The following is a 56,562-nucleotide window of genomic DNA, read 5'->3' as shown; positions in this document are numbered from 1 at the left end:
TCGGTCTGACCCGCGAATTACTCGATCTACTAGTACTAAGAGGCATCGATTTACGCGGTATTGAGATTGACCCAATCGGGCGGATTTACCTTAATTTTGCCGAGCTGGATTTTGACAGTTTCAGCAGCCTGATGGCGGAAATTCGCCGTATAGCAGGTGTTACCGATGTACGCACGGTGTCGTGGATGCCTTCCGAGCGTGAACATCTGGCGCTGAGCGCATTGCTTGAGGCATTGCCTGAACCCGTGCTTTCTGTCGATATGAAAAGTAAAGTGGACATGGCGAATCCGGCGAGTTGTCAGCTATTTGGTCAGAAACTTGAGCGTTTACGCAATCATACCGCTGCGCAATTGATTAACGGATTTAATTTTTTACGTTGGCTGGAGAGTGACCCGCAGGATTCGCATAACGAACATGTGGTGATCAACGGGCAGAATTTCTTGATGGAGATAACGCCGGTCTATCTTCAGGATGAAAATGACCAGCACGTTTTGACTGGTGCGGTGGTGATGCTGCGTTCGACGATTCGTATGGGGCGTCAGTTGCAAAATGTGGCTGCGCAGGACGTCAGCGCCTTTAGCCAGATTGTCGCCGTTAGCTCGAAAATGAAACACGTTGTCGAGCAGGCGCAAAAACTGGCGATGTTAAGCGCGCCGCTACTGATCACGGGTGACACGGGTACAGGTAAAGATCTCTTTGCTTATGCCTGTCATCAAGCCAGCCCTCGTGCCGGTAAACCTTATCTGGCGCTGAACTGTGCATCTATTCCGGAAGATGCCGTTGAGAGCGAACTGTTTGGGCATGCCCCGGAAGGGAAGAAAGGGTTCTTTGAGCAAGCGAACGGCGGTTCGGTGCTGCTGGATGAGATTGGTGAGATGTCGCCACGGATGCAGGCTAAACTGCTGCGTTTCCTCAATGATGGCACCTTCCGTCGGGTTGGCGAAGATCATGAAGTGCATGTTGATGTGCGGGTGATTTGCGCGACGCAGAAGAATTTGGTTGAGCTGGTGCAAAAAGGCGTATTTCGGGAAGATCTCTATTATCGCCTGAACGTGTTGACGCTGAATCTGCCGCCGTTGCGTGACTGCCCGCAGGATATCATGCCGTTAACCGAATTGTTCGTCGCGCGCTTTGCCGACGAGCAGGGAGTGCCGCGTCCGAAATTGGCTGCCGATCTGAATACCGTGCTGACACGTTATGGTTGGCCGGGTAACGTGAGGCAATTGAAAAATGCGATTTACCGTGCACTAACGCAACTGGATGGCTACGAACTGCGCCCACAAGATATTTTGCTGCCAGATTATGACGCTGCTACCGTCCCTGTGGGGGAAGATGCGATGGAAGGTTCGCTGGATGAGATCACCAGCCGATTTGAACGATCGGTATTAACCCAGCTTTATCGCAATTACCCCAGCACGCGCAAACTGGCAAAACGTCTGGGTGTTTCCCATACCGCGATTGCCAACAAATTGCGTGAATACGGCCTGAGTCAGAAGAAGAGCGAAGAATAAACACGTAAAATGCCTGATGGCGCAATACCATCAGGCATAATAACTTACGCTTTCAGTACAGCCAGAGCTGCGTCGTAATCCGGCTCGGTGGTGATTTCATTCACCAGTTGGCTGAAAATCACATTGTCATTTTCATCAATTACGACAACTGCGCGCGCTGCCAGACCTTTCAAGGGGCCTTCAGCGATCTCAACACCGTAAGCTTTCAGGAATTCGCTATTACGGAAAGTGGAAAGGGTGATTACATTGTTCAGACCTTCCGCACCGCAGAAACGAGACTGGGCGAATGGCAGATCGGCAGAAATACACAGTACAACGGTGTTATCGATTTCTGTCGCCAGTTGGTTAAACTTACGTACTGATGCGGCGCAAACACCGGTATCAATACTCGGGAAAATGTTCAGCACTTTGCGTTTACCCGCAAACTGACCGAGGGTGACGTCAGACAGATCTTTTGCCACGAGAGTAAAAGTCTGCGCTTTGCTACCCACTTGCGGGATGGAATTGGCGACTGTAACCGGGTTGCCCTGGAAATGAACGATTTGTGACATGATTATCTTTCCTGTTTACATATAGTTAACGTCACATCTAGTTTATGCTAACTGTCAATAACACAGCAAACGCTATTTGCGCTTAATCCGCAAACCACCGCGGCAACAAGGAGTAAAGATGAGAACCGTAAAGGTATTTGAGGAAGCCTGGCCGTTACATTCCCCGTTTGTGATTGCGCGAGGTAGCCGTAGTGAAGCGCGTGTGGTGGTGGTTGAACTGGAAGAGGATGGTGTTAAAGGCGTAGGGGAATGTACTCCCTATCCGCGCTACGGTGAAAGTGATGCTTCGGTAATGGCGCAAATTATGAGTGTTGTGCCGCAACTGGAAAAAGGACTGACACGAGAAGAGTTGCAAAAAATTTTGCCCGCTGGTGCGGCACGCAATGCGCTGGATTGTGCGTTGTGGGATCTCTGTGCGCGTAAACAGCAGCAGACGTTAGCTGAATTTATCGGCATAACGCTTCCCGACACTATTACCACGGCGCAGACAGTGGTTATTGGTACGCCGGATCAGATGGCCAGCAGTGCATCAGCACTCTGGCAGGCGGGGGCGAAATTGCTGAAAGTGAAGCTGGATAACCATCTTATTAGCGAGCGGATGGTGGCGATCCGCGCAGCGGTTCCGGATGCGACGTTGATTGTTGATGCTAATGAATCCTGGCGCGCGGAAGGGTTGGCGGCGCGATGTCAGTTGTTGGCTGATTTAGGCGTCGCTATGCTGGAACAGCCGCTCCCGGCACAGGACGATGCGGCGCTGGAGAATTTTATTCATCCGTTACCCATTTGTGCTGATGAAAGCTGCCATACCCGCAGTAACCTGAAGGCGCTGCAAGGGCGCTATGAGATGGTTAACATCAAACTCGATAAAACCGGCGGGCTAACAGAAGCGCTGGCGTTGGCGACCGAAGCGCGTGCACAAGGTTTTAGCCTGATGTTGGGCTGCATGCTATGTACTTCACGCGCCATTAGCGCCGTTTTACCGCTGGTGCCGCAGGTCAGTTTTGCTGATCTTGATGGCCCGACCTGGTTGGCGGTGGATGTGGAGCCGCCGCTACAGTTTACGACCGGCGAATTGCATCTTTAGGATGCCAACGCAGTAAATTCGCCATTGCAAAGAGATACTTTTCGCTGGCTTCATCTGAGGAGACAGGCGGAAACTCGGCGGTAATACAGTGCAAGTTCAGATCAGCACACCAACTGCCGAAGGAGCCGGGCGTTTCATAGCCGACGCTGGTCACCAGCGGTAATTCAAACGCCTGAGCCAGCCATTCACCTAATTCACTGTGCCTGGGATCTTCAATACAAGCCAGCGGATCGTGAAAAGAGACTATCCAGGCGGGTTGGATACGATGAATGAGCTGGCACAACGCCTGGGTTTCAGGTTCTGAGCCTGGTTTATCTCCGGTCAGCAAGACCACGTCGCGCTTTTCGGCGGCGCTGTTCCAGCGGTACACCGTTTCACCTTCTTTCCAGTTTGCTGCAGGAAAGTTTCTGTTCAAATCCACACCATTAGCATTGGCTCGTAAACCAAGCTGGCAACCGTCAGGATTCACACAGAGCACGACATGATGGCGGCGCAGAGAAGGGGTTAATGTGCGTAATGCGCAGGAGAGGGTGACGACGGAAGAATTTTCGTCGCCGTGGGTGCCAGCCAGAATCAAACCACTTTCGCTGCTGGCTGCAGACGCCGGAAACCAGATCAATGGCGCACCTAATAATGAACGTCCGTAATGTTCGGTTCCTGGCGGAAAAGCGCCCCGTTCGGCGCGCGGGCGGGTCACGGTCATAATCGTCTCGAATATAAGAAGTATTACAGGCAGTGTTGTGCAAATTTTGCGGATTATCAAATCCTTTTCGACAACGATATGTTATCGATCCTTTATCACTTTTTTACCGGAAGTTATTTGCATTTCTTCAAGGAGAAACAAATAATTACGCATCAATCTTAACATCGTTTTGAGGGTATCTTATGAAGCACTCTGTTTCAGTCACTTGTTGTGCGCTGTTAGTCAGCAGCATTTCCCTGTCGTATGCTGCAGATGTTCCGGGCGGCACAGTACTGGCAGAGAAACAGGAGTTGGTGCGCCACATTAAAGATGAGCCTGCATCATTAGACCCCGCGAAAGCCGTGGGTTTGCCAGAGATTCAGGTCATTCGCGATTTGTTTGAAGGGTTGGTGAATCAGAACGAGAAAGGCGAGATTGTGCCTGGCGTTGCTACCCAGTGGAAAAGTAATGACAACCGCATCTGGACTTTTACCCTGCGCGATAACGCCAAATGGGCCGATGGTACACCGGTAACGGCACAGGATTTTGTCTATAGCTGGCAGCGTCTGGTGGATCCGAAAACGTTGTCTCCGTTTGCCTGGTTTGCCGCACTGGCTGGAATCAACAACGCCCAGGCAATTATTGATGGTAAGGCTACGCCAGCTCAACTTGGCGTCACCGCTGTTGATGCCCATACTCTGAAAATTCAGCTTGATAAACCGTTGCCCTGGTTTGTGAATTTAACCGCTAACTTTGCTTTTTTCCCGGTGCAAAAAGCCAACGTTGAAAGCGGTAAAGAGTGGACGAAGCCCGGGAATCTGATCGGCAATGGTGCTTATGTACTTAAAGAGCGCGTAGTAAATGAAAAGCTGGTCGTGGTGCCGAATACCCATTATTGGGATAACGCTAAAACGGTGCTGCAGAAAGTGACTTTCCTGCCAATTAACCAGGAGTCCGCCGCGACCAAGCGCTATCTTGCAGGTGATATTGATATCACTGAATCCTTCCCAAAAAATATGTATCAGAAACTACTGAAGGATATTCCAGGGCAGGTTTATACGCCGCCGCAGTTGGGGACGTATTATTATGCATTTAACACGCAAAAAGGGCCAACGGCAGATCAACGTGTCCGTCTGGCATTAAGCATGACGATTGATCGTCGTCTGATGGCAGAAAAAGTATTAGGTACAGGTGAAAAGCCGGCATGGCATTTTACGCCAGATGTTACCGCCGGATTTACACCAGAACCTTCGCCGTTTGAGCAAATGAGTCAGGAAGAACTGAATGCCCAGGCGAAAACATTGTTGAGCGCTGCCGGATATGGTCCACAGAAACCGTTGAAACTTACACTGCTGTATAACACTTCGGAAAATCACCAGAAAATTGCTATTGCCGTCGCGTCGATGTGGAAAAAGAATCTTGGTGTAGATGTCAAATTACAAAATCAGGAATGGAAAACCTATATCGATAGTCGTAACACCGGTAACTTTGATGTTATTCGCGCCTCGTGGGTCGGGGATTATAATGAACCATCGACTTTCTTGACGCTGTTAACATCAAGGCACTCAGGGAATATTTCACGTTTTAACAATCCGGCATACGACAAGGTACTGGCTCAGGCATCGACTGAAAATACCGTTAAAGCGCGCAACGCCGATTACAACGCGGCAGAGAAAATCCTGATAGAACAAGCACCGATTGCGCCGATTTATCAATATACTAATGGTCGGTTAATCAAACCGTGGTTGAAAGGTTATCCAATTAATAACCCGGAAGATGTGGCGTATAGTCGGACTATGTATATAGTGAAGCATTAATATGATGTCATCTGGCGCGGTTAAGCGCGCCAGATTTAACAATCCCGATAAAATCCCTTCTTTTTTTAAATCCTCCCTATAAAAAATCATTCCAACGATGGAATTTTGAAATTTTCTGGCGATATCGAACATAAATAATAATCAAATGTTTTATTTGTCAGGTGTATTACATACGCTGAATATAAGCTGTGCTTTACTTTTCTTTACAACGTAAAGTGAATTGCATTCCTGGTGAAATATCTTCATTAGAAAACAGACATACAGCTAAAAAATGGGGTGGTAAAATGAAAAAACTTTCAGCTATTCCGTTAGTTATCTCGTTATTATTCATTAATTATTCCTCTTTAACGCTGGCCGCAGAATCACTGCCCGATGCCTCATCGCTGGGACTGGAAAACTTAACGAATGATCTCTCCCGGCAAGAATTGTTTGTGAAAATTCTGGAATCGGATCCTTCGCGTGATAAAGAGTTTGATTCCTTTGCTGTAAAAAAATATTTTAAATTTCCGGCTGATGTTGCTTACGATTCAGTATTGAATCAACCACGACCCAGTTCTTTATTTGGTGTGGATATCAGCCATCATAACGGCAGGAACTTCCCGATCGAACTGTTGGCAAAAAATAAGTCTGTGTTCTTGTATATGAAGTCCAGTCAAGGAACACGTTATGTTGATCCTGAATTCGCCGGCTTTTGGCAGCGGGCCGGCGATACTGAACGAGGGATAAAACTTCACCGTGGAGCCTACCACTTTCTTTCCAGCGGTACACCGGCAGACGACGCAGAATTGTGGGGACGCAAGCAGGCAATGACGTTTGTCAAAGTTATCAAAGCTAACGGTGGGCTAAGGGCGACAGACATGCCACCGGCAGTGGATGTTGAGTGGGATGTGGATTCATTAACGGGTAAGGACCGCTGGCAGAAGCGCAAACCTGCGGAAATTATAACAATGATCAAGGCGTTTACCGCGCAGGTAGAAGCCGATTTAGGGCGTAAACCGGTTATCTACACTGCACGTGCGTGGTGGAAAGATGCCGTTGGTGGGGAAAATAGTTTCGCCCAGGTCGCAGAACATAAACTGTGGCTGGCTGATTACTCTAATCAGGCACAGGCCAGTGAAACCCCGCGTTCAATTAACCAGACAAAATGGGCAATCTGGCAGTTTACCGATGCTGCACAGCTTAATTTGGGATCGAGTAAGAAATTCGATGCCAGTATTTATAAAGGACCGACTGCTGAGTTTTATTCCACTCTTGGTGTTCAGGAGTTTTAAATTATGAACAAACGATGGCTAATTTTATGTAAATCGGCCCTTGGGCTGTTCATTGCAGGAATATCACTGGGAATGACTGACGTCCTGGCAGATGATATTTGCAAAAATGGCGCAATGGTCCCTGATGAATATTGTCATTTTTTTATCCATTATGGCCCTGAGAACCCTGGGAGACTGGATATCCGAATCAGTGACGCATTAAAAATACCTGATCAGGATGCAGCAAAAACTCGCTCCATCGGGTTGATTATTGCAATTTCAAAATATCCACTTTTGCATGAGGATATTCCTGCCGCAGCGGTAGATGGCCAAAGAATGGCTGATTTTCTTATCAACGGACAGAAGTTTGATGAGGTTATTTTATTAAAAGATCAGGATGCATCGCTGGATAATATTAATTATTTTTTGAAAGAATATCTACCTGCCAGAGGGACGATGTTTGATAAGAAAGCCCGTTTGTTAATTGCTTATTCAGGACATGGGCGTTTTGGTACTCAAAATGGTAATTCTGATAAAGCACCGGCATTTGTTTTGAGTAATGCTACAGATATCGATGGTTCAAAAGGGATGTATGAAATGCCAGCGCTGAATGCACAGCTTAATATTCTGGCAAAGCGTTATTTCCATGTTCTGACTTTAGTCAATGCTTGCTTTGGTTCTGGCTTGTATGGCATGACCATCGGAGCGGGTAACTCTAACTCGTACAGTAATCCAGGTGCGTATGCAATAGCTGCCGGTGACGATAAAACAGAGGTTTACTCGCTGGATGCAAAGCGCGGAAGTGTCTTTTTTGATACAATTATCAAAGGGGTAACGAATGGTGTTGCCGACGAACGTTTTGGTAAGTCATATATGGTAAAGGTAGATGGTAAGAAAGAATACTATGCCGGAATAACCAGAACGTTGAGTTTATTTATCTATGTTAACGATCAATATTCAGATATTAATGAAAAGCTGGATGAACAAGGGAAGGGATTACATTTAAGTGATGCCTGGATTGGTGCAACAGAAATTCCCGCAGGCCCTGGGGGATTCTTCTTCATCAATGAGCCTGCGGCAAGTCGTCTGGATAATAAGACTCAACTGGCTGCGGGAAAAGCAGGAGAGTTTACTAATATCGATGTGGCATCATTCTCTATTGATAAGCCAGATTCTTCCCCCGCAGATAATCAAGAAAAAGATAATAAATCAATTGAGATTCCTTATGGTCCCGTAAGTGCAATTCCCAATCGTCCTGATATTCGTATTTTTAAAACGCCGGAGATTTATCCGATCCATGGACATGATATTTCATCTAATGATGGTGAGATCGACTGGAAATTGTTTCAGGAAAAATCGTCTGCGCGTTTTGTATATACGAGAGTAGTTGGCTGGAGAGGTCCAGATTCATCATTTAAGTCTCACTGGAAACAATTAGCTGATTCCAAATTTGACCATGGAGGTTATTTCAAATTTGATTTTTGTCGCACTCCTGAAGCACAACTGGAAACGGCAAAAAGCTTCCTGCCTGCTGATCCAAATATGTTACCGCCCGGTATTTTATTGGTAAATCCTGAAGGTGAAGATACAACTCAACTAGCCTGTTTTAAAAAATCGGGAATGGCGAAAGCACGTAATGATATTTTGCACTTTGCTGGTCTGGTCTATCAAAATTATCATAAGACCCCCATATTTTATGGCAATCATAATAATCTGTCCCACTTCATGGATAGTCGATTCGAGCAGTATATGGTGTGGATGGGGTATTGGGGACAAGCTGGCGTGAAGCTTGAGGGGCGCAATCCCTGGACGCTTTGGCAATATTCAGGGAATGAAACTGTACCGGGGATCGGCCACAGCACTGAGTCGGAAGTTTTCTTTGGTACTGAAGAACAGTATGTTCAGTTTAAAGCGGGTGAGAATAATGTAGCACTGGCTGCTGTTAATTGAAAAAATAAATAAGACTGGATGGCAAATATGTATATCGCCATCCAGTTTCTGCGGGTTGTTACTTCATCTGATCCGGCGGTGTAATATTATCCATATACAACGTCTGGCTTGGGAAGGCAAAATCTGCGCCATGCGACTGTACAATATCGATAATCTTCAAATAAACATCCTGTTGGACTGCCAGCCATTCGGCCCATACCGTGGTTTTGGTAAAGCAATAAACCATGATATTTAATGACGAGTCAGCAAACTGGTTGAAATAGACCAGTAAGGTTTGTCGCTGATCGATGTCGGGGTGATTTTTCAGCATTTCGCGTACTGCTTCGACAACGGCACCCACTTTTGCCGCGTCTTCATAACGTAAACCGATGGTCGTAGTAATACGACGGTTGGTCATGCGTCCCGGGTTTTCTACGCTGATAGACGAAAACAGCGAGTTTGGCACGTACAGAGGACGGTGATCAAAGGTGTTTATTTTAGTGATACGCCAGCCAATTTCTGCCACCGTACCTTCGATATTTCTGTCCGGTGAACGGATCCAATCGCCAATGCTAAAGGGACGATCGAAATAGAGCATAATCCCGGAAAAGAAGTTACTCAAAATATCTTTACCGGCCATACCGACAGCAAGACCACCAATACCACCGAAGGTCAGCAACCCGGAAAGGCTCATACCAAAATGTTCACCGTAAAGCAGAACAATCACCACAATTATGCAGATTTTGATGATACGTGACATAATCCGCGCACTGGTGATATCACGGCCTTTTTTTATCTGTTGTTTTTCAAACTGGTTAATCAGAAGGAATAACTTAACCGTCAGAATAAGCGCAATCAGTGACGTACAAATAAAATCGACGGCGTCTGGTGTGATAAATTTGAGTTTGTAATTTTCAATGACATAATTAATGATGCTGCCAACAGCACTAATAATTATGGTGTAGATCAAAAATTGAACCGCATGGAATAAGAATCCTTTCTTGTTACGATTCCCACGACGAAACAAAAAGCTCATCAGAATCAATGCTGCGCAGCTACCGAAAATAATGACCAGATTAAGCGCATTATTTGTAAACAGTTCAGCGATCATTGTTTTATCAGGCTCCTCCAGATTGGTTGAAGTCATGCCGGAAACCCCTGGCGGGGCTATTTTACCGCGACAAATGATTCATATCATCAATAGTAAGGGAAGGAAGTAGCAACATCAGCGAATTGATCAATAGATTGATGATATAAACGTCAACAATCTGACGCCTTCAGAGCAGACAACGACAAAATGTCATGGTATTGTTACGCGTAAGTAACAGAGAGTTTGTTTGCACAAGGATTACATTATGATCATGATGAAATTAAAGTCAGCGAGGGGAAGAAAGTTTCTCTTAGGCTTGTTGGCGGTTTTTATTATTGCGGCGTCGGTGGTGACTCGCGCAACCATTGGTGGTGTTATTGAACAATATAATATTCCGCTGTCTGACTGGACGACATCAATGTATGTGATTCAATCTTCGATGATTTTCGTGTACAGCCTGGTTTTTACCGTGTTGCTGGGAATTTATTTCCTCGGCGGCGATGAGAAATAAGCAAGAAGAAAAGGCCCGAAGTATCGGGCCTCGTGAGTAATTAAAGAACGATTAATCGTCGTCGTCTTCTTCTTCGTCATCCAGTTCAACTGGCGTCTGGTATTGATCGGGTTTGATTACCAGCAGGTCGCAACGGAGATGATCAATCACCTGTTCCGCCGTATTGCCAAGGAATGCCGCGGAAATTCCGGTTCGTCCTACGGTGCCAAGAACGACAATTCCTGCCTGCAAATGTTCCGCCAGATCAGGAATCACTTCTTCCGGCAGACCTTTTTCGACGTGCGTCATGTTTTCATTAATACCGAATTTCTGCCGCAGGGCTTTCATCGCCAGCAAATGTTGTCCGCGGATAGCGTCGTTATAAACGCTTGGATCAAATTCCGGCAGCTCAATAGCAATATTAATAGGAGTAACGGGATACGCGCCAACCAGATGGACTTCGGTGTGATTCACCTGTGCAGCCAGTTCAATCGTCTCTTTCACCAGTTTTTCATTGAGCGCATTATGATACGGCTCTTCGCTGGCGAGATTTACTGCCACCAACGCCTTACCGCCTTCCGGCCACGGTTGATCTTTCACCATCCACACCGGACTTGGGCATTTACGCAACAGATGCCAGTCGGTAGGGGTAAAGATAACCGCTTCCAGACGATCATGTTGGTGTGCCATTTTCAGGACTAAATCGTGCCCACCGCTGACCACTTCCTGAATGATGGCTTCGAAAGGACGGTTATGCCAGACCACTTTGATTTCAATGGGGACGCCAGCGTTAAGATAATATTTCGCCTGCTCGTGTATCCACGCAGTTCGCTGACTGATAACACCCTGACGCATGGCGGTGCGCTCGTCCGGGGAGAGCAGGGTAGTCATTTCGTATGAGAAATCATAAATCGGCAAAAAAGCTTTAATTTTGCCACCAATCCGTTGATGTAAATAAACAGCTCGCCGTAATGCTGGTTGATCGTCCTGGTTAGGATCGATAACAACGAGCATGTTCTGATACATAGCCATACAGGGTCTCCTTACAACAACTGTCAATGCAGTTTGTAATTAAAAGATTAACCCATATCTGGTGAATGAAACAGTGATGAACCTTCTGCCAGATCAATAAATCAGAAAAATTTAATGATATGACAGAAGGATAGTCGATTATGCGGAAAAATCAGGCGACGTTGCGCGTATGACCAGCAAGCAGGGCCAGCGCATCGTTATTTTCGATGGTGATGTATTTACCTTTGACTGCCAGCATGCCGCTTTTTTGGAAGCGTCCCAGCAGACGGCTGATGGTTTCTACCGTCAGGCCCAGGTAGTTGCCGATATCGCCACGAGTCATCGTCAGGCGGAATTCACGAGGGGAGAAGCCGCGTTGGGCAAAACGACGGGACAGGTTGTAGATAAAAGCAGCCAGACGTTCTTCTGCATTTTTCTTCGACAGCAGCAGAATCATGTCCTGATCGCCTTTAATTTCACCGCTCATCAGACGCATCATCTGCTGACGCAGATTCGGCATTTTACCAGACAGATCGTCCAGTGTTTCGAACGGGATTTCACATACCATTGACGTTTCCAGCGCCTGGGCGAAGCTAGGGTGATGACCGCTGCCAATAGCGTCAAAACCTACCAGGTCGCCTGCTAAATGGAAGCCAGTGATTTGCTCGTCGCCTTGCTCTGTGATGGTATAACTTTTAATCGTACCGGAGCGGATGGCATAAAGCGATTTAAGTTCATCACCAGCCTTAAACAGCGTCTGGCCTTTCTGAATAGGCTTCTTTCGCTCAATGATATTATCAAGCTGATCAAGCTCATGTTCGTTTAGTGTGAACGGGATGCAAAGCTGACTGATGCTGCAATCCTGGCAATGGATAGCACAACCGCCAGACTGAATGCGCCGTATAATTCGCTTTTCCGGGATCATAGGTCTGCTCAAGCCGTAATTGATATTTGTCAATTTTAACATCTTTTTAGGGAGCAAGTAAGTCTAAGCAAACCTTAACAGCGGAGAATTCCGATAATAGATGTAAATATATATCTATCTACTTGAAAATTCTTAAATTATTAAGGATGGCTTTACATAAAACTGTGAGCAAACCGGCACAAATTGTTTAAGGTCTACAGCAGCAGATAGCCTTCATGGCGCAATAACCACTCTTTTCGCTGCACTCCGCCTGCATATCCGGTCATCGTGCCGTTTCGTCCAATAACCCGGTGGCAAGGTACGACAATACTGATCGGATTTGAACCGTTCGCCGCGCCAACGGCGCGCGCTGCGCCCGGACGACCCAGATGTTCTGCCAGTTGACCGTAATGCATTACCTGGCCACAAGGAATAGTGCGCAATGTTTTCCACACTTCCCGCTGAAATGGAGTACCACCAGTAGCGGTAGGAAGGGTATCAATAATGCTAAGATTACCGGCAAAATAGTCGCGAAGTTTGTCGCTAAGACCGCCGGGATTGGTTGCGGAAATTCGCTCATAACCTTCTTTGCGATAATGGATGTCCAGCAATTGCACCATGCGATCACTGTACTCTTCCCATTCAACCGCCCGCAGACGGAATTGTTCATCGCAAATCACCCATAGTGGACCCAATGGGGTGGCAATTTTTTCTTCAAGTAATCTCAGCATCCGTTCTCTCTCAAGGCAAACGTGGGTAAAACCCGGACTAATCAGTAGACCGACAAGATACCATGCCAGCAATATCAGCAGCCATACCACCAAGAATATAAGAGGAGACAGTAAGGCTAACAAATTGTAGGTATCCAGTTTGGCGACTGGCTTATATCGTTGCAGGAGTCAGAGAAACAGAGATATTAGTGCTGATAGTTATATAGAGGTGCAAACAATGCAAAAAAGGGGGCAGGCAGCCACTGCTGATCGCGTTTTTAGTCTGCGAATGTGATTATCTTCTGCGCACGCATAAAAAAATAGAGCCTGTCGACATCCGCCAGACTCTACAGTACACACAGCAGTGCATCCGCGTCTTTATTCCGGCCTGGGTTCCTGTCTGCCGGTGACAGTGTTATAACGGTTTTACCACTCTGTTGCCAATTTTCTTCAGTGACCGGTTTCACGAAAATATAAGTTAAATCAGCCGCTATACAACTGAGTCATCATGCATTAATGCTTCGCCGTAATATATGTTGTTCCTAATCTGCATACGGGAAATTGCGCCAGACCGTTGTCGGCCTGATGGGGCACAGTTATTATATCGCGCTCTGTATTGCGTGAGGATGCTACATGAACCCTGACGACAAATCGCTGTTTCTTGACGCCATGGAAGATGTCCAGCCACTGAAATGCGCTACTGATGTCTACTGGCATCCAACGCGTAACCAACGTGCGCCGCAGCGTATAGATACGCTGCAACTTGATAATTTTCTCACCACCGGATTTCTTGACATTATTCCACTAAACCAGCCGCTGGAATTTCGTCGGGAAGGGTTGCAACATGGGGTGATTGATAAGCTACGCAGCGGCAAATATCCGCAGCAGGTCAGCCTGAATTTACTGCGCCAGCCGGTGGAGGAGTGCCGTAAAATGGTATTCAGTTTTATTCATCAGGCGCTGGCGGACGGCTTGCGAAATGTGCTTATTATTCATGGCAAAGGGCGGGAAGATAAATCACACGCGAATATTATTCGTAGCTATGTGGCGCGTTGGCTGACGGAGTTCGAAGACGTACAGGCCTATTGCACCGCACTACCGCATCATGGCGGTAGTGGGGCATGTTACGTCGCGCTGCGTAAAACGGTGCAGGCGAAGCTGGAAAACTGGGAACGCCACGCTAAACGTAGTCGATAATTAAATGACGCTTCCGCGTTTTTGAATATATCAGGCGGCTAACACGCGGTTGCGTCCGTCATTTTTTGCCCGATACAAGGCATCATCAACACGCTTAAACAGTTCATCGATGTTTTCATTTCCTTCGTGATGCGCCACGCCAATACTGACTGTGAAGCGCGGTAAGCCCGAAATACTCACTTTTGCCACGCTCAAGCGGATAGTTTCAGCCAACGAAAGTGCAGTATCCAACGGGGTTCTCGGCAACAATAAGACGAACTCTTCCCCCCCCCAACGAAACACCAAATCGCCTTTGCGGGCGCAACTTTCAAGAGTATGGGCAAGCGAGCATAACACTTCATCTCCTTTCTGATGACCGTATAAGTCATTGATATGCTTAAAACGATCGGTGTCGATGAGCAACAAACTATAATCCTGAGCTATTGCCAGGTGCTGCATCTGTCCGGGGTCGGTTATGTGATAAAACTGCCGACGGTTGAGTAATCCCGTTAGTGCATCATGGTGGGCTGCATGTTCCAGTTGTTCCTCCAGCCGTTTTTGCTCTGTAATATCATGTACGATGCATAACATTAACCTGTCGCCGTAAATCTCAATTGGCCCGGCATAAGTTTGCACATGCCGAATGGAGCCATCTGCCAGTTTATGGACAAAATTGAGAGGCTTATGGCCGCCGGGCAACCGTGAAATTTCATGCATGACTGGCATGATGCGACGCCCAAGCATATTTATTTCCCAGGTGTGCTTCTGACACATTGTTTCATGGTTGTAGCCGTAGAAATTGAGCGCGGCCAGATTAGCATCGACGATTTGGCCATCACGTGAGGGATCAATTAACAGCATCGGTGCAGAGTTGGTCAGAAAAAAACGAGCATAAAACCCTTGTTTTTTACGCTGATAATTCGCTGAACGACTGGCTTTTAACCCCAGTGTTGCTGGAGTTTCCATTCCTTCGAAGATAATTACTTTTCCCGTCTCACTCATCTCTTTGAGGGTCAATCGGCAGCTTAATGCCGCCTCTTCACCATTACGCTGGACAGTGAGAATTTCTACAATATCGAGCTGGTTATGCAAGTCTGTGAGGTATTTAGGAAGCTCGTTTTGCGAGGAGATGGAATAGAGGCCGGTACGTAGCTGACTAAAGGTGAGTTCTTGCATCAAAAGTCGCGCTGCACTATTGGCATAAATTAATTGTTCTTCAAAGGGGGAAACGATCCAGACAGGACTGGTTAATAAGTCCAGAGTATTGAAGTTGTGCGTAGTCATTGAAATCCCGTTATTTTTATCAATCTTTTGTTACTACCTGATCGCAAAAATGCCACGACAAATGATCAGATAATTCTGATAATGATAGACGCTATTTAACGCTTTACACGTTTTCAAATCAGGAAAAGTATTTTGCTTTCTGTATTTAATTTTGACAGGATTTTATTAATCATTTCAGGGTAATGGGGTGATGAGATGTTGCGTAAGATGACCAGAAGACTAGACTACAAAATAATGCGTTGACAATGGAGGCACTGTGGAAGTGATTAAGGGAGCGGACGTAAATGTCCCGGATGCAGTATTTGCCTGGATGTTGGATGGTAAAGGCGGAGTTAAACCGCTGGAAAATACAGATGATATAGATGAAGCGCATCCTTGCTGGCTCCACCTCAATTATGTGCACCATGACAGTGCCCAATGGCTGGCGACAACACCCTTGTTGCCAAATAACGTACGCGATGCGCTGGCGGGGGAAAGCACGCGGCCCAGGGTCAGCCGTCTTGGGGAAGGGACGTTGATTACTTTACGCTGCATTAATGGCAGCACTGATGAACGTCCCGATCAACTGGTCGCCATGCGTGTTTATATGGATGGACGGTTAATTGTCTCGACCCGACAACGTAAAGTGTTGGCGCTGGATGATGTGGTTAGCGATCTGGAAGAGGGAACCGGCCCGACCGATTGCGGTGGCTGGCTGGTGGATGTGTGTGATGCGTTAACCGATCATTCCAGTGAGTTTATAGAACAACTGCACGATAAAATTATCGACCTGGAAGATAATCTGCTCGATCAACAAATACCGCCGCGCGGTTTCCTGGCGTTGCTGCGTAAACAATTAATTGTGATGCGTCGCTATATGGCACCGCAGCGTGATGTTTATGCTCGCCTTGCCAGTGAGCGTCTGCCGTGGATGAATGACGACCAACGCCGCCGAATGCAGGACATTGCCGATCGTCTCGGACGCGGCCTGGATGAGATTGACGCCTGTATTGCCCGAACCGGCGTGATGGCAGATGAAATCGCTCAGGTCATGCAGGAAAATTTAGCGCGTCGTACTTATACGATGTCGTTGATGGCAATGGTCTTTTTACCCAGTACGTTTTTAACTGGGTTATTTGGTGTCAACCTCGGTGGTATTCCTGGCGGGGGATGGCAATTCGGCTTTTCGCTTTTTTGTATTCTGTTAGTTGTTCTTATTGGTGGTGTTGCTTTATGGTTGCATCGTAGTAAATGGTTGTAACAAAAGAAAATTTGTCTACTTCCTGTATATAAAAACGCCGTAAAGTTTGAGCGAAGTCAATAAACTCTCTACCCATTCAGGGCAATATCTCCCTCGCAGGTGAATGCAACGTCAAGCGATGGGCGTTGCGCTCCATATTGTCTTACTTCCTTTTTTGAATTACTGCATAGCACAATTGATTCGTACGACGCCGACTTAGATGAGTCGGCTTTTTTTTGCCTGTTATTTTTCAGCGTCTACCCTTTAAGAGTCCACCCCATGACCGGAGGGAAATATGACGACACTCATTTATTTGCAAATTCCTGTCCCTGAACCCATTCCTGGCGATCCCGTACCAGTGCCAGATCCCATCCCTCGTCCGCAACCCATGCCAGACCCGCCGCCAGATGAAGAACCGATTAAATTGTCGCATCGTGAGCGTAGATCTGCGAGGATACGCGCCTGCTAATTTTGCGTCGATGACCACGAGAATAGATTGTGACCGCTTTTTCTACCCTGAACGTTTTGCCTCCCGCCCAGCTCACTAACCTTAATGAGTTGGGCTATTTAACCATGACGCCGGTGCAGGCCGCCGCGCTTCCGGCGATCCTTGCCGGAAAAGATGTTCGCGTGCAGGCGAAAACTGGCAGCGGCAAAACGGCGGCATTTGGCCTTGGCTTGTTACAGCAAATTGATGCGTCACTGTTTCAGACCCAGGCTTTAGTGCTGTGCCCGACCCGTGAACTGGCGGATCAGGTTGCCGGAGAGTTGCGCCGGCTGGCGCGTTTTCTGCCGAATACCAAAATCTTGACCTTATGCGGCGGCCAGCCGTTCAGCATTCAGCGCGATTCGCTGCAACATGCGCCGCATATCATCGTGGCAACGCCGGGCCGTTTGCTCGATCACCTGCAAAAAGGCACTGTATCGCTGGATACCCTGAATACGCTGGTAATGGATGAAGCCGACCGTATGTTGGATATGGGATTTAGCGACGCAATTGATGACGTCATCCGTTTTGCGCCTGCTTCTCGCCAGACGCTTCTGTTTTCTGCAACCTGGCCGGACGCAATTGCCGCGATTAGCGGTCGTGTACAACGCGATCCTTTAGCGATTGAGATTGATACGTCAGATGCTTTACCGCCTATTGAACAACAATTTTATGAGACATCCAGCAAAGGCAAAATTTCGTTGTTGCAGCGGTTATTAAGCTTGCATCAGCCATCATCTTGTGTGGTGTTCTGTAATACAAAAAAAGATTGCCAGGCTGTGTGTGATGCTCTGAATGAAGTAGGGCAAAGTGCATTGTCGTTACATGGCGATCTGGAACAACGCGACCGCGATCAGACGTTGGTTCGTTTTGCCAATGGTAGCGCACGTGTGCTGGTGGCGACCGATGTCGCGGCACGTGGTCTGGATATCAAATCTCTTGCGCTGGTGGTGAACTTTGAGCTGGCGTGGGACCCTGAAGTTCATGTACATCGCATCGGGCGTACTGCGCGAGCGGGGAATAGCGGTCTGGCGATCAGTTTCTGTGCTCCGGAAGAGGCGCAGCGGGCGAATATCATTTCTGACATGTTGCAGATAAAACTTAACTGGCAAACGCCACCAGCCAGCAGCGCCATTGTGCCGCTGGAAGCAGAAATGGCGACGTTGTGCATTGATGGTGGGAAAAAAGCGAAAATGCGTCCAGGCGATGTGCTGGGGGCGCTGACGGGGGATATTGGTCTGGATAGCACAGATATTGGCAAAATTGCCGTTCATCCAGCACATGTCTACGTCGCAGTGCGTCAGTCTGTTGCCCATAAGGCATGGAAACAGTTACAGGGCGGAAAGATTAAAGGGAAAACGTGCCGGGTGCGGTTATTAAAATAACGAAATGTTGAATTGCCGGATGCGACGCTGGTTGCGTCTTATCCGGCCAGCACAAGAATAGCCCGATAAGCTTGCGTATCGGGCGCTATCCTGGTTATTTCACTTCAACCACATTCAGGCGTAACTCATCCAACTGATTTTCATCTTCTTCAGGCTGCCAGCCCGCGGGTTGTAGTGGTAGCTCTTCGCGATCAAACGCCAGATCACCGCCGTTAACCACTTCAGAACCGTGGGTAATGCCTTTGAAATCGAACAGATTGGTATCGCACAGATGTGACGGCACCACATTCTGCATCGCGCTGAACATTGTCTCAATACGCCCTGGATAACGCTTATCCCAATCACGCAACATATCGGCAATCACCTGACGTTGCAGGTTAGGCTGTGAACCGCACAGGTTGCACGGAATAATCGGGAACGCTTTCGCATCGGCAAAACGCTGAATGTCCTTTTCACGGCAATAAGCCAGCGGACGAATTACGATATGTTTGCCGTCATCGCTCATCAGCTTTGGTGGCATACCTTTCATCTTGCCGCCGTAGAACATGTTTAAGAACAGCGTTTGCAGGATATCGTCACGATGGTGACCCAGTGCGATTTTCGTCGCGCCCAGTTCTGTTGCCGTGCGGTAAAGAATACCGCGACGCAGACGAGAGCAGAGTGAGCAGGTGGTTTTGCCTTCCGGGATCTTTTCTTTCACGATCCCATAAGTATTCTCTTCAACAATTTTGTACTCAACGCCCAGCTTTTCAAGATACTCCGGCAGGACGTGCTCCGGGAAACCGGGCTGCTTCTGGTCGAGGTTAACGGCAACCAGCGAAAAACTGATTGGCGCGCTTTGCTGCAAATTCCGCAGGATCTCCAGCATGGTATAGCTGTCTTTTCCCCCGGAAAGGCAAACCATAATGCGGTCGCCATCTTCAATCATATTGAAGTCAGCAATGGCTTCGCCCACATTGCGGCGCAGGCGTTTTTGTAATTTGTTCAGGTTGTATTGTTCTTTCTTCGTATTCTTTTGATTTTCTTGCATTATTTCAGTTCTCTGGTACTAAATGGGGCAAATTGGGGGCAAACTTTGCAACTACGATAACCGCGCATTCAACATAGCTACCTGTTCGTCGTTCATGTCATCAATCCACATACCGTAAATTTCATACACCATCTGCGCAGTTTCATGCCCCATCTGGCTGGCTATAAATGCCGGGTTCGCTCCTGCCGTCAACAACCAGCAGGCAAAAGTATGCCGCGTATGGTACGGATTACGGCGGCGAATACCAGCACGTTTTACTGCTGCATTCCATCTCGCCCCCAGACTGCTTACCGAGTAATAAGGTTTCTGTTTTCCGTTACACACCCTGGGCATGAAAACAAAATGCAGTTTTTGCTTTTCGGTTCTGCCGTACTCCCGATGATAAAAAGTGATTTCGCTTTTGCGATGATGCCCGGTTAGTTTGTATTGCTCCTTCAGTGCTTCAATAGCAGGCCGCAGTAGTGTTACCGTCCGAATCCCCGCATTTGTTTTTGGGGGACCGAACATATCAAGTATCGTCAGGTTTCTTCTGACATTCACAATTCCCTTCTCGAAATCCACATCCTCCCACGCCAGAGCAGCCAGTTCCCCGTGACGAAGCCCGGAGTAAACGGCAAATTTCCACAAGTTCTGGCTCTGTCCTTTTTCACTTTCCATTAATGCATTGAATTCTGTTTTAGATAACGGATCAGGCTTTATTCTGTTTCGCTGTAATTTTTTTACTCCTTCAAATGGTTTGGTTGATATAAATCCCGACTGATACGCAAAACGTAACAACGAACAGAGCAGGGCGATATAGTTATCAACTGTGCGCACGGTTCTTCCTTTTTTGTTGGATCTTGGATTATCCAGGTAAAGCGTTTCTCCATGCAGCAGTTCATTCCGGTAGTTTAAGATATCGCTATAACGAATATGTGATATTGGGGTACTCTCACAAATTATTATCCTGAGTGTTTTTAATTGTGATTTCGTTTTCTTCATTGTGTTTGTTGTTAACTCTGTCTCTTTAATTTTTGTCCAGATATCACAAAGCTCCCCGAACGTTTTTATGACCCTCGTTGTCACCATTTTTGCCCCAGTGCTGGACTGGGGGAAACGTCTTAAATACTCAAATTCACCGGAATTGATTTCATGAACTATCAACGCTCTTAAATTCCCGGCTTTTTTAATGTTACTGTTAGTAACCTCCCAGCCTTTCAATGTTTCCCGACATCGTTTTCCTCGAAACATGAACCAGATGCGAATGTATTTACCTCGAATCTCGACACCTGTTGGTAATTTAGACATATCATGAGTCTTTGATAAACTGATTTATCTTTGGATAGTTGTACCAGATAATCCCTCGCTTACTGTCTGGCTTCCCTAAAGGAGATACTCGTTTGAAGTGGAAGCCTTCCACCCAACAGTTCTGGCGGTATGCTTCAATTTGTCTGGCCCCCAGACCAGTGCGAAGCATCAGGCCGTATTCAACCATCCACTCTTCATTAAAGATTACTTGTGCCATCGCATCACCTCTGGCAGGCGCCAATGTTAGACTGAAATTGACGCCCGATGTTGATTATTAATAATCAGCTATGAAGTTTTAATTTGAATACAATGCAATTCACGAGGACTGAAGTTGCTCGCAATTAAAATTTATCAGTTTTACTTTCTGCTCTCTGGAAACGCCTGCTTCTTTTTTACCTGAGAGCATTTTTTCGCATTCTGATTTGGTTAATTTTGTTTTTGAGTACCTTGTCCAGTTAGTAGGAGTGCCACCTTCCTTTTCAATAGTGGCGGTAATTTTATACATGAACACCTCCATTATTATTTCCAGTGGTTCGTTTATTCCATCGTTCGAGTGCTTCTTTTTCACTTCCACCATAGCCGGTTCGGGATTCGCATCCGTTACACTTCGCGCGGTAATATCCTGAAATGGCTTTCACCGTTACTGATGGACAACCACAAAAAGGGCATGGTTTGACTTTTTCATACCGCATTGTCTTTTCTCTCATAAAATAAAATTTTGTGATGGCGGTGAGGCTACACCGCCAAAGTCAATATCAGGAGCCGATATATTCTGGTTTCATATCTGTCAGTGTCGTTTTATACGCCTCATATAATTCACCCAGATGTGGCCGGGCAGCATTCAGCGTATTTTCCAGAGCAGTAAATTTTTGTTCTGCTTCTGGATCACCTGAAGAAGGTAGGTCATTTATCATCTTCTCGATACGGGCAATAGCATTGAGACGGTGATGACGCTGAACCACTTTTCCTTTAAGTTCCGTATAGAGAGCGCCAAGTGTATTTTTATGATCTTCCACTTCCTGGCGAAGTGCTGTTGTTTCCCCGGTGCTTTGTGCCTGCTCAATACGTTCACGGAAAGCATCGATCCAGTTTTCCCCGGCATCCTGCTCAATAATTGTTGTTTCACGTTCCGCGCGGCAAGCGGAAGTGTTTTTATGTTCCTGAACCGGATTAATGATTTTTTCCTGTGGCTCGTCCAGTTCGTCCCTGGTGTACACTCCAAGAATCACTTCGGGGCAATAAAGGCGCGCCCAGCGTTTCAGCGCTAGATAGGCAAGCTGCTGGCGAGGATCGTCGGCCCATAGCGTTGAGTTACGTGTTCTGGCCTGCGCCAGAAGTAATTCCAGTACGCGTGGTTTACTTTCGCCGCGTAGTGTTGCCTGGACACGAACACCGATCCCGTTTTCATCGGCCAGCTTCCAGCCAGGTACACGATATTCTTTCCCTTTGTCGCTCTTCCTGATTTCAAATTTCCCGATAATTTTTTCCCACGGCCCGAACCAGTCATATTCAATACGCCCGGTTAGCGGCCCACGAGTACTGATTACGGCATTAACCAGTTGCGCTTCATATCCGAGCACACCATTCACAACGAAAGTTTTCTGAGCTACTGCGTAAGGGTTCATTTGCCACTGCATCGCCTGCATGGTGATGGCCATGCAGTCTGATGGATTTCCCCGGAGGTGTTCCGGTACAGTAGCCATGCCGGAAGCCATTACCTGGGAAAATGTCTGAATTGCAGCCAGGGACTGAGGGCTGAAAACCGCAACATTAGAGTTAATATTTTCTTGTTGAGTTAATTCGTTCATTGTGTCCTTCCTCAGATGCTCAGTGCTTCAAGACGACGAAGATCAAAGTCGTTTAATTCGTCGGTATAACTTTCGGTAATCGGTGCTGGCCAGTTGTTTGTCTCCAGGGCTTCGTTTATCTGGCGTAGCGTCCGGCGATATTCCTGTCGACCAAGTTCCAGGAGTTCCTGCGAGGCTTCCACGACTGCCACCCAGTGATAGCCAGCATCTTTGTTGACGAAGATCCAGAAAAATTTGTCCAGGTTTGCCACATCGCAATACATTGCGGCGCTGAGGTGATAATCACGCTCAATAATTTCACGGTGCAGGCGATCTTTAAGTCGTTCCTGTCGCACATAACCGAGGCTGACTGACTTCACGTCAGCGCAAATGCTTTCGTATGGCAGCCGGATTTCGATATCAGGACGGACCCTGATTTCCAGCCCGGTTTCTTCATCAAACCCGAAATAGCTGATTTCAGATTTGCGATCCGGGTGGTTGAGTAGCCTTGCTGCATCGGTATTGTTTTGCAGTGCCGCGTGAATATTTTTTGCCTGTTCATACATCTCCGGACTGATAAACGTTTTCCCGGCATTTTCTTCTTGCTGGCGTTTTTGCCAGTCCTCCAGTGTCACCAGTTCCGGGCGAATTTTCCGTGCGATTTCGGTTAATTGCTCTTTTGTGCCACTGATGTTGTAAGGCAAAGATTTAGCACGTTCTTTTTTTGCCAGTTCTGGGTCTACAGTTTCAATTTGATCCAGAAGCTGCTCCCGTGCTCCACTGGTTTTCAACAGAGGAGGGAGGCTTGCGTTGTATTCTTTAATACAGGCTTTCATTGCTGATGCTGTGTGTTTTTCCCCCTCAGGAATACGCCGAAATTCCACCGGAAGCGAACCGTAAAGGATGCCTGTTTCTTCGGCCCCGGCACTTACAGACAGTGGCTGTATAAGAGTGCTGTTGTAGCTTTCGATCCACTCTTTCATCTGCTCTGGTGTCATCAGTGCTGGCAGACTGGCATTGTGTTTTTTAATGATGGCGATCAGTTCGCTAGAAGTAGTAACCACATATTCAGGAACCGGTACCGGAATGGCATATTCATCAGCGAATTTATCCGTTTCCAGAACATAGCTGTGAATGATCCGCCCACGCAGCAGTGCATCACTTTCCTCGTTCGGAATAGTTCCGGCAATGTGCCGTCCGTGGTAATACATCAGGCTGATACGGGCATCCTTCAGCATCGTGCTGCTTATTCCGTTGGCGGAGTGATAAACCTCGTTCGGGAGGTTTTCATAGCGGCCAGGCTCGAAATATGACGGCCACATGATTTCAGTTGCTACAGGAGCTGACGCTTCACCAGTTTCATCACTGCAATCACGATGCGGATCGCTGCCAGCATTCTCATTGTGCGGATGTTCAGCGCCTTCCATTTCCACCGGATCTTTTTCCTTAGCTTCAACCTGATTCTCTTCATCGAATGTTTCCTGGTATGTTGCGTCGCCCGTCACCGCCCCACAGTCAGGGCAGTTATCTCCGCCAGTCTGACCGCAGGCATTGCAGACTATTTCCGGTTCCTGTTGCACTACTGCCTCAGGTTGTTTCACATCCGGGCTGGTTTTTTCCGTTTCTGGCTGGTTCTGGTACACAGAATCGCGAGTCTGGATCCCCTTAACCCATTTCGGATCGTTCGGGTCGCTAATTCCGTCAACAAATTCACCACGTGATGCAGCAAGCAATTTATCGGCATCGACAGGATTTTTTGATGGAATGTTTTTCCGGGCTTCATGGAGTTCTGCCCGCAGTTCCTGATATTTCGCATCAACAGAATTTACCTGTGACTGAGCATCCAGCGGCTGCGTGTCCTGATGATGTTCAGTTGCGTCCGGTTCCATTGTTTCAGCCTCTCCCTGTTCATCTGCCGTTGTTTCAGATGGTTGCGGTTTTTCTTCATCATCCTGTTTTCCTTCTTCTGTTACACGCTGCGGCATCGGGGCAGAGGAGCGACCGCAGGCAATATCCACGATTTCCGGATCAGGGTTGGCATGATCGGTTTCAGTCAGTACTTTGTTCAGATATTCAGTGACGTGCGCGGGGATGACCTCGATCCCAATTGGTGCTTCTTTCACGGACGCAACCACGATGGCGCGTGAATAATCCAGCCCGCCAGGCATGGTGATGAATTTGTCGCGGAAAACAGAAAAGGGCGGTTTATTTTCAGCGATAATTTCCTCAATGCGTTTAGCGTGTGCCGGATGAAGGTTATAGATGTCCACGTCCATTGAACGGGCCAGTACGCCAGTGGCTACATCGCGCGCCAGTGACGTCAGATCGTGGACGAAACCTTCGCCGCGATCGGTGAGGTTCCCGCCGCCAGCATTAGCACCGGAAGCCGTGCGAGTGATGCGTGAAACACGATTCCCTTTTCGCCATTCTTTTGTCAGAAGACCGCGATCAATGTGTTCGGTATCCAGCCAGGCTGAAATGAAATTCTTAAATTCATAGGGCTGATGTTTTTTCGTGATAGAGAAAACCCCCTTAATTGCATCAGTCAGGCGGAGCAGGGCGGCATTATCCAGAGTTGTCGGTTCTGCCATGCCGCGTATGGCCAACAGCAGATTCTGGACATAGCTGTTTTCCTGATCCATCTCAAGAGCAGTAATGTGTTCGCGTTGTTCTCGGGTGGCATGATGCAGGTATTTCCGATCCCCGGCCGCATAGGTAAAAATGTGCAGAAGACGCTGTGTGAACCGCAAAGTAGATACAGAAACTTCGCAATCCTGGCAATCCCCGTGAGCGTCTGCCAGTGTGTTTTCTTCCTGCCCTCCCGTCAGTTCTTCGGTTTCCTGAGCATTCTCCTGATGGTGAACGTCGTCTGGCGCTGCTCCCGATTTTAGTTCCCAGGTCATGGAGTCTTTGCTGAGTTGATAGCGTTCACTCCAGGTAAAATCGATCTCACCTTCAGGGGGCAGGTCATTAACGACAGGAAAATTCGTGGCAACAGCTTTAAAATAGCTGCTCAGTTTTTTACCTGACTTAACGATCAGGTAGTCCAGAGTGGCACAGGTCGATTCAAAATCGTCGCTTGCCCACAGGACGACGTCAGGTTCACCGGATGATTTTTTCGCTTTCCGTAACAGGAAGAGTGGTTTTGTGCTCATTGTTTTTTAACCTCAACTCAGATTAAAATTCGTTTTGTTCAGTGAATGATCTTGCCGGATACACACTGTTCATAGCCTGCGCCATACGCAGGCTATTTCTTTCAGATTTCACCTTTTAATTTCATTGCAATCAGAGTTGCCAGAAATTCGGCTTTTTTTTCTGTGGGCAGATTCTTTCCGATATGCACCAGGCTCATTTTTTTGACACCTTCGTGAAGTGTTTTAACGTTGCCTGATGGACCGTCGATATCAACTACAGTGAATGGGGTTTCTTTATTTTCTGTTTTAATCACGTAGCCAATACGCTTTCCTTCCAGATTAACCTCGTGAACAATGTCATCAGTAGTTACAATAGTGGTTTCATAATTAGTAATCATGTTTTTCTCCTTAATTAAGGTTGAGCGAATCCCTGCCATTGCTGGCATGAATTCAGTTTCGCATAGTCAGTTAATTAAAGTTCGTGTGCCATCTTGTCTTTTTCGGCACAGATTTCACTACAATATTTTTTCATTTCCGTCGTTGGTATAACTCCACGCATGAAATGAAGTGGTCTTTTAATGCTTTTGCTTTCTTCAACCCCTTTATTGCAAAGGTGGTAAGCACATTTTATTTTCTTAGTCATCACCATGATTCCGCCTTTACAGGTAAACCATCACGACCGAGGAAAACTTTAATCATGCAGTCAGTAATGCATGTTTTTGTGGTCAGGTTACGAATATATAGTTTTCGCTTTTTAATATTGTTTGCCGAGGCAATATATGTCCGGCCTTCATGAAGAACATAATCGCCAGGAGTCACACACTGACGTGGTATTTCATCAGTTCCGAAGTGATGTGCAATCATAATTATCTCCATTTTTACAAATGAACTTTGTTGATGCGGTGCCTGGTGCCTCCAGGTGACTGCAACCAGTTAACAATTACAGTCGGCTTTCCCACCCAAACCAATAAGGACTAACATGACTTTTAACTGTGCCACGTGCGCTTAGCCGCATTCACCGCATCACAAAATTCACTTTAAAAAGGGCGGACATCAGCCGAACTTCAAGAAAAAAACTGATGCCGCCAGGACTACACACAGCAATGTCGTTATTTACAACCGGAGGCGCACTCCCACCATTTAAATTTAACAGACAAGACCGACTCTTTATGGATATCGGAAATGCGCCTTCGTGTTGTGCCCGGTTTTATTTCACCACCTCCGGGCTTCGGTGGTCTCGGCTATACCCCTACAGCGAGAGCTTGTGTTAACATTTCAATACCCTTACAGTTGAGAGTTATTGATATGTTGGATGTATTTACTCCATTGTTGAAACTTTTTGCTAACGAGCCACTCGAAAGACTTATGTATACGATTATCATTTTTGGTCTCACTCTCTGGCTGATACCGAAAGAGTTTACTGTCGCATTCAATGCTTATACTGAAATATCTTGGCTCTTTCAGATTATCGTTTTTGCCTTTTCTTTCGTGGTCGCCATTTCCTTCTCAAGATTGCGAGCACATATTCAAAAGCATTATTCATTACTACCAGAGCAACGAGTATTGCTTCGTTTATCTGAGAAAGAAATCGCTGTATTTAAAGATTTCCTTAAAACAGGAAATCTTATTATCACTTCTCCTTGCCGTAACCCGGTTATGAAAAAATTAGAACGGAAGGGCATCATTCAACATCAGAGTGATAGCGCAAACTGTTCTTATTATCTCGTCACCGAAAAATACTCCCATTTTATGAAGTTATTCTGGAACAGCAGGAGTAGACGTTTTAATCGTTAGCTTACTGTGTGCTTCTCCAACCATCGGCGCGCACCAGTTTCGGTTTTAAATGTTTTGCTTTTGGTATACGTCATGGCAGTGAACGTTCCATCCTGGTTGGGGAACACGCCGCACACCAGGGATTCGTTGTTGCCGAGGTCGATTTTTTGCATTTTGCGAATCTCACATCTTGTTGCTACGTATAGCGACTTCTGCCTGCCAGAGATCCCAGTCGTTGCTGCGTAAAGCCTGCACAGCCTGGTTGTAAGTGATACCGCAACAATCCATCAAATACTGAACTACTTCGTAATGCACCATCTTATCTCTCCCCTTAACGCCGGGTGGCGGAACTAACTGCTGCACTGCAAAATTTGAATCCCGCCGTCATGTTCATACGCCTCGGGCTGGCTACTTAACCCCTGACCACTGCCTGGTAACTCGAAGTATTGCCCTGCGTTCTGTGGGGTGGGGTGGGGTGGGTTGGTAGGTATATAATGTACTTTGTGTTCAGTGTTGTAAAGTACTTTAAGTACATTTTATGTGTAAAAAAATGAGATGGGGAAAAGTGAAGCACAAACCCGGAGGGGGACACAACCGGATTTATGCTGGTTTAAGAGGCTTTTTGTTTTTTCTTTCGTGCTAACTCTTCGTAAATTGCATTGTACTTCTGTTTTTTCTCCTCAAGAGTTTTTAAAAGTTCATCTGTCTCACTGTCAGGGAGCTCGTCCAGAAGATCAATGATGATTTTTTGTCTTGGATTTAACTCCTGATAAAAACGTACCTGTCCACTTTCTTCTGTATCCTCTCCCAAAAGATAGGTTGGTGTTGTTCCAATGAGTGTTGCTAATTCCCTTAATTTCTCTCGGCGAGGAATTGTTTCGCCATTAAACCATTTGCTAACCGCTTTTGGTGTTAATTTCATTCGACGGGCAATTTCTGCCTGCCTTCCATGTTGTTCATAACCAGCGTTTTCACAGGCTAGCGCAAGCCTACTGGCGAACTCTTTACGCGCTTTATCTTCATGAACCATAAGTTCAATGATATTCGCTCTTGAATGTACTGTCAGTTCTGTTATAGCATGTACTCAAAGTTCACATTGTGAGGATGATATGAACCAGAAAACACTTGAAGATGTAATCAAAACTGTTCGCGTTTCTGTTGTGGCCGACGTTTGTGGTGTCAGCCAAAGAGCAATCTACAAATGGATGGATAACGGAAAGTTGCCTCGCACAGAATATACCGGCGAAACAAATTACGCTGAAAAAATCGCTCATGCATCAAACGGATTATTTTCTGCCGATGCAATTTTAACTATTGGCAGAAATAAAACTACTACGAAAAAGCTGATGGGAGTTGATTCATGAAAATCAAGCATGAGCACATCGAATCAGTGTTGTTAGCCCTAGCTGCTGAAAAAGGGCAGGCATGGGTAGCCAATGCCATTACTGAAGAATATCTGCGCCAGGGGGGCGGCGAATTGCCCCTGGTACCAGGCAAGGACTGGAATAATCAGCAGAATATCTATCACCGTTGGTTGAAAGGTGAAACGAAAACGCAAAGAGAAAAAATTCAGAAGCTGATCCCAGCAATTCTGGCAATCCTTCCGCGCGAGCTGCGTCACCGACTCTGCATCTTCGATACCCTGGAACGCCGTGCATTACTGGCGGCGCAGGAAGCGTTAAGTACGGCAATTGATGCGCATGATGATGCAGTCCAGGCCGTTTACCGGAAAGCGCATTTCAGCGGCGGCGGGTCTTCCGACGATTCTGTCATTGTTCATTAAGCAAAAGTTTCCATGCTGTTTGTGCTTATTCTAAGCAATCGGGCAGCATCATACGGGGCAATTATGGCCGCATTACCATACATGCAACTGTACATAGCTGATTACCTGGCTGACACCATGCATTTGTCAGCAGAGGAGCATGGTGCGTATTTGTTGCTGATGTTCAATTACTGGCAAACAGGAAAGCCAATACCTAAAAACAGGCTGGCAAAAATTGCCCGTCTGACTAACGAGCGATGGGCTGATGTTGAACCATCCTTGCGGGAGTTTTTTTGCGATAACGGCGAGGAATGGGTGCATCTTCGGATTGAGGAAGATCTGGCATCAGTCAGGGAAAAATTAACCAAAAAATCAGCCGCAGGAAAAGCATCGGTTCAGGCCAGAAGAAGCAGAAAGGAAGCAGATGTTCAAACAAAACAAGAGAGAAATTTAACAGGTGTTCAAACAGATGTTGAAGTGGTGTTTGAACATGATGTCAACACAAAGGCAACTAATAAAGATACAGATAAAGATCTAAAAACAGATCCCCCCCTAAATCCCCCCCGGGGGAATCGAGGTGTCAAAAAGTTTGACCCTCTGGATATTGCTTTGCCGAACTGGATTTCTGTCTCGCTCTGGCGTGAGTGGGTTGAATTTCGCCAGGCATTGCGTAAACCGATTCGAACGGAGCAGGGCGCTAACGGGGCGATACGGGAGCTGGAAAAATTCCGCCAGCAGGGTTTTTCACCTGAGCAGGTGATTCGACACAGCATCGCCAATGAATACCAGGGCTTGTTCGCGCCAAAAGGTGTTCGACCTGAGACGTTACTCCGACAGGTTAACACCGTCTCGTTACCGGATAGTGCGATCCCGCCAGGCTTCAGGGGGTAACTGACCATGAAAAATATTGCGGCAGGAGGCATTCTTGAACGTATCCGCAGACTGGCCCCGCCACATGTAACCGCCCCATTCAAAACGGTAGCGGAGTGGCGCGAGTGGCAACTTTCCGAAGGCCAGAAACGTTGTGAGGAGATCAACCGTCAGAATCGTCAGTTGCGGGTGGAAAAAATTCTGAATCGCTCTGGCATCCAGCCATTGCACCGCAAATGCTCGTTTGCGAATTACCAGGTGCAGAACGACGGTCAGCGATACGCGTTGAACCAGGCGAAATCTATCGCTGATGAACTGATGACCGGGTGTACAAATTTTGCGTTCAGCGGAAAACCTGGTACCGGAAAAAACCATCTGGCGGCGGCTATCGGGAATCGCCTGCTGAAAGATGGCCAGACAGTGATTGTGGTTACCGTGGCTGATGTCATGAGTGCTCTACACGCCAGCTATGACGACGGGCAATCAGGCGAAAAATTTTTGCGGGAACTGTGCCAAGTGGATCTGCTGGTTCTTGATGAAATTGGCATTCAGCGCGAGACAAAAAACGAGCAGGTGGTGCTGCACCAGATTGTTGATCGCCGGACAGCGTCGATGCGCAGCGTGGGGATGCTGACAAACCTGAACTATGAGGCCATGAAAACATTGCTCGGCGAGCGGATTATGGATCGCATGACCATGAACGGCGGGCGATGGGTGAATTTTAACTGGGAGAGCTGGCGTCCGAATGTCGTCCAGCCAAGAATTGCGAAGTGATTTTTACCGGGAGGAAATTTTAATGGAAACCGTTTTTGATGCACTGAAAGCAATGGGAAAAGCCACGTCGGTAGAACTGGCTGCGCGACTTGATATCAGTCGTGAAGAAGTGCTGAACGAGCTGTGGGAACTTAAAAAGGCTGGCTTCGTTGATAAAAGCGTATACACCTGGCGTGTGGCTGATAACAACGTTCAGCAGGAACAGCCAGAGCAGGCAGAACTGCCGGAAGAAACCACCACGGCAACAGTAGCGAAAATCTCAGAGTGCGATTTAACCGCGACGATTGAACAACGTGGCCCACAAACGGCGGATGAACTGGCTACGTTTTTCGGCACCACATCACGCAAAGTGGCTTCAACGCTGGCAATGGCAATCAGCAAAGGCCGTCTGATTCGCGTTAATCAGAACGGTAAATTTCGTTACTGCATGCCGGGCGATGATTTACCAGCAGAGCCGAAAGCTGCATCGGTAACGGAAACTGATGGTAAAGCCTTTCCTCAACCAGCAGGTGTTGCGTTACCGGGACAGGAAGCTGCAACACAGGAAGATATTAAAACAGAAACTGTGGCGGACATTGTGCAGTCGTTGCCATCGTTTACCGAAACGCGAGCGGATGACCTCGTTCTGCCATCGCTGCATATGGCAAACCGCGAACTGCGTCGGGCGAAAAATCATGTCCAGAAGTGGGAGCGTGTCTGCGCCGCGCTGCGGGAGCTGAACAAGCACCGGGATATTGTTCGACAGATTACTGATTCTTCTCGCTGTGTTGCATCGGAAAAGTGATTGCCGGAGGCGCTTATGGCAAAAGTATTTACACAAGAAGAGCGGGAAAAAATCAAGGGACAGGTTGTTGAGCTAGTACGCCGGAGTGGGCGCGAGACGTTACGGCAACTGGAAGCCAAGACAGGTGCGACAAGATATCTGATGAGCGTTCTCGCCAGAGAGCTGGTTGCCAGTGGCGATGTATACAACTCTGGCTACGGGTTATTCCCGTCTGAACAGGCTCGTAAGGACTGGCAAAATGCCCGCAAAAAACTATCTAGGGCAAAGGTGAAGAAACCATCTGTGGTTGATCCGGACCTTATCTGGTCATTACCTGACGGAGAAATACGTCGTTATGACAGGCACCAAAACATAATTTGCTGTGAGTGCCGGAAGAGCGAAGTTATGCAGCGCATACTGGCATTTTATCAGAGAAATTTTCGTTATTTATAGACGTTACTCGATTAAAGAGCATTAGTTCAGATGTGAATTGACATTTTCACGGCACAGGATTGAGCTAGCGTGGTTGTCTGCTTTGTGTCAAAAGCAGATATTACCAGATTTAGACATCTATTCCCGATAGCCCTGCTCTGATGCTACACTCTGTGCTATTTTCATGACCCCAATAAAAATATTTATGACTATTGCTGATTTCAAACGGCCTAAATTGGAGCTCCCAAACGGGGCAAACAAACTACTACTGCACTCTTGCTGTGCTCCATGTTCCGGTGAAGTGATGGAGGCGCTTCAGGCCTCGGGAATCGACTATACCATCTTTTTCTACAACCCGAACATTCATCCTCAGAAAGAGTATTTAATTCGTAAGGATGAGAATATTCGCTTTGCTGAACAACACGGCGTGCCATTTATTGATGCTGATTACGACACAGACAACTGGTTTGAACGTGCCAAAGGAATGGAATGGGAGCCCGAGAGGGGGATCCGTTGTACCATGTGTTTTGACATGCGTTTTGAGCGGACAGCGCTGTACGCTGCTGAAAATGGTTTCAGTGTGATCAGCAGTTCACTGGGCATTTCACGCTGGAAAAATATGCAGCAGGTTAACGACTGTGGGCGGCGAGCCGTCGCGCATTATCCGGGCATGGTGTACTGGGATTATAACTGGCGCAAGCAGGGCGGCTCGTCCCGCATGATTGAAATCAGCAAGCGCGAAAAATTCTATCAGCAGGAATATTGTGGCTGTGTGTATTCTCTGCGCGATACCAATCTACACCGCAAATCTCAGGGACGCCCTCTTATCAAAATTGGTCAACTCCACTACGGTAAAGAAGAGAAGGAGTGATTTTATGGAGCACCTTTCTTATTGATTTCATATTGGCGAGGTAGCGGGAGTTAAGTAAAATTGCTGCGGGTGCTTGAGGCTATCTGCCTCAGGCATGAACACCAAAAGGCAGATAGAGAAAAGCCCCAGTTAACATTACGCGTCCTGCAAGACGCTTAACATTAATCTGAGGCTCAATCTATGCTGAACACATGTAGGTTAGCCTCTTACGTGCCGAAAGGCAAGGAGAAGCAGGCTATGAAGCAGCAAAAGGCGATGTTAATCGCCCTGATCGTCATCTGTTTAACCGTCATAGTGACGGCACTGGTAACGAGGAAAGACCTCTGCGAGGTACGAATCCGAACCGGGCAGACGGAGGTCGCTGTCTTCACAGCTTACGAACCTGAGGAGTAAGAGACCGGGCGAGGGAGAAATCCCTCGCCACCTCTGATGTATTATGCATCCTCAACGCACCCACACTTAACCAGTTTTGGCGAGTTTATTTTATCTGTAAATATTTTTATAAAAATAATGCCCACGCACAGCATAAAACAAAAAGTATTACAGATAAAAAAGGAGCGTAATGTGCAGATTTGTTGTTTTCCATATTTACTCACCTTAATATGATTGATCTTGATAGGATTGTTATTTCAGTGGTTTTCAAATGAGATATTATGGTGATCTGGTAGATTTGCATAACATTAAAATTTAATTTGTTTAACCGCTTTTAATAATAAGCGTTGTTTTTATCCCGGCAATCTGTTGTTTGGTTTTTATTTCATTAAGGTGGGGACTTTACACTGGAGCCAGTTTATTTATACTTCATACGTCAGCCTGAACAACTGGCATCTGCTGCACTGCGCCATCGAGAGATTGAGAAATGGCGCATATACAACTGGTCAAACAAACTTCTTCTGGTTTACTTCTCCCGGCGACGCCGGAGAGTTGCGATTTTCTGCATCAAATCAAAATAGGTGAGTGGATACACGCAGACTTTAAGCGTGTGCGTAACTACGCATTCCACAAGCGTTTTTTCAAACTCCTGCAACTGGGATTCGATTACTGGACTCCGGTCGGTGGGGCGATTACACCTCGCGAACGAGAAATGGTGTTCGGCTTCGTTGATTACCTGTGTGAATCAGTAGGCAGGGAACATACGCCAGCTCTGAGTGATGCCGCGGAACAATATCTGAATACCGTTGCGACACGCAGAACCCGGGATATGGCATTGCTCAAATCATTTGACGCTTTCCGCGAGTGGGTAACCATTCAGGCCGGATTTTACACCGAGCATTTTTATCCTGATGGTAGTCGTGGGCGTCGGGCGAAATCCATCGCGTTTGCGAATATGGACGAAACCGAGTTTCAGCAGGTTTATAAATCTGTACTGAATGTGCTGTGGAACTGGATTCTGTTCCGTAAATTTTCCTCTCCGGAACAAGTCGAAAATGTGGCCGCGCAGCTACTGGAGTTTGCGTAATGGTGGATTTACGTAAAGCGGCGCGGGGCCAGATGTGCCAGGTCAGAATCCCTGGCTACTGCAATCACAATCCCGAAACTTCTGTGCTGGCGCATTACAGGTTGGCAGGGACGTGCGGAACAGCGACAAAACCACACGATATGCAGGCAGCGATTGCCTGTAGCTCATGCCACGATTTAATCGACGGGCGGGTAAAAACCAGCGATTACATCAAAGAAGAATTACGCCTGATGCATGCAGAAGGTGTTTTTCGCACACAAGAAATCTGGAGAAAGGAAGGTTATTTATGATTTACCCAACGAATACAGGAAAAAGCGGAGAACACCTTCGTCTCACCACGCTGGAAAGTGTCTGGATTCAGGGAAAACTGCGTATGTGGGGTCGCTGGTCGTATATTGGTGGCGGTAAGACGGGGAATATGTTCAACCAGTTGTTGGCCTCTAAAAAGCTGACAAAAACGGCAATTAACGAGGCGCTCCGGAGGATGAAAAAAGCAGGTCTGAACAAGTCTGAACTTGAGGCTTTTTTGCGGGATATGATTAACGGTAAGCAAAAGAGCTGGCTGGCGCATTGTACTGATGCAGAGGCGTTATGTATTGATCGGGTCATAAGTGAGGTGCTGGCAGAGCATCCAGGATTGATTAGCGTCCTTCGGCAACGGTATGAGGGGCGGGGGATGACCAAACGCAAAATGGCTGAATTGCTAAATGATGCGCACCCAGAGTGGTGTTTTAGCACATGCGAAAAGCGAATTGCTAATTGGTTGGCCGTTGCTGAGTATGCGCTATACATTCCCATGCGAGAATCATTCGCTCAAAAAACGGCTTGATTTTTTACGCATAAACTGCTTCAATTTTGCTATGCTTCGCAAAGCTGTATCGCGAGGCGAATCAAGCGCAATTAAACTTTAATAGAACCCGCCATCGAGCGGGTTTTGTTGTTTTTGTGGTGTGATATAAGAAACGACATTTAATAATTACCTTCAAAATAAATTTGTTTATACATTGTCATGTATATTTTAAGTGAAGGTGAATTATTCACATAAAATAAAAACATACAAATAAATTTACATAACTTGACGCAAAGTGTTGTTGCGATTGGAATATTAAATCGTATCATCGAAAACGGTTCTGAGGGGGAACTCTTCTTTGCTCGGTGATATCGCTCCCCTGAAGAACCAATGCCGACTTAGCTCAGTAGGTAGAGCAACTGACTTGTAATCAGTAGGTCACCAGTTCGATTCCGGTAGTCGGCACCATATGCGGGTATCGTATAATGGCTATTACCTCAGCCTTCCAAGCTGATGATGCGGGTTCGATTCCCGCTACCCGCTCCAGCATTTGAAACAAGCCTTATTGTATCACGGCACTGGCGTATTTTTTATTACGTGGGAGCAGGTTGTTTTGGAAAAGCATTCTGTTCTCTGGCTATGATTTGAGGCCAGGTGTAGCCTCAGTGCTGATTTTTTTACGACAGCAGAATGGTGCATTATCGGTGGAGATTTTGTATTTCCTGGCAGGGTCGGTGATGCATCATTCTGGTGTTGTAAAAGCACCACAGAGGTGTTCCTCAGTGCGAGGGTGGTTTATATAGTGGTTTAGCGGGGAATCACAATATTTGTTGTAGGGACAGATATTTCGGGAGGCACCCGACACCTCGATTTTTATTACAATTAAAATGATTTATCTTATACATTGACCAACCGCCATATCTGGCGGTTTTTTTTATACCTGCATCAGACAAAAAAAGACACGAGCATCCAGGAATACTCGTGGGACAACGTCCTTTAGATAGCAATTTGCGAGAGGGTGAAAAGTAGCGCGGTCGTCGGATTAAGACCGCGGGACAAAGTCCATGAAGAATAATAAGTATTGGCCCCCTTCTGGGGACATGTTCATACTACTAAGCTTCATAAGTGGTTTAAATCATCAAATTAACCTTAATTTTCGATAAGTCTTATTTCATTTCTTTGCGCCACATCTGGCGCGCATCAAATAACGCCACGCAAAGGGCATCTGCGGATGCCGGTGCTTTTGACGGGGTGTTTTTACGGGCCGCTGGTGGCCATTTTTTGTTTCCGTTACACAGCGCCCGCATCTGCGAGGTGGGGGTTATGAAATCCATGGATAAGTTAACAACGGGTGTCGCCTATGGCACCTCCGCAGGCAGTGCTGGCTACTGGTTTTTACAGTTGCTCGATAGAGTAACTCCGTCACAGTGGGCTGCAATAGGTGTGCTGGGTAGCCTGGTATTTGGCCTGCTGACGTACCTGACAAACCTTTATTTCAAGATTAAAGAAGATAAGCGCAAGGCTGCGAGAGGTGAATAATGCCTCCATCATTACGAAAAGCAGTTGCTGCTGCTATTGGTGGCGGAGCAATTGCTATAGCATCAGTGTTAATCACTGGCCCAAGTGGTGACGATGGCCTGGAAGGTGTCAGCTACATACCATACAAAGATATCGTTGGCGTATGGACTGTATGTCACGGACACACCGGAAAAGACATCATGCTCGGTAAAACGTATACCGAAGCAGAATGCAAAGCCCTCCTGAATAAAGACCTTGCCACGGTCGCCAGACAAATTAACCCGTACATCAAAGTCGATATACCGGAAACAACGCGCGGCGCTCTTTACTCGTTCGTCTACAACGTGGGTGCTGGCAATTTCAGAACATCGACGCTTCTTCGCAAAATAAACCAGGGCGATATCAAAGGCGCATGTGACCAGCTACGTCGCTGGACATACGCTGGCGGTAAGCAATGGAAAGGTCTGATGACTCGTCGTGAGATTGAGCGTGAAGTCTGTTTGTGGGGGCAACAATGAGCAGAGTAACCGCGATTATCTCCGCTCTGGTTATCTGCATCATCGTCTGCCTGTCGTGGGCGGTCAATCATTACCGTGATAACGCCATCGCCTACAAAGAACAGCGAGATAAAAAAGTCAGTGAGCTGAAGCAGGCGACCGCCACCATTACTGACATGCAGCAGCGTCAGCGTGATGTTGCTGCGCTCGATGCAAAATACACGAAGGAGTTAGCTGATGCGAAAGCTGAAAATGATGCTCTGCGTGATGATGTTGCCGCTGGTCGTCGTCGGTTGCACATCAAAGCAGTCTGTCAGTCAGTGCGTGAAGCCACCACCGCCTCCGGCGTGGATAATGCAGCCTCCCCCCGACTGGCAGACACCGCTGAACGGGATTATTTCACCCTCCGGGAACGACTGGTAATGATGCAGGCCCAACTTGAAGGTGCTCAGCAATACATAACCGAACAGTGTTTAAAGTAAAATCTTAACTACAATATGATTCATTTTGATGATTGTTTCATAAGGAACAGTGAAGTAAGATCTAAGAGGAGTTAAATTTTATACAGTATAATCATAATATTGCAGCAAGGTGGTTATAATTGAAAGAATATTTAGATATGAATACATCTCATGTAAGAGTTGTTACTCATATGTGTGGGTTCCTGGTTTGGCTCTATAGTCTTTCAATGTTGCCACCAATGGTTGTAGCATTGTTTTATAAAGAAAAAAGCCTGTTCGTTTTCTTTATAACTTTCGTTATATTTTTTTGCATTGGGGGCGGAGCGTGGTATACAACTAAGAAATCTGGCATTCAATTACGTACCCGTGATGGGTTTATTATAATTGTAATGTTTTGGATTTTGTTTTCTGTTATTAGTGCATTCCCTTTATGGATTGACTCAGAACTTAATTTAACGTTCATTGATGCTCTGTTTGAAGGGGTTTCTGGAATAACAACAACAGGAGCAACTGTAATTGATGATGTTAGTTCATTACCTCGGGCATATTTGTACTATCGGTCACAGTTAAATTTTATAGGTGGTTTAGGAGTTATTGTTCTGGCGGTTGCTGTATTGCCATTATTGGGTATTGGTGGTGCAAAGCTTTATCAGTCAGAAATGCCGGGGCCATTTAAGGATGACAAACTCACTCCCCGCCTGGCCGATACGTCACGGACACTGTGGATAACTTATTCTTTATTAGGTATTGCTTGTATTGTCTGTTATAGACTTGCAGGAATGCCTTTGTTTGATGCTATTTGTCACGGGATTTCCACAGTTTCGCTTGGTGGTTTCTCAACTCATAGCGAGAGTATCGGATATTTTAATAACTATTTGGTTGAGCTGGTGGCTGGTTCTTTTTCCCTGCTATCGGCTTTCAACTTCACCCTTTGGTATATTGTTATTAGCAGGAAAACGTTAAAACCTTTAATCAGAGATATTGAACTTCGTTTCTTTCTGTTAATAGCCTTAGGGGTGATCATTGTTACCTCTTTCCAGGTCTGGCATATAGGTATGTATGACTTGCCTGGAAGTTTTATTCATTCGTTTTTTCTTGCCAGCTCCATGCTCACTGATAATGGTTTAGCTACGCAGGATTATGCAAACTGGCCCACGCACACGATAGTGTTTTTGCTGTTGTCAAGTTTCTTTGGGGGATGTATAGGTTCAACTTGTGGTGGAATTAAATCACTTCGATTTCTTATACTTTTCAAACAAAGCAAACACGAGATAAACCAGCTTTCTCATCCCAGAGCGTTGTTGAGTGTAAATGTAGGAGGGAAGATAGTTACAGATCGTGTAATGAGGTCTGTATGGAGTTTCTTTTTTCTTTATACTCTCTTCACGGTGTTTTTTATACTGGTGTTAAATGGTATGGGATATGATTTTCTTACATCATTTGCAACAGTGGCTGCATGTATTAATAATATGGGATTAGGTTTTGGGGCTACTGCATCGTCATTCGGAGTGCTTAATGACATTGCAAAATATTTAATGTGCATAGCTATGATTCTTGGTCGCCTTGAAATTTATCCTGTTATTATATTGTTTTCAGGTTTTTTTTGGCGCTCCTAATATATGGCTGATTTATAATTGTGAGTTTAATATTATATTGACTCACTCATTGATCCAATACCTAACTTTACCAGCAACACCTCCGCCCCCAGTAGCACTGGCTGCTGGGGTGCGTTTTATTCATAAAGCAAGGCTGTATGAGCGAGAAATTGAAGATCGTCTATCGCCCTTTACAAGAACTGTCTCCGTATGCACACAACGCCAGGACACACAGCCCTGAGCAGGTGGCACAACTGGTAGAAAGCATTAAGCAATTCGGCTGGACTAATCCGGTGCTGATTGATGAAAAGGGCGAAATTATTGCTGGTCACGGTCGCGTTATGGCGGCTGAAGTGCTCAAAATGGATTCCATTCCGGTCATCGTTCTGTCTGGTTTGATGGATGATCAGAAAAAGGCGTACCGCCTGGCAGATAATCGCCTGCCGATGAATGCTGGCTGGGATGAAGATCTGTTACGGATGGAGCTGTCGGACCTAATCAATGCTGATTTTGATGTCTCCCTGACAGGCTTCAGCCCGACAGAAATTGATGAACTGTTGACGGATGTTTTGCCAGGTACAGAAAATGAGGAGGAGCCGTATACGACGAAAATTGATACGCCTGTTTATGAGCCGTCGGGCGGTAAACCGGATATCAGTGAACTGTACGACGATACGAAAACTCAGGAGCTGATCAGCCGGATACGTTCGGCGTCTCTTGAGCCTGATATTGAGAAATTCCTCCTGTGTGCGGCAGAACGTCACACGGTGTTTAATTTCAGCAGAATTGCGGACTATTACGCTCACGCCCCCGCTGAAATTCAGTGTTTTTTCGAGGAGTCGGCGCTGGTGATCATTGATTATCAGCAGGCTATTGAAAATGGATTTGTCCGGATGACGCAGCGCATGGTGGAGATCATGCATGGTGGTGAGGAGGAGGAATATGCGTGATGATTTTTGCGCCTTTATTCTGACTCACGGGCGACCGGACAAAGTTCTGACTTACCGGACGTTGCGTCGTGCTGGCTATACCGGGAAAATTTTTATCGTTGTTGATGATGAAGATAAGACACGGCATCAGTACATGGCTGAATTTGGTGAACAGGTGCTGGTGTTTTCCAAAGCCGATATCGCCAGTCGTTTTGACGAAGCCGATAATTTCGGTGACCGCCGCTCAATTTTTTACGCCCGTAATGCCTGTTTCGACCTGGCAAAACTGGTCGGGTGTAAATACTTCATTCAGCTCGATGATGATTATCACGAGTTCCAGTTTCGGGTGGATCGCAACTATGACCAGGCCTATTTTCCGATAAGGAAACTGGATGCGATCCTTTCTGAAATGCTGGCGTACTACGAATCAATACCTGCTCTTTCCATCGCTATGTCGCAGGGCGGGGATTTTCTTGGTGACAATGGCGGCCATGCTTCGTGGGTGAAACGCAAGGCAATGAACAGCTTTATCTGTTCGGTTGATCGACCGTTCTCATTCATGGGGCGCATTAACGAGGATGTGAATACGTACACGAATCTCGGTCGCTGTGGTGAATTGTTTATGACGATCGGTGCTGTCCAGTTAGGGCAGAAACAGACGCAGAAAAACAGCGGCGGAATGACCGAGCTGTATCTGGATTCCGGAACCTACGTTAAAAGTTTTTACTCCGTCATGTATGCGCCGTCGTGCGTAAAAATCTCACTGATGGGTGCCAGCCATAAACGCATTCACCATCAGGTCACCTGGAACAACGCTGCAGTAAAAATCCTTCACGAAAAATACAGGAAGAAGACACCCTGCATATCAATAGGGGTGACAAATGATTCCGTATTCGAAAGTCGAGTCTCTGGCAGCGTGCCGGATGACTGCACAACAAATCGCTGACGTTCTGGATGTTGATCTGAACCGACTGAAAGAAAATCGGGAAGCAATGACAGATTTTTATGCGGCCATCCGTAAGGGCAGAGCGAAAGGTGAAGCCGAGTTACGAGCGGCATTGTTTAAGCTTGCCAGAAAAGGGGATGCCTTTGCTCTGCGCGAACTACTCAGGGTGGATAAAAATCAGGACTAACTGATGAGCAGACCGGACTGGGGGGCGTTGCAGCAGGAGTATATTGCTGAATACACCCGCTCCGGTATATCTCCGGTGGCATGGTGTGAAGCAAGGGGACTGAATTACGCAACAGCCCGTCGTTACATCAAAAAACCTCCGAAAAATGCGCAGACAGAAATGCGCAAAACTGCGCAAAAAAGTGCGCAGAAAAAATCTGCGCAGACTGCACAAAAGCGGAACGAAAAATCTCAGGAAAAAAAGCCAGTATTCGATGCGGGCCTGAATGAGGGCGACGCGGAGGAATTTTCGTTCTGTCCCGATGAATTCGGCATTTCTGACCAGCAGGCTAAGTTTGCGATGCTTGTTGCTCAGGGGAAAAAGCCGACAGAGGCGTACCGACTAGCCGGTTATGAGGGGCAAGGTGCGACAGCTAACAGCAACGCCAGTCGTATGCTTAGAAATGCCAGGGTTTTTCGCGCTATCAGCTACTTCCGCAATCAGTACCAGAAACGCTATACCGCAGACCTGGATTTACTGGTGAGTCAGTTGATGGCCATTGTCCTGGCCGACCCCAATCAGCTTGCACAATTTCGCCGTGTTAACTGCCGTTATTGCTGGGGCGAGAATCATCTCTACCAGTGGCGCGATATAGCAGAATTCGACAAGGCAGCGGCGCAGGCTTCCAGAGATGGCAAACCCGAACCGGAATATGGAGGCCTCGGCTTTGTTGATAACGCCATACCCAATCCGGACTGCCCGAAGTGCTGCGGTGAGGGAACGGGACAGCTTTATATGGCTGATACCACTCTGCTTGATGGGGATGCGCGGCAATTATATGCAGGGGCAAAACTCGGAAAATTCGGCGTTGAGATCCTGCTGGAGGATAAGGCTGCCGCCCGGCGTGAATTGTTGCGTTTGCTTTCTGCTGGCGGGGCTTTATGTGCAGATAAGCGGCTACAGGAACTGGAAATTGAACGACGCAGAATGGAAAACCAGAAGCTGCGCAAAGAGATCGAAACGGTGGAAGATAATGAACATCCCCAGCCTGTGGCGATCAATATTAATGTGGTTGATGCCAGAGTAAGGAGTGATGAAGATGATCTCTCCGACGCTTAATGTGCCTCAGGCGCGATTTCTTTCAATGCCCCATAAATTTAAAGCCTATATTGCTGGTTTTGGCTCGGGCAAAACATGGGTTGGGTGTGGCGGCATATGCAAGGGGATTTGGGAGCATCCAGGTATAAATCAGGGATATTTTGCGCCAACGTATCCCCAAATTCGCGATATTTTTTACCCTACAGTGGAAGAAGTTGCTGCTGACTGGGGATTGAACGTAAAAATTAATGAGGGAAATAAAGAGGTTCACTTTTATTACGGACGCCAGTATCGGGGAACCACTATCTGCAGATCGATGGAGAAGCCACAAACGATCGTCGGTTTCAAAATTGGTAATGCGCTGGTGGATGAACTGGACATTTTGCCGAAGGAAAAAGCCAGAACGGCGTGGCGCAAGATAATTGCGCGTATGCGTTATAAGATTGATGGACTTCGCAACGGTATTGACGTTACAACCACGCCGGAAGGATTCAAATTTGTCTACGAGCAGTTTGTTAAAGCCGTGCGTGAAAAAACAGAGCTGGCCTCACTGTATGGTCTGGTGCAGGCATCTACTTTCGATAATGAAAAGAACCTGCCAGCAGATTACATTCCTTCGCTTCTTGAATCATACCCTCCAGAGCTGATTAAAGCCTATCTTCGAGGACAGTTTACTAACCTGACAAGTGGTACTGTTTACCATCAGTTTGACCGGAAACTGAATAATTGCGAAGAAGTGGAGCAGCCAGGGGAGCCGATTTATATTGGGATGGATTTTAACGTTGGAAAGATGGCGGGGATCGTCCATGTGCTGCGTTTGGGGCTTCCATGTGCGGTAACTGAAATCATCAATGCCTACGATACGCCGGATATGATCCGCATCATTAAAGAACGCTTCTGGCTGTATGACGGGAATGATTACCGGAAAGTGAGGGAGATTTATATTTATCCAGATGCTTCCGGAGATTCCAGAAAATCAAGTAACGCAAGTACGACGGATATAGCCCAGCTTAAGCAGGCTGGTTTTAACGTTGTGGTGAACAGCTCGAACCCGCCAGTAAAAGATCGCGTTAACTCAATGAATGCAATGTTCTGCAATGCCAATGGTGAGCGTCGCTATAAAGTTAATGTGAAGCGTTGTCCGGTATATGCCGAATCTCTGGAGCAACAGGTCTGGGATGATAAGGGGGAGCCTGATAAAAAATCTGGCAATGATCACCCGAATGATGCCGGAGGTTATTTCATCGTTAAGCAATTCCCTATTGTCAAACCGACCGGAAGAGTCACATCACTTCGGATTTAATTATGGCTGATATATCAACACCCAACCTCGACTATAACGATATGCTGGAGGCGTGGGATATTAACGACGCATTGATGGGCGGTACGCTTGAAATGCGCAGGCAGGGGGAAAATTATCTCCCCAAATGGCCTAATGAAGATGAAGACGCTTATAAAAAACGCCTGTCTGTGGCTACGCTACTTCCTGTGTATGAAGAAAGCATCAAACAAAATATTGGGCGCATATTTGCAGAGCCGACAGTATTGAGTGAGGAAACGCCGGAAAAAATCAGGGAATATGCAGAAAATATCGACATGGAGGGGAGCCGACTGGATGTGTGGGCGCAGCAATTTTTCAGTCTCGCATTTCAGTATGGTGTGGCACATGCGCTGGTGGACTATCCACGAACGGATATGAAAGAGATTCGGACAAAAGCCGATGAAAACGCGGCCGGTGGTCGCCCGTACGTTACGATGCTGAATCCACGCCAGGTTATTGGATGGAAATCGAAAGTTGAAAAAGGGAAAGTTGTTCTCACTGATTTGCGTATAAAAGAGGTCATCATTATTGATGGTGATGATTTCGGGCAGAAGAAGGTGGAGCAGATCCGCCATATTATGCCCCGTCGAGTTGAAATTTATCGACGCAGCGAAGGTACTAATGGCGAATCTGTCTGGACGCTTCATGAGTCATGGAATACCAGCCGTGATGATATTCCTCTGGTAACACTGTATACGAAGAAAACAGGGTTTATGCGTGGTACACCGCCATTGCTTAATCTTGGCTTGCTGAATATCAAGCACTGGCAAAGCCAGAGCGAGCAGGACAATATTCTTCATGTTGCCCGCGTTCCATTGCTGGTGGCCTACGGGCTGGACAGGAATGAAGAACTGACGGTTGGTGCATCCACCGCTACGATTTTTGAGGACAGAACAAAAAATGGCCTCGAATATGTTGAACATAGTGGCGCAGCGATAGAATCTGGCGAAACATCACTTGAGAAGCTGGAAAATCAGATGCGTCATGCCGGCGCTAAACTTCTGCGGGCTGAAAATACATCCACCAAATCTGTTGATCAGACTAATGAAGAGCGGATGCAGGAACACTCGCCGCTTTATACAATGGCGAACTCCCTCGAAGATGCCCTCGATAATATTCTCCAGATAATGGCGGAATGGAGCGGAGAGAGTTGCGGTGGCAATGTGGATGTGCGCACTGAACTGGATGTATCTGCCCAGGTGTTTGACTCATCCTCCGCGCTGGCTGTTCAGTCATTGCGTCAGGGCGGTGATATACGTCAGATTGATGCGGTTCGGGTGTTGCAGGCGTTGAAATTTATCGATCAGGATTCCCGTCCAGAGGAAGTGATCGATGAATTAAAAAATCAGAGTGTAATGCTGATGGAAATCAATGATGCAAACCGTGAATGAACGGCTGCGTGATGAATCAATTGCTCATGCAGTCTGGATATCCCGCTATAGCACTGGTGTGGCTGCCAGAATGGTGAAAATACTGAATGACAGCGATGCGGAGCTTACAGCTCGCCTGCTGGTAGCACTGGACAGCCTCGATCCTAGTAGTTTTACCGTTACGCGCCTGGAGTCACTTCTGGCGAGTGTCAGAGAGGTTAACCGCACTGCTATTAACAGCATGTTTACCAGTCTCTCCGGAGAGCTGAACGAGCTGGCAATTTATGAGGTTGGTTATCAGTTAAGTCTGTTTGATTCTCTGCTACCTGATTTTGTTGCTGATGTTCACCCTCTGGTTGGTATCTCTTCTGATGCACTTTACGCCGCTGCAATGGCGCGACCATTCCAGGGACGACTGCTCAGTGAGTGGGCCTCAGATCTTGAGGCGGATCGGCTCAGACGCATAACAAATACGGTGCGTCAGGGTTTTTTGCTGGGGGATACCAATGAGCAGATCGCAAGAAAAATTCGGGGACATGTCAGTAAGGGATTTCAGGATGGTGCATTGCAGATGAGCCGGGCTAATGCGGCCAGCATTGCAAAAACAGCGGTTGGACATCTTGCTGCTACTGCTCGTGAGAGTTTTGCACGCGCGAATAATGATTTGATTAAGGGTAAGCAATGGTTATCAACGCTTGATAATCGTACTACGCCACAATGTCGAATCAGGGATCGCCTCAAATATACGCTGGATAATAAACCTGTAGGTCACAGCGTGCCTTATTTGCAGGGGCCGGGAAAAATTCATTTCTGCTGCCGCTCAACGGAAACGTTCATTCTGAAATCAGCGAAGGAACTGGGTATTGATGTTCGTGATATTTCCCCGGCTGAGCGGGCCAGCATGGATGGCGTGGTGGCCGGAGATACAACCTACAGGGAATGGTTTTTGCGTCAGCCTTACACCAGACAAAAACAGATTGTGGGGGAAACCCGGGCAAAGCTGATTCGGGATGGTGGTATGTCGCCAGATGAATTTTACACCGATAAAGGCGAATGGCTGACGCTGAAGCAACTCCGTGAGCGTGATGCACAGGTATTCAGAAAAGCAGGGATTTAAATAAATCATTTATTACAACAGGCTACCTTCGGGTGGCCTTTTTTATTGCTGCTATCCGGATGGTGAGCAGCGTAACTGTCGGAAGACTTAAACCAGGTACTAATATGAAACTGAAAACGGTCGAGATTAACGGAAAACAATACGCAGAAATTGATACTGCTGGCCTGCCAGTTTATGTGCACGACGATGGTAAAGAAATCGGCTTCGATGCACCGCTGGCGACAAAAAAAATTACAGAACTTAATGGCGAGGCAAAAAATCATCGCCTGGCTAAAGAAGCTGCAGAGGAAAAACTGGCTAAGTTTGCCGCTATCGAAGACCCGAAGAAGGCGATCGAGGCACTGGAAATGCTGTCAAAAATCGACCAGAAAAAGCTGATCGATGCGGGACAGGTTGACCAGGTTAAGGCTGAAATTACGAAAAATTTTCAGCAGCAATTAGATGAAGAAAAGCAACGCTCTCAGATGCTGGAGAAGCAGCTTTACGATTCTATGATTGGCGGTAGTTTTGCGGGTTCAAAATATATTGCCGATAAAATTGCGATCCCGGCAGATTTATTACAAGCCCGCTTCGGGCAGGCATTCAAAGTGGAAGAAGGGAAGATCGTTGCTTATGACGCTTCCGGCAACAAAATTTATTCCCGCGCGAAGCCTGGCGAACTGGCGCAGTTTGATGAGGCGCTGGAGTTCCTCGTCGAAAATTACCCTCAGAAAGACTACATCCTGAAAGCCAGTGGCAACAATGGCGGCGGCTCCCGTCCGACACAGCATGATATTGGTCAGAAAACGATGAAACGCTCTGCTTTTGATGCACTGGATGTTGCAGGTAAGCAAAACGCATTGAAAGACGGTATCACAATTGTTGATTAACACATTTGTCAGCTTCCGGATGGGAGCTGGTGTCAGGGCTGGATAGCTCATTACTCCATCTATTCACAATTACGCAAATTTTTAAGGAATATTTAATTATGGCTGGAAATACCCTGACCGGGTTGATCCCGACTATTTATACCGCCCTGGATGTTGTATCCCGTGAGCAGGTAGGTTTTATCCCTGCGGTAGCAAAAAACGCAAAAGCTGACGCCGCAGCAAAAGATCAGACGGTAACCGCGCCAGTTGCGCCTGAGGCGAAAACCGAAGATATCGTACCGGGGCCGTCAGCTCCGAATACCGGTGATCAAAATATTGGCACTGTTGATGTGAAAATTACTAAATCCAAAATGGCACCGGTTAAATGGAATGGTGAAGAACAACTGGCTCTTGGCCCTTCAGGGACTTACAACACCATTCTGGCTGATCAGTTCAAGCAGGCTTTTCGCGCCCTTGCAAACGAGGTTGAGGCTGATCTTGGTGCGTTGTATTTCGGTGCTTCCCGCGCCGTGGGAACCGCAGGGACAACGCCGTTTGGTGTTAAAGATGATCTTTCTGATGCTGCTCTGGCTCGTCAGGTTCTGGAGGATAACGGCGCACCGACAACCGATCTGCAGATGGTGCTTGGCTCCACTGCCATTGCTAATTTGCGCGGAAAACAGTCTGTACTGTTTAAAGTGAATGAATCCGGCACTGAACAGCTACTGCGTGAGGGCGTGTTGGGGCGTCTGGAGGGATTCAATATTCACAGTTCGGCAGGTGTAAAACGAGCGCCAAAGGTTGCTGCAACTGGTTATCTCGTGAATGGCGAGAAAAAAGAAGGCGATGTTCTTATTTCCATTGATACTGGTTCGGGGAGTATTTCTGCAGGTCAGATTGTTACGTTCGCTGGCGATCCGAATCAGTATGTTGTGGCAGCAGCGACCAGCAATCTGATTACTCTTGCAGCGCCCGGACTGCGTCAGGATCTGGCCGATGATACTGCAATCACAGTTGTTGGCTCCTTTACTGCAAATATGGCGTTTGATCGCAACGCGTTTCTGCTGGCATCCCGTACTCCGGCAATGCCGGAAGGTGGCGATAATGCTGATGATGTAATGAATGTTACGGACCCGATTTCAGGGATTACGTTCCAGATTGCACTGTATCGTCAGTATCGCCAGGTGCGCTATGAAGTTGGACTGGCATGGGGTGTTTCATCAGTGAAGCCGGCACATGGTTGTCTGATTCTTGGTTAAACATTCAAACGGGGCTTCGGCCCCATTTTTAATGGAGGGCATATGGCCGGATTAACTAAAGAGCAAAGAGCACAGCGTGAAGCCGCACAAAAAACGCAAATTGAGTTAGTGGTTATGGTGACCGATTATCAGATGTTTCCCGGCGCACCAACTATCGCTAATGTTCATCCTGATGAAGTTGACAACTGGAAGGCTATGGGCTGGAAAACTCAGGAGTAACACATGATCACTTACGTGACCTGTGATGACGTTGATAATGCGTTTGGGAACGCCTGGACGAGTGAGAACGCTAAAAATAAAGCTGTTTTAATGGCTAATGCCTGGCTTAATGGCTTCAACCTGAAAATTAACCCATCCCGTATTCCGGAAGAGGTAAAACTTGCGGGAGCATATGCAGCCAGAATTGCCTCATTCGGTAAGTTGTTTCAGCAGAAAAATGATTCTGGCGTTGTTATCAGTAAAGCCGTGTCGGCTGACGGGGTCAGTGTATCGAAATCATTTGCTGAGTTGCCAGCAAACAGCACTGCATTGCTTGAACCCGATTTACAGCTTGCGATAGCACTGCTGAAACCGTACGGACTTAGTCGCTCACAAGTCAGGGTTGTGAGGGGGGGATAATGGGGCTTCGTGAAGAGATTCAGTCAGAGGTTGCCGCTGCTTTTGATGAGGATTTAGCGGACGCCGTGAGTGATTTTTCTGGTTCTTACGTTACGCACCGGCACTGGGATCCTGTGACGGAAACTGGCGGCGAATCCACCGCAATCTATACCGGGCGAGGCGTGTTGACACGTTATAAGCTGGGCAGAATTGATGGGATTAATATTTTGCATGGTGACCTTAAATTAACCGCTCTGGTATGCGAGGTTACGGATAAACCCGCTGTCGACCATATTATTGAGATTTATGATCCTGTATCAAGGCAGTTACAACGATACGAGGTAATTACAGCGAGTGTAGATCCTTCCGCATCAGTTTACTCTATCCAGTTAAGGAGAGCGTAAATGGCAAAGGCATGGGATATAGAACCGTCAATATTTGCCGGGATGATTGAGGAAGATGTGGGGCTGAAGATTCGCTACATCGCTATGCAGATTCTTACTGCTATTGATATTGCTGCTCCGGTTGATACCGGACGTTTCAGAAATAACAACCTGGTGTCGTTACAGCATCCCGATTTTGGTATATCTGATAACGTGGATCCGAACGGTACGATTGCGGTTCAGCGTGGGATCGGGGTTATTTCGAAAGCTGCAAATTACGGAGTTATTTATATCCAGAATAACCTTCCTTATGCAGAGGCTCTTGAAAACGGTCATTCACAACAAGCGCCAACTGGCGTGTATGCCAACGCTTTTCATGGTGTTTTACAGGCTTACAAATGACATTTACTGAAATCAGAAATACGGTTATTTCCAGAATGACGGCACAGACGATTATTGATGGAAAAGACGTATTGTATCCGAACGCGCCAACGTTCGATCCTTCCGGTAAGTTAATCTGGGCGCGGTTAAGTAATATTCCCGGGCAGGCTGGAGTTAATGAAATTGGCGCGGGGCCGATTGTTTATCGCACGGGGATAATCATTATTCAGTTATTTGTCCCCGCAGGTTCTGGTTCAAAACTCATTACTGAGACAGCCGATAAATTGCGGGGACTGTTTGAGTTTCAGGATGACGATCGTCTCAGTTACCAGGCTGTTTCCTCAATAGCCGTTGGCGAAAAGAATGGCTGGTTCCAGCTTAATCTTCAAATTCCATATCGCGCGCTCTAGCGCAATTAATGACATAGGAGGCTCCTGTGAGTTCAGGTGCAAAGGTTATCTCGGCATTTATCCGGGAGACGGTTGCAGGCACTACGCCAGCAAGTGGTGACTGGAGTTTATTAAAACGCACAAGCTGGGGAGTAAAACCCACCCAGAATAAAGGCGAAAATAATGAGATTGGTGGCTCCCGGATGGCTCAGGGGGCGACGCCTGGCACTGTGGATGTCGGCGGTGATGTTGGTACCAAATTTCGCTGGGGTCAACATGATGATTTTCTTGCATCCTGTTTCGGCGCGGAATGGTCAGGCGATTCTCTGACAATGGGGAATGAGCGAATAACATTTTCTCTGGCGACCTATGCGTCCGATGTCGGAATTGCCTCTGTCGTCAGAGGAGCGCAGGTTGGCTCATGGAAAATGCAGATCCCTAACGACGGCGATATTACAGCGACCGTAACCTTTGCCGGACTGGACTGGGAATCAAAGGCCGATGATACGAATTTTATCAAAGGCGAACCTGTGGATAGTGCAGGAAAGCTACGTTATTCGTTTAAGGAGGTTTCAGCAGTAAGCCTGAATGGTGTTGCCGGAGGTAACGGTTTTTGTATCGACAGTTTTGATATTCAGTTCGATAACAAACTCCAGACACAGCGTTGTATCGGGACTGGCTCGCCTTATGCAGGAGCAAATATTCCGACTACTTTTACACCGTCCGGTACGGTGACGCTTTCATGGTCTAAAGCTGCATGGGAAATCTGGAGTAAAACACTGACTGGAGAAACAGTTCCGTTCAGCTTCACGCTTTCGAATGGAGAGGGGGCATACACTTTCAGTTTCCCGAAGGTTCAGGTGTCAGGTGAATGGCCTGATGGGGGTAATACCGACATTATCCAGGTTCAATTGAGCATTACCGCAGCAGATGAAGCACCTACGATAACCAGAAAAAAAAACTCTCCGGCTGCCGTGATCGCAAAAGCCAGTGCTGAGGCGATTAGTTGATTTTCCGTTATTCCCCCTGTGGTACTGCACTACAGGGGGACGCATTGAATGAGGTTATGGATGTTTATTCTTAATCAGAAAATTATCATCGGTGGAGAACGCTGGTTTACGCCAATGAAGGACTTAAAACCTGTAGACGGGTTAAAACTGTTGGTGGCAAGCAGCGATAACGATCAGTATCGCTCCCGTAATGCATTAATCCGTCGCCACATTGAGAAAATGGATGCCAGTTTGCACGTCGGAACGAAGGAGTTTGATATTTCAAAGGTTTCCGAGGTGGATTCTGTTGATGATTTACTCATTGATAATGCCGCTCGTTATCTGCTGAAAGACTGGAAAGGGGTTGGTGAACTGGTTAATGGTGTTGAGGTTGCACTGGAATATACGCCAGAACGAGGGATCGCGCTGCTTAGGCAGAATCCAGAGTTGTACTGGCAGATCCTTGCAGAAGCAGCCAGCATCGCCCAGGGTAAAGAGCAGCAGAAGCAGGATACGATAAAAAAGCCATAGCCGCCCAACGGTGGTTATCGGAGTTCGGGGGAGAAAGGGGGGAAAAGGCAAGATGGAAGCGAGAAAAACTCAGGTTGCCACCGATACCGGAACCAGAAATAGACCCGGTGCTTAAGGAATTGTTGTACGCCTATTCGGTAATATCCCGTGCCCGACGTTATGCTGGAATGACTGGGGTGCCTTTGCCTTTATCTCTGACAGAGATAAATGAATATTTAGCCACTCATCCGGTATTGATTGAGCGCGATGAATTTGAAGCAGTGATCTTTGCACTGGATGACCAGTATTTTCAGGAGCAGTGTGTGTAGTTGTTAATTACGTACACTCTGTTACAGAGATGTGATGGTGTCTTTAATTAAATCGATGATGCTCCTGGAGAAAAGCATTGCGTGACCTCGTAATCGCTATATCTACTATTATGTCGCCTGAAACCCACTTCGGTGGGTTTTTTGTTGTCAGGAGTTTTAATAAATGGCAGAGCAAACCTCGCGTCTCGCAATAATTATTGATAGCACTGGAGCGAAAAATAATGCTGACAATCTGACCTCCTCATTAGTCAAAATGACGCAGGCTGGGAAAACTGCTGCAAATAGCGCAGGGAAAGTGACTAAGGCAACAGAAGATGAGAAGAACGCGCTCGCAAAATTAAAAGCAGCTATTGATCCAGTTGGTGCCGCAATTGATACTGTCGGTCGACGCTATTCTGAATTAAAGAAATTTTTCGATAAAGGGCTTATTGATAAAGAAGAATATGAATTTCTTGTCCGTAAACTTAATGAAACCACAGAGGAATTGAGCGGGGTTGCGCAAGCGCAGAGAGAAGCCGAGAAGGCCGGAAAACTTGCTGCCGCCCAGCAGGAAGCGCAGGCTCAGGCCTTTCAAAGAATGCTGGACAAGATCGACCCTCTGGCTGCGGCGCTAAGAAATCTTGAACAACAGCATGATGAACTTAATGCTGCGTTTGCATCCGGGAAAATAAATGGTTCTCAGTTTGAGAATTATAGCCGAAAAATACAGGAAACACGGCGAGAGCTTACCGGAGAGGCTCAGGCAGAGCGAGAAGCAGCAAAAGCGCATGATGAACAGGTTGTTGCTTTGCAACGTCTGATTGCTCAACTTGATCCTGTCGGAACTGCTTTTAATCGTCTGGTAGAACAACAGAAACAGCTCAATGAAGCAAAAGCTAAGGGGATGCTTTCTCCTGAAATGTATGAGGAGCTTTCTGGAAAACTTCGTGCTATGCGGAGTGAGCTTGAGGTTACTCAATCACAATTAAGCAAAACCGGAATGTCGGCAAAACAAACGGCTTTTGCTATGCGCATGTTGCCTGCACAAATGACGGATATTGTTGTTGGGTTGTCCACTGGTCAGTCGCCATTTATGGTGTTAATGCAGCAGGGCGGCCAGCTAAAAGATATGTTCGGTGGGATTGGCCCGGCGATCAAAGGTGTAGGTTCTTATGTGCTGGGATTAGTTAATCCTTTTACCCTGGCCGCAGCAGCCGTTGGGGTCTTAGGACTGGCTTACTATAAAGGCTCTCAGGAGCAGGACGAATTTAATAAATCTCTTATTCTTACCGGAAATCAGTTGGGGACAACCAGCGGGCAATTGGCCGATATAGCTCAACGTGCCGGGAATGCGGCTGATTCGACAACTGGCGCTGCGGCGGCAGTATTAAACCAGCTTGTGCGTTCGGGAAAGGTAGCGAGCAGTTCGCTGGAGCAAGTGACGACAGCGATAGTAAAAACGAGCGAAGTAACAGGAATATCAACCGAACAACTGGTTAATGACTTCAATGAAATTGCAAAGGATCCTGTCAGTGCTATATCAAAACTTAATGATCAGTACCATTTTCTGACACTTGCGACTTATAACCAAATTAAGGCGCTACAGGATGAAGGGAACCAGCAGGAGGCCGCCCGCATTGCGACAGAAGCATACTCATCCTCAATGATCCAGCGCACCAACCAGATTAAAGAAAATCTTGGTTATCTTGAGACTGCATGGAAAGCTGTCGCAGACTCCGCAAAATGGGCATGGGATTCCATGCTGGATATTGGCCGTGAGGCCTCCCTTGATCAAAAAATCTCAGATGTTCTCCGTCAAATTGATGAAATAGAAAAAAATACCCGACCCGGAGTTTTCGGGTTAGGTGGCATTGGAGATGGCGGAGCTCAAAATAAAAAGCTGGCACGATTAAAGCAGCAATTGGGCGTACTTCAAGCAGAAAAAATTGCTCAGGACGTACTAAATTCATCAATAAACGATTACAACAAGCGACAACAGGAAGGAATTGAACTCAGACAGAGAGCAGATGCTTTTTCAAAACAATATCAGACCCGGGAGCAGCAGAGAGCTAGTGAACTTGCAAAACTGGAAAAGCTAAAGAATCAGTATTCAAAGGAAGAATATAATAATCTTATCGCTCAAATAAATGAGCGTTATAAAGATCCAAAGCAACCAAAGGCGAAAGGTTATTCGGATGATGCTGCCCAACGAATGATTGATCATCTGAATCAACAGAATGCGTTACTAAGTTCACAAGCTGAATTGACCGTTAAATTAAGTTCCTCTGAACAGGAACTGGTTAAGTGGCGTCAGCAGATTGCCGACCTAGAGTCACGACCGTCATCGAAATTAACCCAAGAGCAGAAATCACTTCTCTTACACCGGGAAGAAATAACCGCGTTGATGGAGAAAAATGTTGCGATTGAAAAAAATAGCAGGCTAATCAAAGAATCCGCCGAAATAGCCGCATGGCGTGATTCATTGCAGGCTTCGATTGATAATCGTCAGCAGGGGTATGATATTCAGATTGCTGGTTATGGGGTTGGCGATAAAAATCAGCAACGCCAGCAGGAATTACTGCGGATTGAACGTGAATATAACAATCAGCGTCTGCAACTTGAACGTGACTATGCAGATAAATCCCGTGGAATGTCAAATCATGTTTTTCAGGAGAAAATGCAGGCTCTGAATGATGCTCTGGAACGAGAAAAAGAAATTGTCAGCCAGAAAAACGAGCAGCTCGATATTCAGGCAGGAGACTGGATTAGTGGTGCCTCCCAGGGATTCAATAACTGGCTGGATGACACTAAGGATATCGGTGCGCAGATAAAATCAACCACGACTCAGATGTTTGATGGGATGACCGATGCGCTAGGTGATTTTGTCACGACAGGCAAGGCAAATTTTCGTTCTTTCGCTACTTCCGTGATTTCGGATCTTAGTCGAATTGCATTAAAGGCTTCAATTACTGGGATTTTCGACAGCATTAGTAACAGTTCTTCTGGGGGTATTTTAGGAACTATCGGGAGTGCTATTAGTAAATTTATTCCGAATGCAAAGGGCGGTGTTTATGAGTCTCCGTCATTGAGTACATATTCGAACGGTATTTATGACTCCCCGCAATTTTTTGCTTTTGCAAAAGGAGCTGGTGTTTTTGGTGAGGCTGGACCGGAAGCTATTATGCCATTAACGCGAACTTCCGATGGTTCTCTTGGTGTCAGAGCTATTAATAGTAAAAGTGGTAATGGAGGCAGAGATATTACTTATGCCCCTGTATACCAAATCACTATTCAAAATGACGGCCAGAATGGAGAGATTGGTCCTCAGGCAATAAAAGCACTTATGGGGATGGTTGATCAGCGGGTGCAGGGCGCTCTGTTAAATATGCGACGTGATGGAGGAATGTTAAGTGGCTAATACGGAAGAATTTTACTGGTTACCAGAGGATGGAATGAAAACAGAAAATAAGCCATCGATAAAAACTGTAAGATTTGGCGATGGTTATGAACAACGAAGCCCAAACGGACTTAATCATTCTCTGCGTGTTTTTACCTGTGATTTCAGGGTTGAGGCGAATGAACGTAATTCATTTGAACTGTTTCTGGCTCGGCATGGAGGCTATAAATCTTTTTTTTGGCGCCCGCCGGGTATTAACAGAAAAATCAGAGTGGTGTGTCGAACGTGGTCAGCGACAGAACATATCACCTATACCGATTTTTCATGTCAGTTTGACGAAGTGGTGATCTGATGCAGGACATACGACAGGAAACACTGAATGAATGTATCCGTGCGGAGCAGTCGGCCAGCGTGGTGCTCTGGGAAATTGATCTGACAGAGGTCGGTGGGGAGCGTTACTTTTTCTGCAATGAGCAGAACGAAAAAGGTGAACCGGTTACCTGGCAGGGGCGAAAGTATCAGGCGTACCCCATTCAGGGAAGCGGCTTTGAGATGAACGGTAAGGGCAGCAGCGCACGTCCCACACTTAAGGTATCAAACCTGCACGGCATGGTCACCGGGATGGCGGAAGATCTGCAGAGTCTGGTCGGCGGAACGGTGGTCCGGCGTAAGGTTTACGCCCGTTTTCTGGATGCGGTGAACTTCGTCAACGGAAACAGCGAAGCCGATCCGGAGCAGGAGGTGATCAGCCGCTGGCGCATCGAGCAGTGCAGCGAACTGAACGCGGTTAGCGCGGCCTTTGTGCTGTCCACGCCGACGGAAACGGATGGTGCTGTTTTTCCGGGGCGCATCATGCTGGCCAACACCTGCACCTGGACCTATCGCGGTGATGAGTGCGGTTATAGCGGTCCGGCGGTCGCGGATGAATATGACCAGCCGACGTCCGATATCACGAAGGATAAATGCAGCAAATGCCTGAGTGGCTGTAAGTTCCGCAATAACGTCGGCAACTTTGGCGGCTTCCTTTCCATTAACAAACTTTCGCAGTAAATGTAATGAACGCATCCCCAATCATCAAATCCGGAGCGCGGTGATGGATGGGGAGAATATCGGGAAGGTGTGGAACCTGGCAGATTTCCGGCATCATAGTGCCCAATACGGGATGCAGAAA

At 46.9% G+C, this 56,562-nt stretch carries 65 protein-coding genes, 2 tRNA genes and 2 pseudogenes (1 of these 69 only partly in view); 48 read left to right on the top strand and 21 right to left on the bottom strand.

Annotation, left to right across the window (positions count from 1 at the left end; genetic code table 11):
• Positions 1–1,511 carry the 3' portion of a transcriptional regulator TyrR gene (tyrR, locus tag A9587_RS14070; protein ID WP_001516475.1) on the top strand. 31 nt of this gene lie to the left of the window's left edge, so 1,511 of the gene's 1,542 nt are visible here — the last part of the coding sequence; its start codon lies off the left edge, out of view; it ends in the stop codon at positions 1,509–1,511.
• A gap of 44 nt (positions 1,512–1,555) precedes the next feature.
• On the opposite strand, the gene tpx is transcribed toward tyrR, so the two are convergent.
• Complete coding sequence (gene tpx / locus A9587_RS14065) at positions 1,556–2,062, bottom strand: thiol peroxidase (protein ID WP_000078458.1); 507 nt, start codon at positions 2,060–2,062, stop codon at positions 1,556–1,558.
• A gap of 118 nt (positions 2,063–2,180) precedes the next feature.
• Between tpx and ycjG the strand changes: the two genes are divergently transcribed.
• Complete coding sequence (gene ycjG / locus A9587_RS14060; RefSeq protein WP_001516473.1) at positions 2,181–3,146, top strand: L-Ala-D/L-Glu epimerase; 966 nt, start codon at positions 2,181–2,183, stop codon at positions 3,144–3,146.
• On the opposite strand, the gene mpaA is transcribed toward ycjG, so the two are convergent.
• Positions 3,121–3,849, bottom strand: a complete 729-nt coding sequence (gene mpaA, locus A9587_RS14055) for a murein tripeptide amidase MpaA (RefSeq protein WP_001516472.1) — start codon at positions 3,847–3,849, stop codon at positions 3,121–3,123. The two genes, ycjG and mpaA, sit on opposite strands and share 26 nt — an antisense overlap.
• A gap of 182 nt (positions 3,850–4,031) precedes the next feature.
• Between mpaA and mppA the strand changes: the two genes are divergently transcribed.
• From mppA to A9587_RS14040, 3 genes are all read left to right on the top strand, one after another.
• Positions 4,032–5,645, top strand: a complete 1,614-nt coding sequence (gene mppA, locus A9587_RS14050) for a murein tripeptide ABC transporter substrate-binding protein MppA (protein ID WP_105263567.1) — start codon at positions 4,032–4,034, stop codon at positions 5,643–5,645.
• A 188-nt stretch (positions 5,646–5,833) separates the two neighbouring features.
• Positions 5,834–6,916 carry a glycoside hydrolase family 25 protein gene (locus A9587_RS14045; protein ID WP_233432056.1) on the top strand — a complete coding sequence of 361 codons (1,083 nt, stop codon included), beginning with the start codon at positions 5,834–5,836 and terminating at the stop codon, positions 6,914–6,916.
• 3 nt (positions 6,917–6,919) lie between these two features.
• Positions 6,920–8,845 (top strand): GH25 family lysozyme, encoded by a 1,926-nt coding sequence (locus A9587_RS14040; RefSeq protein ID WP_105263566.1) that lies wholly within the window; start codon positions 6,920–6,922, stop codon positions 8,843–8,845.
• Between the two features lie 58 nt (positions 8,846–8,903).
• On the opposite strand, the gene ynaI is transcribed toward A9587_RS14040, so the two are convergent.
• Positions 8,904–9,935: a low conductance mechanosensitive channel YnaI gene (gene ynaI / locus A9587_RS14035; RefSeq protein ID WP_001516470.1), complete on the bottom strand. Its 1,032-nt coding sequence runs from the start codon at positions 9,933–9,935 to the stop codon at positions 8,904–8,906.
• A gap of 244 nt (positions 9,936–10,179) precedes the next feature.
• Between ynaI and A9587_RS14030 the strand changes: the two genes are divergently transcribed.
• On the top strand, positions 10,180–10,425 hold the full coding sequence (locus A9587_RS14030; RefSeq protein ID WP_105263565.1) for a DUF2534 family protein: 246 nt from the start codon (positions 10,180–10,182) through the stop codon (positions 10,423–10,425).
• Positions 10,426–10,476: 51 nt separating this feature from the next.
• On the opposite strand, the gene uspE is transcribed toward A9587_RS14030, so the two are convergent.
• The 4 genes and pseudogenes from uspE to A9587_RS25675 all read right to left on the bottom strand — a co-directional run.
• Positions 10,477–11,436, bottom strand: a complete 960-nt coding sequence (gene uspE / locus A9587_RS14025; protein ID WP_001516469.1) for a universal stress protein UspE — start codon at positions 11,434–11,436, stop codon at positions 10,477–10,479.
• A gap of 151 nt (positions 11,437–11,587) precedes the next feature.
• On the bottom strand, positions 11,588–12,340 hold the full coding sequence (gene fnr / locus A9587_RS14020; protein ID WP_000611910.1) for a fumarate/nitrate reduction transcriptional regulator Fnr: 753 nt from the start codon (positions 12,338–12,340) through the stop codon (positions 11,588–11,590).
• Between the two features lie 194 nt (positions 12,341–12,534).
• Positions 12,535–13,050 (bottom strand): methylated-DNA--[protein]-cysteine S-methyltransferase, encoded by a 516-nt coding sequence (gene ogt / locus A9587_RS14015; RefSeq protein WP_001516468.1) that lies wholly within the window; start codon positions 13,048–13,050, stop codon positions 12,535–12,537.
• Between the two features lie 10 nt (positions 13,051–13,060).
• Positions 13,061–13,215 (bottom strand): annotated as a pseudogene (locus tag A9587_RS25675) (p-aminobenzoyl-glutamate transporter); the annotation flags it as partial.
• 447 nt (positions 13,216–13,662) lie between these two features.
• Between A9587_RS25675 and smrA the strand changes: the two are divergent.
• Positions 13,663–14,226, top strand: coding sequence for a DNA endonuclease SmrA (gene smrA, locus A9587_RS14010; RefSeq protein ID WP_105281922.1), 564 nt, complete (start codon positions 13,663–13,665; stop codon positions 14,224–14,226).
• A gap of 30 nt (positions 14,227–14,256) precedes the next feature.
• Here smrA and A9587_RS14005 read toward each other — a convergent pair whose 3' ends face one another.
• Positions 14,257–15,489 carry a sensor domain-containing diguanylate cyclase gene (locus A9587_RS14005; RefSeq protein WP_000207190.1) on the bottom strand — a complete coding sequence of 411 codons (1,233 nt, stop codon included), beginning with the start codon at positions 15,487–15,489 and terminating at the stop codon, positions 14,257–14,259.
• Between the two features lie 195 nt (positions 15,490–15,684).
• On the opposite strand from A9587_RS14005, the gene A9587_RS25060 reads away from it, so the two are divergent.
• The 4 genes from A9587_RS25060 to dbpA all read left to right on the top strand — a co-directional run bounded on the left by A9587_RS25060 (position 15,685) and on the right by dbpA (position 18,580).
• On the top strand, positions 15,685–15,732 hold the full coding sequence (locus A9587_RS25060) for a hypothetical protein (RefSeq protein WP_214678597.1): 48 nt from the start codon (positions 15,685–15,687) through the stop codon (positions 15,730–15,732).
• A gap of 13 nt (positions 15,733–15,745) precedes the next feature.
• Positions 15,746–16,729 (top strand): zinc transporter ZntB, encoded by a 984-nt coding sequence (gene zntB, locus A9587_RS14000; RefSeq protein WP_000452014.1) that lies wholly within the window; start codon positions 15,746–15,748, stop codon positions 16,727–16,729.
• Between the two features lie 274 nt (positions 16,730–17,003).
• Positions 17,004–17,177: a proline-rich small protein YnaL gene (gene ynaL, locus A9587_RS24655; protein ID WP_001296046.1), complete on the top strand. Its 174-nt coding sequence runs from the start codon at positions 17,004–17,006 to the stop codon at positions 17,175–17,177.
• Between the two features lie 29 nt (positions 17,178–17,206).
• Positions 17,207–18,580 (top strand): ATP-dependent RNA helicase DbpA, encoded by a 1,374-nt coding sequence (gene dbpA / locus A9587_RS13990; protein WP_000123768.1) that lies wholly within the window; start codon positions 17,207–17,209, stop codon positions 18,578–18,580.
• Positions 18,581–18,674: 94 nt separating this feature from the next.
• Here dbpA and ttcA read toward each other — a convergent pair whose 3' ends face one another.
• From ttcA to kilR, 10 genes are all read right to left on the bottom strand, one after another.
• Positions 18,675–19,610 carry a tRNA 2-thiocytidine(32) synthetase TtcA gene (ttcA, locus tag A9587_RS13985; protein ID WP_016248740.1) on the bottom strand — a complete coding sequence of 312 codons (936 nt, stop codon included), beginning with the start codon at positions 19,608–19,610 and terminating at the stop codon, positions 18,675–18,677.
• A 51-nt stretch (positions 19,611–19,661) separates the two neighbouring features.
• Complete coding sequence (locus tag A9587_RS13980) at positions 19,662–20,897, bottom strand: tyrosine-type recombinase/integrase (protein ID WP_000040838.1); 1,236 nt, start codon at positions 20,895–20,897, stop codon at positions 19,662–19,664.
• Between the two features lies 1 nt (position 20,898).
• Entirely contained in the window at positions 20,899–21,114 is a 216-nt protein-coding gene (gene xisR, locus A9587_RS13975) for an excisionase XisR (protein ID WP_000079604.1), read from the bottom strand.
• 99 nt (positions 21,115–21,213) lie between these two features.
• On the bottom strand, positions 21,214–21,402 hold the full coding sequence (locus A9587_RS13970; RefSeq protein ID WP_001298826.1) for a DUF1187 family protein: 189 nt from the start codon (positions 21,400–21,402) through the stop codon (positions 21,214–21,216).
• Positions 21,395–21,589 carry a type I toxin-antitoxin system endodeoxyribonuclease toxin RalR gene (gene ralR / locus A9587_RS13965; RefSeq protein WP_021500490.1) on the bottom strand — a complete coding sequence of 65 codons (195 nt, stop codon included), beginning with the start codon at positions 21,587–21,589 and terminating at the stop codon, positions 21,395–21,397. Before ralR ends, A9587_RS13970 begins: the two co-directional genes overlap by 8 nt.
• Before the next feature lie 63 nt (positions 21,590–21,652).
• Positions 21,653–22,705 (bottom strand): RecT family recombinase, encoded by a 1,053-nt coding sequence (locus tag A9587_RS13960; protein WP_001004422.1) that lies wholly within the window; start codon positions 22,703–22,705, stop codon positions 21,653–21,655.
• A gap of 11 nt (positions 22,706–22,716) precedes the next feature.
• Positions 22,717–25,839, bottom strand: a complete 3,123-nt coding sequence (gene recE / locus A9587_RS13955; protein WP_016248739.1) for an exodeoxyribonuclease VIII — start codon at positions 25,837–25,839, stop codon at positions 22,717–22,719.
• A gap of 101 nt (positions 25,840–25,940) precedes the next feature.
• On the bottom strand, positions 25,941–26,216 hold the full coding sequence (locus tag A9587_RS13950) for a phage protein (RefSeq protein WP_016248738.1): 276 nt from the start codon (positions 26,214–26,216) through the stop codon (positions 25,941–25,943).
• Positions 26,217–26,290: 74 nt separating this feature from the next.
• Entirely contained in the window at positions 26,291–26,461 is a 171-nt protein-coding gene (locus A9587_RS13945; RefSeq protein ID WP_105263584.1) for a YdaE family protein, read from the bottom strand.
• Entirely contained in the window at positions 26,461–26,682 is a 222-nt protein-coding gene (gene kilR, locus A9587_RS13940) for a killing protein KilR (RefSeq protein WP_000560220.1), read from the bottom strand. Before kilR ends, A9587_RS13945 begins: the two co-directional genes overlap by 1 nt.
• 441 nt (positions 26,683–27,123) lie before the next feature.
• On the opposite strand from kilR, the gene A9587_RS13930 reads away from it, so the two are divergent.
• A complete protein-coding gene (locus tag A9587_RS13930) occupies positions 27,124–27,612 on the top strand; it encodes a superinfection exclusion B family protein (protein WP_050583027.1) in 489 nt (162 codons plus the stop codon).
• Here the strand turns inward: A9587_RS13930 and A9587_RS13925 are convergent.
• The 3 genes from A9587_RS13925 to A9587_RS13910 all read right to left on the bottom strand — a co-directional run bounded on the left by A9587_RS13925 (position 27,609) and on the right by A9587_RS13910 (position 28,621).
• Positions 27,609–27,764, bottom strand: a complete 156-nt coding sequence (locus A9587_RS13925; RefSeq protein ID WP_001169151.1) for a YdaF family protein — start codon at positions 27,762–27,764, stop codon at positions 27,609–27,611. The two genes, A9587_RS13930 and A9587_RS13925, sit on opposite strands and share 4 nt — an antisense overlap.
• Before the next feature lie 10 nt (positions 27,765–27,774).
• Entirely contained in the window at positions 27,775–27,909 is a 135-nt protein-coding gene (locus A9587_RS25470; RefSeq protein ID WP_000233809.1) for a phage protein, read from the bottom strand.
• Between the two features lie 292 nt (positions 27,910–28,201).
• Entirely contained in the window at positions 28,202–28,621 is a 420-nt protein-coding gene (locus tag A9587_RS13910) for a helix-turn-helix domain-containing protein (protein WP_000233320.1), read from the bottom strand.
• A gap of 79 nt (positions 28,622–28,700) precedes the next feature.
• Here A9587_RS13910 and A9587_RS13905 point away from each other — a divergent pair, with 79 nt between their 5' ends.
• The 36 genes and pseudogenes from A9587_RS13905 (at position 28,701) to A9587_RS13725 (ending at position 56,441) form a co-directional block, all read left to right on the top strand.
• Entirely contained in the window at positions 28,701–28,955 is a 255-nt protein-coding gene (locus A9587_RS13905) for a helix-turn-helix transcriptional regulator (protein ID WP_001072342.1), read from the top strand.
• Entirely contained in the window at positions 28,952–29,374 is a 423-nt protein-coding gene (locus tag A9587_RS13900; protein ID WP_000693802.1) for a toxin YdaT family protein, read from the top strand. The genes A9587_RS13905 and A9587_RS13900 overlap by 4 nt, the downstream gene beginning before the upstream one ends.
• A gap of 12 nt (positions 29,375–29,386) precedes the next feature.
• Positions 29,387–30,244 carry a YdaU family protein gene (locus tag A9587_RS13895; RefSeq protein ID WP_000899755.1) on the top strand — a complete coding sequence of 286 codons (858 nt, stop codon included), beginning with the start codon at positions 29,387–29,389 and terminating at the stop codon, positions 30,242–30,244.
• Between the two features lie 6 nt (positions 30,245–30,250).
• Complete coding sequence (locus A9587_RS13890; protein ID WP_097516454.1) at positions 30,251–30,997, top strand: ATP-binding protein; 747 nt, start codon at positions 30,251–30,253, stop codon at positions 30,995–30,997.
• A 22-nt stretch (positions 30,998–31,019) separates the two neighbouring features.
• Positions 31,020–31,781 (top strand): DUF1627 domain-containing protein, encoded by a 762-nt coding sequence (locus A9587_RS13885; protein WP_000450696.1) that lies wholly within the window; start codon positions 31,020–31,022, stop codon positions 31,779–31,781.
• 15 nt (positions 31,782–31,796) lie between these two features.
• Entirely contained in the window at positions 31,797–32,213 is a 417-nt protein-coding gene (locus A9587_RS13880; protein WP_001151236.1) for a DUF977 family protein, read from the top strand.
• A gap of 184 nt (positions 32,214–32,397) precedes the next feature.
• Positions 32,398–33,063 (top strand): epoxyqueuosine reductase QueH, encoded by a 666-nt coding sequence (locus tag A9587_RS13875; protein ID WP_021554705.1) that lies wholly within the window; start codon positions 32,398–32,400, stop codon positions 33,061–33,063.
• 237 nt (positions 33,064–33,300) lie between these two features.
• Positions 33,301–33,456, top strand: a complete 156-nt coding sequence (gene hokD, locus A9587_RS13870) for a type I toxin-antitoxin system toxin HokD (RefSeq protein WP_000813254.1) — start codon at positions 33,301–33,303, stop codon at positions 33,454–33,456.
• Between the two features lie 466 nt (positions 33,457–33,922).
• Positions 33,923–34,522, top strand: a complete 600-nt coding sequence (locus tag A9587_RS13865; RefSeq protein WP_000940322.1) for a DUF1367 family protein — start codon at positions 33,923–33,925, stop codon at positions 34,520–34,522.
• The gene (locus A9587_RS13860; protein ID WP_105264035.1) at positions 34,522–34,812 is read left to right on the top strand and encodes a DUF1364 domain-containing protein; all 291 of its coding nucleotides are present in this window, start codon (positions 34,522–34,524) and stop codon (positions 34,810–34,812) included. Before A9587_RS13865 ends, A9587_RS13860 begins: the two co-directional genes overlap by 1 nt.
• A complete protein-coding gene (locus A9587_RS13855) occupies positions 34,809–35,351 on the top strand; it encodes a DUF1133 family protein (RefSeq protein WP_000640136.1) in 543 nt (180 codons plus the stop codon). Before A9587_RS13860 ends, A9587_RS13855 begins: the two co-directional genes overlap by 4 nt.
• Positions 35,352–35,704: 353 nt before the next feature.
• Positions 35,705–35,780: transfer RNA gene (locus tag A9587_RS13850), tRNA-Thr, on the top strand.
• A 3-nt stretch (positions 35,781–35,783) separates the two neighbouring features.
• Positions 35,784–35,858 (top strand) — tRNA-Gly (locus tag A9587_RS13845).
• 777 nt (positions 35,859–36,635) lie between these two features.
• Positions 36,636–36,851, top strand: coding sequence for a phage lysis protein EssD (essD, locus tag A9587_RS13840; RefSeq protein ID WP_000839599.1), 216 nt, complete (start codon positions 36,636–36,638; stop codon positions 36,849–36,851).
• Entirely contained in the window at positions 36,851–37,348 is a 498-nt protein-coding gene (rrrD, locus tag A9587_RS13835; RefSeq protein ID WP_001135251.1) for a lysozyme RrrD, read from the top strand. Before essD ends, rrrD begins: the two co-directional genes overlap by 1 nt.
• Positions 37,345–37,809, top strand: a complete 465-nt coding sequence (locus A9587_RS25670) for a lysis protein (protein ID WP_409559400.1) — start codon at positions 37,345–37,347, stop codon at positions 37,807–37,809. The genes rrrD and A9587_RS25670 overlap by 4 nt, the downstream gene beginning before the upstream one ends.
• Before the next feature lie 137 nt (positions 37,810–37,946).
• Positions 37,947–39,404, top strand: a complete 1,458-nt coding sequence (gene trkG, locus A9587_RS13825) for a Trk system potassium transporter TrkG (RefSeq protein WP_001097899.1) — start codon at positions 37,947–37,949, stop codon at positions 39,402–39,404.
• Between the two features lie 137 nt (positions 39,405–39,541).
• A pseudogene (locus A9587_RS25665) lies at positions 39,542–39,799 on the top strand (ParB/Srx family N-terminal domain-containing protein); the annotation flags it as partial.
• Positions 39,800–40,325: 526 nt separating this feature from the next.
• Positions 40,326–41,258 carry a hypothetical protein gene (locus A9587_RS13810; protein WP_001204031.1) on the top strand — a complete coding sequence of 311 codons (933 nt, stop codon included), beginning with the start codon at positions 40,326–40,328 and terminating at the stop codon, positions 41,256–41,258.
• The gene (locus A9587_RS13805) at positions 41,236–41,445 is read left to right on the top strand and encodes a hypothetical protein (protein WP_000126788.1); all 210 of its coding nucleotides are present in this window, start codon (positions 41,236–41,238) and stop codon (positions 41,443–41,445) included. The genes A9587_RS13810 and A9587_RS13805 overlap by 23 nt, the downstream gene beginning before the upstream one ends.
• A gap of 3 nt (positions 41,446–41,448) precedes the next feature.
• Positions 41,449–42,543 carry a terminase small subunit gene (locus tag A9587_RS13800; protein WP_000089437.1) on the top strand — a complete coding sequence of 365 codons (1,095 nt, stop codon included), beginning with the start codon at positions 41,449–41,451 and terminating at the stop codon, positions 42,541–42,543.
• On the top strand, positions 42,524–43,825 hold the full coding sequence (locus tag A9587_RS13795; protein ID WP_000625349.1) for a terminase large subunit domain-containing protein: 1,302 nt from the start codon (positions 42,524–42,526) through the stop codon (positions 43,823–43,825). The genes A9587_RS13800 and A9587_RS13795 overlap by 20 nt, the downstream gene beginning before the upstream one ends.
• A 2-nt stretch (positions 43,826–43,827) precedes the next feature.
• Complete coding sequence (locus A9587_RS13790) at positions 43,828–45,234, top strand: DUF4055 domain-containing protein (RefSeq protein ID WP_000763705.1); 1,407 nt, start codon at positions 43,828–43,830, stop codon at positions 45,232–45,234.
• Positions 45,218–46,330 (top strand): phage minor head protein, encoded by a 1,113-nt coding sequence (locus tag A9587_RS13785; protein WP_096215917.1) that lies wholly within the window; start codon positions 45,218–45,220, stop codon positions 46,328–46,330. The genes A9587_RS13790 and A9587_RS13785 overlap by 17 nt, the downstream gene beginning before the upstream one ends.
• Positions 46,331–46,434: 104 nt before the next feature.
• Entirely contained in the window at positions 46,435–47,199 is a 765-nt protein-coding gene (locus A9587_RS13780) for a DUF6651 domain-containing protein (protein ID WP_000770040.1), read from the top strand.
• A gap of 98 nt (positions 47,200–47,297) precedes the next feature.
• Positions 47,298–48,437: a P22 phage major capsid protein family protein gene (locus A9587_RS13775; protein ID WP_001526967.1), complete on the top strand. Its 1,140-nt coding sequence runs from the start codon at positions 47,298–47,300 to the stop codon at positions 48,435–48,437.
• 42 nt (positions 48,438–48,479) lie between these two features.
• Positions 48,480–48,656 (top strand): hypothetical protein, encoded by a 177-nt coding sequence (locus tag A9587_RS24725; RefSeq protein ID WP_000908084.1) that lies wholly within the window; start codon positions 48,480–48,482, stop codon positions 48,654–48,656.
• Positions 48,657–48,659: 3 nt separating this feature from the next.
• On the top strand, positions 48,660–49,055 hold the full coding sequence (locus tag A9587_RS13770) for a hypothetical protein (RefSeq protein ID WP_000634210.1): 396 nt from the start codon (positions 48,660–48,662) through the stop codon (positions 49,053–49,055).
• Positions 49,055–49,438: a hypothetical protein gene (locus A9587_RS13765; protein WP_000524260.1), complete on the top strand. Its 384-nt coding sequence runs from the start codon at positions 49,055–49,057 to the stop codon at positions 49,436–49,438. Before A9587_RS13770 ends, A9587_RS13765 begins: the two co-directional genes overlap by 1 nt.
• Positions 49,439–49,819, top strand: a complete 381-nt coding sequence (locus A9587_RS13760; protein WP_001029819.1) for a hypothetical protein — start codon at positions 49,439–49,441, stop codon at positions 49,817–49,819.
• A complete protein-coding gene (locus A9587_RS13755; RefSeq protein WP_000144680.1) occupies positions 49,816–50,208 on the top strand; it encodes a phage tail terminator-like protein in 393 nt (130 codons plus the stop codon). The genes A9587_RS13760 and A9587_RS13755 overlap by 4 nt, the downstream gene beginning before the upstream one ends.
• Positions 50,209–50,234: 26 nt before the next feature.
• A complete protein-coding gene (locus tag A9587_RS13750) occupies positions 50,235–51,197 on the top strand; it encodes a phage tail tube protein (RefSeq protein WP_052924055.1) in 963 nt (320 codons plus the stop codon).
• 150 nt (positions 51,198–51,347) lie between these two features.
• The gene (gene ydaY / locus A9587_RS13745) at positions 51,348–51,707 is read left to right on the top strand and encodes a protein YdaY (protein WP_123057495.1); all 360 of its coding nucleotides are present in this window, start codon (positions 51,348–51,350) and stop codon (positions 51,705–51,707) included.
• Positions 51,708–52,178: 471 nt separating this feature from the next.
• A complete protein-coding gene (locus A9587_RS13735) occupies positions 52,179–55,412 on the top strand; it encodes a phage tail tape measure protein (protein ID WP_105263991.1) in 3,234 nt (1,077 codons plus the stop codon).
• Entirely contained in the window at positions 55,405–55,743 is a 339-nt protein-coding gene (locus A9587_RS13730) for a phage tail protein (RefSeq protein ID WP_000024053.1), read from the top strand. The genes A9587_RS13735 and A9587_RS13730 overlap by 8 nt, the downstream gene beginning before the upstream one ends.
• On the top strand, positions 55,743–56,441 hold the full coding sequence (locus A9587_RS13725; RefSeq protein WP_001516452.1) for a phage minor tail protein L: 699 nt from the start codon (positions 55,743–55,745) through the stop codon (positions 56,439–56,441). The genes A9587_RS13730 and A9587_RS13725 overlap by 1 nt, the downstream gene beginning before the upstream one ends.
• Positions 56,442–56,562: the final 121 nt, after the last annotated feature.

The organism is Escherichia sp. MOD1-EC6162 (genome assembly GCF_002965125.1).
GTDB lineage: Bacteria > Pseudomonadota > Gammaproteobacteria > Enterobacterales > Enterobacteriaceae > Escherichia > Escherichia marmotae.
This window is presented reverse-complemented; position numbering and strand designations above follow the sequence as displayed.

Coding starts and splice junctions, on each gene's coding strand:
- A9587_RS13770 (WP_000634210.1), top strand. CDS start 48,660: ATGATCACTTACGTGACCTGTGATGACGTTGATAATGCGTTTGGGAAC.
- essD (WP_000839599.1), top strand. CDS start 36,636: ATGAAATCCATGGATAAGTTAACAACGGGTGTCGCCTATGGCACCTCC.
- A9587_RS13905 (WP_001072342.1), top strand. CDS start 28,701: ATGAACCAGAAAACACTTGAAGATGTAATCAAAACTGTTCGCGTTTCT.
- A9587_RS13805 (WP_000126788.1), top strand. CDS start 41,236: ATGACTGCACAACAAATCGCTGACGTTCTGGATGTTGATCTGAACCGA.
- A9587_RS13910 (WP_000233320.1), bottom strand. CDS start 28,621: ATGGTTCATGAAGATAAAGCGCGTAAAGAGTTCGCCAGTAGGCTTGCG.
- A9587_RS13810 (WP_001204031.1), top strand. CDS start 40,326: ATGCGTGATGATTTTTGCGCCTTTATTCTGACTCACGGGCGACCGGAC.
- A9587_RS13950 (WP_016248738.1), bottom strand. CDS start 26,216: ATGATTACTAATTATGAAACCACTATTGTAACTACTGATGACATTGTT.
- A9587_RS13895 (WP_000899755.1), top strand. CDS start 29,387: ATGCTGTTTGTGCTTATTCTAAGCAATCGGGCAGCATCATACGGGGCA.
- smrA (WP_105281922.1), top strand. CDS start 13,663: ATGAACCCTGACGACAAATCGCTGTTTCTTGACGCCATGGAAGATGTC.
- ynaI (WP_001516470.1), bottom strand. CDS start 9,935: ATGATCGCTGAACTGTTTACAAATAATGCGCTTAATCTGGTCATTATT.
- A9587_RS14005 (WP_000207190.1), bottom strand. CDS start 15,489: ATGACTACGCACAACTTCAATACTCTGGACTTATTAACCAGTCCTGTC.
- ttcA (WP_016248740.1), bottom strand. CDS start 19,610: ATGCAAGAAAATCAAAAGAATACGAAGAAAGAACAATACAACCTGAAC.
- ycjG (WP_001516473.1), top strand. CDS start 2,181: ATGAGAACCGTAAAGGTATTTGAGGAAGCCTGGCCGTTACATTCCCCG.
- A9587_RS13725 (WP_001516452.1), top strand. CDS start 55,743: ATGCAGGACATACGACAGGAAACACTGAATGAATGTATCCGTGCGGAG.
- A9587_RS13875 (WP_021554705.1), top strand. CDS start 32,398: ATGACTATTGCTGATTTCAAACGGCCTAAATTGGAGCTCCCAAACGGG.
- A9587_RS13930 (WP_050583027.1), top strand. CDS start 27,124: ATGTTGGATGTATTTACTCCATTGTTGAAACTTTTTGCTAACGAGCCA.
- ynaL (WP_001296046.1), top strand. CDS start 17,004: ATGACGACACTCATTTATTTGCAAATTCCTGTCCCTGAACCCATTCCT.
- xisR (WP_000079604.1), bottom strand. CDS start 21,114: ATGGCACAAGTAATCTTTAATGAAGAGTGGATGGTTGAATACGGCCTG.
- A9587_RS13735 (WP_105263991.1), top strand. CDS start 52,179: ATGGCAGAGCAAACCTCGCGTCTCGCAATAATTATTGATAGCACTGGA.
- A9587_RS25470 (WP_000233809.1), bottom strand. CDS start 27,909: ATGGTGCATTACGAAGTAGTTCAGTATTTGATGGATTGTTGCGGTATC.
- A9587_RS13925 (WP_001169151.1), bottom strand. CDS start 27,764: ATGCAAAAAATCGACCTCGGCAACAACGAATCCCTGGTGTGCGGCGTG.
- ralR (WP_021500490.1), bottom strand. CDS start 21,589: ATGCGGTATGAAAAAGTCAAACCATGCCCTTTTTGTGGTTGTCCATCA.
- A9587_RS13900 (WP_000693802.1), top strand. CDS start 28,952: ATGAAAATCAAGCATGAGCACATCGAATCAGTGTTGTTAGCCCTAGCT.
- A9587_RS13785 (WP_096215917.1), top strand. CDS start 45,218: ATGCAAACCGTGAATGAACGGCTGCGTGATGAATCAATTGCTCATGCA.
- A9587_RS13800 (WP_000089437.1), top strand. CDS start 41,449: ATGAGCAGACCGGACTGGGGGGCGTTGCAGCAGGAGTATATTGCTGAA.
- A9587_RS13780 (WP_000770040.1), top strand. CDS start 46,435: ATGAAACTGAAAACGGTCGAGATTAACGGAAAACAATACGCAGAAATT.
- fnr (WP_000611910.1), bottom strand. CDS start 12,340: ATGATCCCGGAAAAGCGAATTATACGGCGCATTCAGTCTGGCGGTTGT.
- kilR (WP_000560220.1), bottom strand. CDS start 26,682: ATGATTGCACATCACTTCGGAACTGATGAAATACCACGTCAGTGTGTG.
- rrrD (WP_001135251.1), top strand. CDS start 36,851: ATGCCTCCATCATTACGAAAAGCAGTTGCTGCTGCTATTGGTGGCGGA.
- A9587_RS13755 (WP_000144680.1), top strand. CDS start 49,816: ATGACATTTACTGAAATCAGAAATACGGTTATTTCCAGAATGACGGCA.
- A9587_RS13885 (WP_000450696.1), top strand. CDS start 31,020: ATGGAAACCGTTTTTGATGCACTGAAAGCAATGGGAAAAGCCACGTCG.
- A9587_RS13865 (WP_000940322.1), top strand. CDS start 33,923: ATGGCGCATATACAACTGGTCAAACAAACTTCTTCTGGTTTACTTCTC.
- A9587_RS13775 (WP_001526967.1), top strand. CDS start 47,298: ATGGCTGGAAATACCCTGACCGGGTTGATCCCGACTATTTATACCGCC.
- A9587_RS24725 (WP_000908084.1), top strand. CDS start 48,480: ATGGCCGGATTAACTAAAGAGCAAAGAGCACAGCGTGAAGCCGCACAA.
- A9587_RS25670 (WP_409559400.1), top strand. CDS start 37,345: ATGAGCAGAGTAACCGCGATTATCTCCGCTCTGGTTATCTGCATCATC.
- A9587_RS13960 (WP_001004422.1), bottom strand. CDS start 22,705: ATGAACGAATTAACTCAACAAGAAAATATTAACTCTAATGTTGCGGTT.
- A9587_RS13945 (WP_105263584.1), bottom strand. CDS start 26,461: ATGACTAAGAAAATAAAATGTGCTTACCACCTTTGCAATAAAGGGGTT.
- tpx (WP_000078458.1), bottom strand. CDS start 2,062: ATGTCACAAATCGTTCATTTCCAGGGCAACCCGGTTACAGTCGCCAAT.
- A9587_RS13890 (WP_097516454.1), top strand. CDS start 30,251: ATGAAAAATATTGCGGCAGGAGGCATTCTTGAACGTATCCGCAGACTG.
- ogt (WP_001516468.1), bottom strand. CDS start 13,050: ATGCTGAGATTACTTGAAGAAAAAATTGCCACCCCATTGGGTCCACTA.
- mpaA (WP_001516472.1), bottom strand. CDS start 3,849: ATGACCGTGACCCGCCCGCGCGCCGAACGGGGCGCTTTTCCGCCAGGA.
- A9587_RS14030 (WP_105263565.1), top strand. CDS start 10,180: ATGATCATGATGAAATTAAAGTCAGCGAGGGGAAGAAAGTTTCTCTTA.
- A9587_RS13855 (WP_000640136.1), top strand. CDS start 34,809: ATGATTTACCCAACGAATACAGGAAAAAGCGGAGAACACCTTCGTCTC.
- A9587_RS13790 (WP_000763705.1), top strand. CDS start 43,828: ATGGCTGATATATCAACACCCAACCTCGACTATAACGATATGCTGGAG.
- uspE (WP_001516469.1), bottom strand. CDS start 11,436: ATGGCTATGTATCAGAACATGCTCGTTGTTATCGATCCTAACCAGGAC.
- A9587_RS13860 (WP_105264035.1), top strand. CDS start 34,522: ATGGTGGATTTACGTAAAGCGGCGCGGGGCCAGATGTGCCAGGTCAGA.
- mppA (WP_105263567.1), top strand. CDS start 4,032: ATGAAGCACTCTGTTTCAGTCACTTGTTGTGCGCTGTTAGTCAGCAGC.
- A9587_RS13880 (WP_001151236.1), top strand. CDS start 31,797: ATGGCAAAAGTATTTACACAAGAAGAGCGGGAAAAAATCAAGGGACAG.
- A9587_RS13795 (WP_000625349.1), top strand. CDS start 42,524: ATGATCTCTCCGACGCTTAATGTGCCTCAGGCGCGATTTCTTTCAATG.
- hokD (WP_000813254.1), top strand. CDS start 33,301: ATGAAGCAGCAAAAGGCGATGTTAATCGCCCTGATCGTCATCTGTTTA.
- trkG (WP_001097899.1), top strand. CDS start 37,947: ATGAATACATCTCATGTAAGAGTTGTTACTCATATGTGTGGGTTCCTG.
- A9587_RS13760 (WP_001029819.1), top strand. CDS start 49,439: ATGGCAAAGGCATGGGATATAGAACCGTCAATATTTGCCGGGATGATT.
- A9587_RS13980 (WP_000040838.1), bottom strand. CDS start 20,897: ATGTCTAAATTACCAACAGGTGTCGAGATTCGAGGTAAATACATTCGC.
- recE (WP_016248739.1), bottom strand. CDS start 25,839: ATGAGCACAAAACCACTCTTCCTGTTACGGAAAGCGAAAAAATCATCC.
- A9587_RS13765 (WP_000524260.1), top strand. CDS start 49,055: ATGGGGCTTCGTGAAGAGATTCAGTCAGAGGTTGCCGCTGCTTTTGAT.
- A9587_RS13970 (WP_001298826.1), bottom strand. CDS start 21,402: ATGTATAAAATTACCGCCACTATTGAAAAGGAAGGTGGCACTCCTACT.
- A9587_RS14040 (WP_105263566.1), top strand. CDS start 6,920: ATGAACAAACGATGGCTAATTTTATGTAAATCGGCCCTTGGGCTGTTC.